The sequence below is a fragment of the Pseudomonas sp. NPDC088429 genome, from assembly GCF_044753305.1.
Lineage (GTDB): Bacteria > Pseudomonadota > Gammaproteobacteria > Pseudomonadales > Pseudomonadaceae > Aquipseudomonas > Aquipseudomonas rustica.
In genome coordinates this window covers 32,985-88,823 of record NZ_JBIVMX010000014.1, presented here as the reverse complement: position 1 = coordinate 88,823, position 55,839 = coordinate 32,985, and the positions used below count along the sequence as shown (strand labels likewise).

General features: G+C 59.8%; 56 protein-coding genes and 2 pseudogenes (1 of these 58 cut by a window edge). 26 read left to right on the top strand and 32 right to left on the bottom strand.

What is annotated here, in order from left to right:
- The 3 genes in view from ACIP66_RS10580 to ACIP66_RS10570 are tightly spaced (at most 2 nt apart) and all read right to left on the bottom strand, a layout consistent with a single transcriptional unit that may run on beyond the window.
- Positions 1–936, bottom strand: the 5' portion of a protein-coding gene (locus tag ACIP66_RS10580) for a glutamine synthetase (RefSeq protein WP_400647759.1). It extends 396 nt beyond the left edge of the window; 936 of the gene's 1,332 nt are visible here — the first part of the coding sequence; its start codon is at positions 934–936; its stop codon lies beyond the left edge, outside the window.
- A complete protein-coding gene (locus ACIP66_RS10575) occupies positions 933–1,577 on the bottom strand; it encodes an isochorismatase family cysteine hydrolase (RefSeq protein ID WP_400647757.1) in 645 nt (214 codons plus the stop codon). The genes ACIP66_RS10580 and ACIP66_RS10575 overlap by 4 nt, the downstream gene beginning before the upstream one ends.
- A gap of 2 nt (positions 1,578–1,579) precedes the next feature.
- Positions 1,580–2,434: a MurR/RpiR family transcriptional regulator gene (locus tag ACIP66_RS10570; protein ID WP_053119235.1), complete on the bottom strand. Its 855-nt coding sequence runs from the start codon at positions 2,432–2,434 to the stop codon at positions 1,580–1,582.
- A 329-nt stretch (positions 2,435–2,763) separates the two neighbouring features.
- On the opposite strand from ACIP66_RS10570, the gene ACIP66_RS10565 reads away from it, so the two are divergent.
- Both ACIP66_RS10565 and cobF read left to right on the top strand, forming a co-directional pair.
- Positions 2,764–3,333, top strand: coding sequence for a histidine phosphatase family protein (locus ACIP66_RS10565; protein ID WP_400647754.1), 570 nt, complete (start codon positions 2,764–2,766; stop codon positions 3,331–3,333).
- The gene (cobF, locus tag ACIP66_RS10560) at positions 3,333–4,088 is read left to right on the top strand and encodes a precorrin-6A synthase (deacetylating) (protein WP_400647752.1); all 756 of its coding nucleotides are present in this window, start codon (positions 3,333–3,335) and stop codon (positions 4,086–4,088) included. The genes ACIP66_RS10565 and cobF overlap by 1 nt, the downstream gene beginning before the upstream one ends.
- A 110-nt stretch (positions 4,089–4,198) precedes the next feature.
- Here cobF and ftrA read toward each other — a convergent pair whose 3' ends face one another.
- Positions 4,199–5,173 carry a transcriptional regulator FtrA gene (gene ftrA / locus ACIP66_RS10555; protein ID WP_400647749.1) on the bottom strand — a complete coding sequence of 325 codons (975 nt, stop codon included), beginning with the start codon at positions 5,171–5,173 and terminating at the stop codon, positions 4,199–4,201.
- Between the two features lie 101 nt (positions 5,174–5,274).
- Between ftrA and ACIP66_RS10550 the strand changes: the two genes are divergently transcribed.
- From ACIP66_RS10550 to ACIP66_RS10535, 4 genes are all read left to right on the top strand, one after another.
- Complete coding sequence (locus tag ACIP66_RS10550) at positions 5,275–5,703, top strand: rhodanese-like domain-containing protein (RefSeq protein WP_400647746.1); 429 nt, start codon at positions 5,275–5,277, stop codon at positions 5,701–5,703.
- A gap of 340 nt (positions 5,704–6,043) precedes the next feature.
- Entirely contained in the window at positions 6,044–6,823 is a 780-nt protein-coding gene (locus ACIP66_RS10545) for an ABC transporter substrate-binding protein (protein ID WP_053119245.1), read from the top strand.
- A gap of 182 nt (positions 6,824–7,005) precedes the next feature.
- Positions 7,006–8,118, top strand: a complete 1,113-nt coding sequence (locus tag ACIP66_RS10540) for a succinylglutamate desuccinylase/aspartoacylase family protein (RefSeq protein WP_400647743.1) — start codon at positions 7,006–7,008, stop codon at positions 8,116–8,118.
- 181 nt (positions 8,119–8,299) lie between these two features.
- On the top strand, positions 8,300–9,016 hold the full coding sequence (locus tag ACIP66_RS10535) for an alpha/beta hydrolase (RefSeq protein ID WP_400647741.1): 717 nt from the start codon (positions 8,300–8,302) through the stop codon (positions 9,014–9,016).
- Here ACIP66_RS10535 and ACIP66_RS10530 read toward each other — a convergent pair.
- Positions 9,006–9,569, bottom strand: coding sequence for a hypothetical protein (locus ACIP66_RS10530; protein WP_400647740.1), 564 nt, complete (start codon positions 9,567–9,569; stop codon positions 9,006–9,008). The two genes, ACIP66_RS10535 and ACIP66_RS10530, sit on opposite strands and share 11 nt — an antisense overlap.
- Before the next feature lie 202 nt (positions 9,570–9,771).
- A complete protein-coding gene (locus ACIP66_RS10525) occupies positions 9,772–10,554 on the bottom strand; it encodes a hypothetical protein (protein ID WP_159812469.1) in 783 nt (260 codons plus the stop codon).
- 147 nt (positions 10,555–10,701) lie between these two features.
- On the opposite strand from ACIP66_RS10525, the gene ACIP66_RS10520 reads away from it, so the two are divergent.
- Both ACIP66_RS10520 and ACIP66_RS10515 read left to right on the top strand, forming a co-directional pair.
- A complete protein-coding gene (locus tag ACIP66_RS10520; RefSeq protein WP_400647738.1) occupies positions 10,702–11,238 on the top strand; it encodes a chalcone isomerase family protein in 537 nt (178 codons plus the stop codon).
- A 112-nt stretch (positions 11,239–11,350) separates the two neighbouring features.
- Positions 11,351–12,670, top strand: a complete 1,320-nt coding sequence (locus ACIP66_RS10515; RefSeq protein WP_400647737.1) for an Nramp family divalent metal transporter — start codon at positions 11,351–11,353, stop codon at positions 12,668–12,670.
- A gap of 224 nt (positions 12,671–12,894) precedes the next feature.
- Here ACIP66_RS10515 and ACIP66_RS10510 read toward each other — a convergent pair whose 3' ends face one another.
- From ACIP66_RS10510 to ACIP66_RS10495, 4 genes are all read right to left on the bottom strand, one after another.
- Positions 12,895–14,076 carry an acetyl-CoA C-acetyltransferase gene (locus ACIP66_RS10510; protein WP_400647735.1) on the bottom strand — a complete coding sequence of 394 codons (1,182 nt, stop codon included), beginning with the start codon at positions 14,074–14,076 and terminating at the stop codon, positions 12,895–12,897.
- Positions 14,077–14,087: 11 nt separating this feature from the next.
- Positions 14,088–14,753, bottom strand: a complete 666-nt coding sequence (locus ACIP66_RS10505) for a CoA transferase subunit B (RefSeq protein WP_008082425.1) — start codon at positions 14,751–14,753, stop codon at positions 14,088–14,090.
- 24 nt (positions 14,754–14,777) lie between these two features.
- Positions 14,778–15,476, bottom strand: coding sequence for a CoA transferase subunit A (locus tag ACIP66_RS10500; protein WP_053119263.1), 699 nt, complete (start codon positions 15,474–15,476; stop codon positions 14,778–14,780).
- Positions 15,477–15,585: 109 nt separating this feature from the next.
- Positions 15,586–15,927 carry a hypothetical protein gene (locus tag ACIP66_RS10495; RefSeq protein WP_400647802.1) on the bottom strand — a complete coding sequence of 114 codons (342 nt, stop codon included), beginning with the start codon at positions 15,925–15,927 and terminating at the stop codon, positions 15,586–15,588.
- On the opposite strand from ACIP66_RS10495, the gene ACIP66_RS10490 reads away from it, so the two are divergent.
- Positions 15,850–16,746, top strand: coding sequence for a LysR substrate-binding domain-containing protein (locus ACIP66_RS10490; protein WP_400647734.1), 897 nt, complete (start codon positions 15,850–15,852; stop codon positions 16,744–16,746). The two genes, ACIP66_RS10495 and ACIP66_RS10490, sit on opposite strands and share 78 nt — an antisense overlap.
- A gap of 118 nt (positions 16,747–16,864) precedes the next feature.
- Here the strand turns inward: ACIP66_RS10490 and ACIP66_RS10485 are convergent, their stop codons facing one another.
- The 3 genes from ACIP66_RS10485 to ACIP66_RS10475 form a co-directional block, all read right to left on the bottom strand.
- Positions 16,865–17,707, bottom strand: a complete 843-nt coding sequence (locus ACIP66_RS10485) for an NAD-dependent protein deacetylase (RefSeq protein WP_400647731.1) — start codon at positions 17,705–17,707, stop codon at positions 16,865–16,867.
- 60 nt (positions 17,708–17,767) lie between these two features.
- On the bottom strand, positions 17,768–18,814 hold the full coding sequence (locus ACIP66_RS10480) for a class I SAM-dependent methyltransferase (RefSeq protein ID WP_400647728.1): 1,047 nt from the start codon (positions 18,812–18,814) through the stop codon (positions 17,768–17,770).
- Between the two features lie 249 nt (positions 18,815–19,063).
- Positions 19,064–19,525 carry a GNAT family N-acetyltransferase gene (locus ACIP66_RS10475; protein WP_400647725.1) on the bottom strand — a complete coding sequence of 154 codons (462 nt, stop codon included), beginning with the start codon at positions 19,523–19,525 and terminating at the stop codon, positions 19,064–19,066.
- A gap of 240 nt (positions 19,526–19,765) precedes the next feature.
- On the opposite strand from ACIP66_RS10475, the gene ACIP66_RS10470 reads away from it, so the two are divergent.
- On the top strand, positions 19,766–20,578 hold the full coding sequence (locus ACIP66_RS10470) for a class I SAM-dependent methyltransferase (RefSeq protein ID WP_400647723.1): 813 nt from the start codon (positions 19,766–19,768) through the stop codon (positions 20,576–20,578).
- A 117-nt stretch (positions 20,579–20,695) separates the two neighbouring features.
- Here ACIP66_RS10470 and pcsA read toward each other — a convergent pair whose 3' ends face one another.
- Positions 20,696–21,418 (bottom strand): phosphatidylcholine synthase, encoded by a 723-nt coding sequence (pcsA, locus tag ACIP66_RS10465; protein ID WP_053119275.1) that lies wholly within the window; start codon positions 21,416–21,418, stop codon positions 20,696–20,698.
- Positions 21,419–21,677: 259 nt separating this feature from the next.
- On the opposite strand from pcsA, the gene ACIP66_RS10460 reads away from it, so the two are divergent.
- Positions 21,678–22,457 carry a tellurite resistance TerB family protein gene (locus ACIP66_RS10460; protein WP_400647719.1) on the top strand — a complete coding sequence of 260 codons (780 nt, stop codon included), beginning with the start codon at positions 21,678–21,680 and terminating at the stop codon, positions 22,455–22,457.
- An 83-nt stretch (positions 22,458–22,540) separates the two neighbouring features.
- On the opposite strand, the gene ACIP66_RS10455 is transcribed toward ACIP66_RS10460, so the two are convergent.
- Entirely contained in the window at positions 22,541–22,999 is a 459-nt protein-coding gene (locus ACIP66_RS10455) for an REP-associated tyrosine transposase (protein ID WP_400647716.1), read from the bottom strand.
- 408 nt (positions 23,000–23,407) lie between these two features.
- On the opposite strand from ACIP66_RS10455, the gene ACIP66_RS10450 reads away from it, so the two are divergent.
- From ACIP66_RS10450 to ligD, 3 genes are read left to right on the top strand one after another with little or no spacing between them, the layout of a single operon-like run.
- Entirely contained in the window at positions 23,408–24,784 is a 1,377-nt protein-coding gene (locus tag ACIP66_RS10450; protein WP_400647713.1) for an iron-containing redox enzyme family protein, read from the top strand.
- A gap of 11 nt (positions 24,785–24,795) precedes the next feature.
- Positions 24,796–25,749, top strand: a complete 954-nt coding sequence (locus ACIP66_RS10445; RefSeq protein WP_400647710.1) for a methyltransferase — start codon at positions 24,796–24,798, stop codon at positions 25,747–25,749.
- Positions 25,750–25,766: 17 nt separating this feature from the next.
- The gene (gene ligD / locus ACIP66_RS10440; RefSeq protein ID WP_400647708.1) at positions 25,767–28,370 is read left to right on the top strand and encodes a DNA ligase D; all 2,604 of its coding nucleotides are present in this window, start codon (positions 25,767–25,769) and stop codon (positions 28,368–28,370) included.
- On the opposite strand, the gene ACIP66_RS10435 is transcribed toward ligD, so the two are convergent.
- The 3 genes from ACIP66_RS10435 to sodC form a co-directional block, all read right to left on the bottom strand.
- Complete coding sequence (locus tag ACIP66_RS10435) at positions 28,371–28,772, bottom strand: hypothetical protein (RefSeq protein ID WP_400647706.1); 402 nt, start codon at positions 28,770–28,772, stop codon at positions 28,371–28,373.
- 80 nt (positions 28,773–28,852) lie between these two features.
- A complete protein-coding gene (locus tag ACIP66_RS10430) occupies positions 28,853–29,167 on the bottom strand; it encodes a DUF2388 domain-containing protein (protein ID WP_053119287.1) in 315 nt (104 codons plus the stop codon).
- 143 nt (positions 29,168–29,310) lie between these two features.
- Positions 29,311–29,832: a superoxide dismutase family protein gene (gene sodC, locus ACIP66_RS10425; protein ID WP_159812454.1), complete on the bottom strand. Its 522-nt coding sequence runs from the start codon at positions 29,830–29,832 to the stop codon at positions 29,311–29,313.
- 97 nt (positions 29,833–29,929) lie between these two features.
- On the opposite strand from sodC, the pseudogene ACIP66_RS10420 reads away from it, so the two are divergent.
- The 3 genes and pseudogenes from ACIP66_RS10420 to mqo form a co-directional block, all read left to right on the top strand.
- Positions 29,930–30,835 (top strand): annotated as a pseudogene (locus ACIP66_RS10420) (HAMP domain-containing protein); the annotation flags it as partial.
- Positions 30,830–31,693: a methyl-accepting chemotaxis protein gene (locus ACIP66_RS10415; protein ID WP_400647800.1), complete on the top strand. Its 864-nt coding sequence runs from the start codon at positions 30,830–30,832 to the stop codon at positions 31,691–31,693. The pseudogene ACIP66_RS10420 and the gene ACIP66_RS10415, both read left to right, overlap by 6 nt.
- A gap of 509 nt (positions 31,694–32,202) precedes the next feature.
- Positions 32,203–33,849 (top strand): malate dehydrogenase (quinone), encoded by a 1,647-nt coding sequence (gene mqo / locus ACIP66_RS10410; RefSeq protein ID WP_400647702.1) that lies wholly within the window; start codon positions 32,203–32,205, stop codon positions 33,847–33,849.
- A 205-nt stretch (positions 33,850–34,054) separates the two neighbouring features.
- Here mqo and ACIP66_RS10405 read toward each other — a convergent pair whose 3' ends face one another.
- Entirely contained in the window at positions 34,055–34,483 is a 429-nt protein-coding gene (locus ACIP66_RS10405; RefSeq protein ID WP_159812453.1) for a nuclear transport factor 2 family protein, read from the bottom strand.
- Between the two features lie 691 nt (positions 34,484–35,174).
- On the opposite strand from ACIP66_RS10405, the gene ACIP66_RS10400 reads away from it, so the two are divergent.
- Entirely contained in the window at positions 35,175–36,386 is a 1,212-nt protein-coding gene (locus ACIP66_RS10400) for a helix-turn-helix domain-containing protein (RefSeq protein ID WP_400647700.1), read from the top strand.
- A 30-nt stretch (positions 36,387–36,416) separates the two neighbouring features.
- Positions 36,417–37,049, top strand: a complete 633-nt coding sequence (locus ACIP66_RS10395; protein WP_400647697.1) for a DUF5074 domain-containing protein — start codon at positions 36,417–36,419, stop codon at positions 37,047–37,049.
- A 117-nt stretch (positions 37,050–37,166) separates the two neighbouring features.
- On the opposite strand, the gene ACIP66_RS10390 is transcribed toward ACIP66_RS10395, so the two are convergent.
- Together ACIP66_RS10390 and ACIP66_RS10385 are read right to left on the bottom strand one after the other, a co-directional pair.
- Positions 37,167–38,030 (bottom strand): CAP domain-containing protein, encoded by an 864-nt coding sequence (locus ACIP66_RS10390; protein ID WP_400647695.1) that lies wholly within the window; start codon positions 38,028–38,030, stop codon positions 37,167–37,169.
- Between the two features lie 215 nt (positions 38,031–38,245).
- Entirely contained in the window at positions 38,246–39,016 is a 771-nt protein-coding gene (locus tag ACIP66_RS10385; protein WP_400647692.1) for an alpha/beta hydrolase, read from the bottom strand.
- A 112-nt stretch (positions 39,017–39,128) separates the two neighbouring features.
- On the opposite strand from ACIP66_RS10385, the gene ACIP66_RS10380 reads away from it, so the two are divergent.
- Positions 39,129–40,073, top strand: a complete 945-nt coding sequence (locus tag ACIP66_RS10380; RefSeq protein ID WP_400647686.1) for an aldo/keto reductase — start codon at positions 39,129–39,131, stop codon at positions 40,071–40,073.
- Positions 40,074–40,243: 170 nt separating this feature from the next.
- Here ACIP66_RS10380 and ACIP66_RS10375 read toward each other — a convergent pair whose 3' ends face one another.
- Positions 40,244–41,137 (bottom strand): LysR family transcriptional regulator, encoded by an 894-nt coding sequence (locus ACIP66_RS10375; RefSeq protein ID WP_053119307.1) that lies wholly within the window; start codon positions 41,135–41,137, stop codon positions 40,244–40,246.
- 98 nt (positions 41,138–41,235) lie between these two features.
- Between ACIP66_RS10375 and ACIP66_RS10370 the strand changes: the two genes are divergently transcribed.
- Positions 41,236–41,679 carry a cupin domain-containing protein gene (locus ACIP66_RS10370; protein ID WP_400647684.1) on the top strand — a complete coding sequence of 148 codons (444 nt, stop codon included), beginning with the start codon at positions 41,236–41,238 and terminating at the stop codon, positions 41,677–41,679.
- Between the two features lie 131 nt (positions 41,680–41,810).
- Here the strand turns inward: ACIP66_RS10370 and paoC are convergent, their stop codons facing one another.
- The 3 genes from paoC to paoA are packed head-to-tail and all read right to left on the bottom strand — an operon-like array spanning position 41,811 to position 45,579.
- Positions 41,811–44,009: an aldehyde oxidoreductase molybdenum-binding subunit PaoC gene (gene paoC, locus ACIP66_RS10365; protein ID WP_400647682.1), complete on the bottom strand. Its 2,199-nt coding sequence runs from the start codon at positions 44,007–44,009 to the stop codon at positions 41,811–41,813.
- Positions 44,006–44,959 (bottom strand): xanthine dehydrogenase family protein subunit M, encoded by a 954-nt coding sequence (locus ACIP66_RS10360; protein ID WP_212549184.1) that lies wholly within the window; start codon positions 44,957–44,959, stop codon positions 44,006–44,008. The genes paoC and ACIP66_RS10360 overlap by 4 nt, the downstream gene beginning before the upstream one ends.
- Positions 44,956–45,579 carry an aldehyde dehydrogenase iron-sulfur subunit PaoA gene (gene paoA / locus ACIP66_RS10355; RefSeq protein ID WP_159812444.1) on the bottom strand — a complete coding sequence of 208 codons (624 nt, stop codon included), beginning with the start codon at positions 45,577–45,579 and terminating at the stop codon, positions 44,956–44,958. Before paoA ends, ACIP66_RS10360 begins: the two co-directional genes overlap by 4 nt.
- 435 nt (positions 45,580–46,014) lie before the next feature.
- Between paoA and ACIP66_RS10350 the strand changes: the two genes are divergently transcribed.
- A complete protein-coding gene (locus ACIP66_RS10350; RefSeq protein ID WP_282358419.1) occupies positions 46,015–46,218 on the top strand; it encodes a hypothetical protein in 204 nt (67 codons plus the stop codon).
- Between the two features lie 38 nt (positions 46,219–46,256).
- Here the strand turns inward: ACIP66_RS10350 and ACIP66_RS10345 are convergent, their stop codons facing one another.
- Positions 46,257–46,529: a hypothetical protein gene (locus ACIP66_RS10345; RefSeq protein ID WP_400647678.1), complete on the bottom strand. Its 273-nt coding sequence runs from the start codon at positions 46,527–46,529 to the stop codon at positions 46,257–46,259.
- Between the two features lie 286 nt (positions 46,530–46,815).
- Between ACIP66_RS10345 and ACIP66_RS10340 the strand changes: the two genes are divergently transcribed.
- Together ACIP66_RS10340 and ACIP66_RS10335 are read left to right on the top strand one after the other, a co-directional pair.
- The gene (locus ACIP66_RS10340) at positions 46,816–47,898 is read left to right on the top strand and encodes a hypothetical protein (RefSeq protein WP_400647675.1); all 1,083 of its coding nucleotides are present in this window, start codon (positions 46,816–46,818) and stop codon (positions 47,896–47,898) included.
- Positions 47,899–47,900: 2 nt separating this feature from the next.
- The gene (locus ACIP66_RS10335; protein ID WP_053119325.1) at positions 47,901–48,254 is read left to right on the top strand and encodes a DUF1428 domain-containing protein; all 354 of its coding nucleotides are present in this window, start codon (positions 47,901–47,903) and stop codon (positions 48,252–48,254) included.
- 108 nt (positions 48,255–48,362) lie between these two features.
- Here the strand turns inward: ACIP66_RS10335 and ACIP66_RS10330 are convergent, their stop codons facing one another.
- The gene (locus ACIP66_RS10330) at positions 48,363–48,557 is read right to left on the bottom strand and encodes a hypothetical protein (protein WP_212545964.1); all 195 of its coding nucleotides are present in this window, start codon (positions 48,555–48,557) and stop codon (positions 48,363–48,365) included.
- Positions 48,558–48,664: 107 nt separating this feature from the next.
- Between ACIP66_RS10330 and thpR the strand changes: the two genes are divergently transcribed.
- Positions 48,665–49,186, top strand: a complete 522-nt coding sequence (gene thpR, locus ACIP66_RS10325) for an RNA 2',3'-cyclic phosphodiesterase (RefSeq protein WP_400647672.1) — start codon at positions 48,665–48,667, stop codon at positions 49,184–49,186.
- A gap of 245 nt (positions 49,187–49,431) precedes the next feature.
- Here the strand turns inward: thpR and ACIP66_RS10320 are convergent, their stop codons facing one another.
- The 5 genes from ACIP66_RS10320 to ACIP66_RS10300 form a co-directional block, all read right to left on the bottom strand.
- Complete coding sequence (locus ACIP66_RS10320; RefSeq protein ID WP_159812438.1) at positions 49,432–50,529, bottom strand: polyamine ABC transporter substrate-binding protein; 1,098 nt, start codon at positions 50,527–50,529, stop codon at positions 49,432–49,434.
- Positions 50,530–50,847: 318 nt separating this feature from the next.
- A complete protein-coding gene (locus tag ACIP66_RS10315; RefSeq protein ID WP_212545962.1) occupies positions 50,848–51,720 on the bottom strand; it encodes an ABC transporter permease subunit in 873 nt (290 codons plus the stop codon).
- Positions 51,717–52,598 (bottom strand): ABC transporter permease subunit, encoded by an 882-nt coding sequence (locus tag ACIP66_RS10310; RefSeq protein WP_400647797.1) that lies wholly within the window; start codon positions 52,596–52,598, stop codon positions 51,717–51,719. Before ACIP66_RS10310 ends, ACIP66_RS10315 begins: the two co-directional genes overlap by 4 nt.
- 29 nt (positions 52,599–52,627) lie before the next feature.
- Positions 52,628–53,770 (bottom strand): ABC transporter ATP-binding protein, encoded by a 1,143-nt coding sequence (locus tag ACIP66_RS10305; protein ID WP_053121089.1) that lies wholly within the window; start codon positions 53,768–53,770, stop codon positions 52,628–52,630.
- Positions 53,771–54,115: 345 nt separating this feature from the next.
- On the bottom strand, positions 54,116–54,877 hold the full coding sequence (locus ACIP66_RS10300) for a gamma-glutamyl-gamma-aminobutyrate hydrolase family protein (protein WP_212545961.1): 762 nt from the start codon (positions 54,875–54,877) through the stop codon (positions 54,116–54,118).
- A gap of 282 nt (positions 54,878–55,159) precedes the next feature.
- Here ACIP66_RS10300 and ACIP66_RS10295 point away from each other — a divergent pair.
- Positions 55,160–55,839, top strand: a pseudogene (locus ACIP66_RS10295) (glutamine synthetase); the annotation flags it as partial.

Here is a 55,839-nt window from a genome sequence, read left to right as displayed (position 1 = left end):
CAACGCCGCTTCCCGATTTTGCTGGCCGAGGCAGGCGTAGGACGCGCTCCAGTGATGTGGCTGCAAACGCTCATACGAAACCGGCGTTGGCGCGGTGAACGCACACAGCGCTGGCAAGTAGTGCAGGATTCCTGCGGCCCAATGCTGACCGATGCTCGACAGACCGTTGCTTGTACCAGCGTCGTACAGCATCGGCTGACCGCCCAGATCGAGCAGACTGACGTGCAGATGCACGCCGTTGCACACCGCTTCCGCCGCAGTTTTCGGCGCGAAACTCAGGTCGAGGCCCATTTGCCGGGCGATCTCCCGGGTGATCTCGCGCACGTTCACCGCGCGGTCTGCGGCCGCTACGCCGAGCGTCGGACGGCAGGTGATTTCGTATTGATGCTTGCCGTATTCGGGCAGGAACATTTCCGGCTCGACGCCGCCAGCACGCAGGGCGCTAAGCAACCAGCCACCGAATTCGGCACCTTGACGCTGGGCTTCGAGGGAGAACGCCAAGTGTTCGGCTACACCTGCGTGAAGGTTGAATTCGTGTTCAAACGCGGCGTTGACCTGCAAGCCCAACTCATCGCGATAACGTTCGACTTCATCACGCAGCAGCGTGCGCGGGCAGGCGCCCCACGGGCGACCATCGGTCTCGCGGATATCGCCGTGAATGAAGTCCAGCGCTGGCGCACTCGCGTCCGGGCCATTGCTGACGGTGACGCGGCTGCTCAGATCCGGGATCAGCCGCAAGTCGCCATAAGCGCCCCATGGATTGGTCGAGGCGATGATGTCCTGTGGCGTCAACGCACTGTTGGCCGGCACCCAGCCGCAACCCGCCGCTTGATAATGCTCAAGCTCATCGGTGGGAAACGAGCGGCCACGGGTGATGCCGATCAAGTCAGTGGTGACGATGGTGGTCATCGGCAGCGGCGTCAGGCGCGCACTCATGGCTGCATCTCCTGCAACCGGCCGAGTACGGTTTGGGTGTCGGTGATCCAGCAATAACCTTTGATCGCGTTCAGGCAGGCGTTGTGCCGTTCGGCGCTGTAAGTGGCGCAGGCGTCTTCGACCAGCGTGACCAGATAACCGCGATCGGCAGCATCGCGCACGGCCATGTCGACACATTGATCGGTGACGATGCCGGCGATGATCAGGTGGCGGGTTTCGAGGTTGCGCAGCACGTAGTCGATGTTGGTCGAGTTGAACACGCCGGACGAGGTTTTTGGCAGAACGATTTCGTTTTCTACCGGCGTCAGGTCTTCGATGATCCGCGCCTGCACGCTGCCCTTGGGCAGGTGCATGTCCGAAAGTTTGTGGTCGAGCGAACGGTCGCGACCATCGGCGGTGAGGCTTTCGATAATGGTGTGCAGCACGTTCTGCTGCGCTTCACGAAAGGCACTGAGCAAGCGGCGTTGATTGGGCACCACCTGCATATGCGTTCGGGTCAGGAAGTACTCGGCGTCCGGATCGTTGAGGTGCGGATCGAACTGCGGTTCGAGCCAGGCACGCTGCATGTCCACCAGCAACAGCGCGGTATGGTCGGTGACAAACGGCAAGTCCCGCGGCGAGCGGTGGGGAAGGCTGAACATCCTTATTTATCCTCCAGCAAGTGGGTGGCGAAGTCGTTGCGCAAAGCGTCGATGCCGTCCAGGCGATCGGCGAGGTTGTCAGTGCGCAAGGTCAGGCAGGCGATCAGCGCCTCGACCTGGGCCAGCGCCGGCACCATGGTGTCGAACGGCGAGGCTGATTCGACCGGGGCGCTGATGATCAAGTCGGCCAGTTCGCGCAGCGGCGAGGCATAAATGTCGGTGAACAGCACCACCCGCGCGTTGTTGGTTTTCGCGGCGGTGGCCACGCGCAGCGCTTGCGTCTGATAGCGGCGATAGTCAAACAGCAGGACGACGTCCTGACGTTGCAGGTCGAACAGCCTGTCGGGCAATTGCGCGTTGTCTTCCAGCGCAAAGCAGCCGGGGCGCAGCAGACGCAAGTGATTGAGCAGGTAAGTCGCCATCAGGCTGCTGAAACGGCCGCCAAAGCAATACACCTGATGCCGCGCGTCGAGCAGCCAGTCGGTCAGGATGCGCACGTCTTCGGGTTGGATCAGCGATTGGGTTTCGACCAGCAAACGATGACTGTCGGCCAGGTAATGGCTCCAGGCGTCGTCCTTGTTTTGCTGTGCGCGAGGCTGCAACAGCGTGCGCGGTGAGCGCAGGCGATGATCCATGTCGCTGAGAAGGGCATCTTGGAATTCGGCGTAACTGCCAAACCCGAGTTTTTTCACCAGACGGACGATGGTCGGATCACTGACGCCGGCATGATCGGCCAGACGTGCCATCGGCCCCAGACCATTGCGCGGGTACTGATCGAGCAAGGCGCGAACGACTTTGCGCTCCGACGGCGTAAGATCCAGGCCGGGATCGGTGATCAGGTCTCTGAGAGGGGGCATCCGGGCTCCTGCTGGATGGGTTTGTCGAATTTGTTTCACAATTCGCCAAAACAGTATTTATGTAACTGAGGTTACATGTCTAGCGAATTTTTCGTGGGTTGGCCAAGCTGTGAAACAGGTACGAAACGCCCGTGTAACAGGGGCTGCGCGGTGGTCGACTGAGCTTGTAGTCCATTGCCCATTGTTGTGTCAGACATTACCGATATTTGCTGATGCGGATCGTCACTGCCTGAACAGCGAGTTGCCCGCTAAGCCCCTGTTTACGGCACAATTGCCGCCCGCGAAGATTGCATTAGTCCATTTCAGACCCTGCGAGTGAGTGATTCCCTGTGCAAACCACCCGGTTGACTCTGATTTGCCATGCTCGAACCGTCGCACAGAAATTGGCGTGTTTTCCTACAAACGAGCCTGTTGAAAATCCGCTGGCGGCGTCCGACTTGCTGGCTGATCGATATGCCACGGCGTCCCGTGTGCTGTGTGCCCCGGAATTGCGTACACAACAGACCGCTGCGTGGTTTGGCGCAAACGCGCAGATCGACGAGGCACTGCGCGATTGCGATTGGGGTCGCTGGCAGGGGCAGTCGATCAAGGATCTGCAACATAAGGAAGGCAAAGCGCTGCAAGCCTGGCTTGCAGACCCGAGTGCCGCACCACATGGCGGCGAATCGGTGGTTGAGGTCTTTGCGCGCGTGGCGAAATGGCTGGACGAATTGAAAGCGACGCCTGGCCATATCGTCGCGGTGACTCACCCCTACATCGTGCGCGCGGCGCTGATGCAGGTGGTGCAGGGCGCAGCCTTCAACGCGATAGACGTCGAACCGCTGGCGGCGGTCGAATTACGATTTAACGGTATCTGGCGTTTGCGTTTGCCGGGTATTGATCTTGAGGAAAGATTTTGATGAAACAACTATTGGTCATCGGCATCGGCGCCGGCAATCCCGACTACATCACCATGCAAGCGGTGAAAGCGCTGAATCAGGTCGACGTGTTCTTCCTGATGGACAAGGGCCAGAGCAAGGACAAGCTGATCGACCTGCGCCGGGAGATCTGTGATCGCTACATCAACGACCCCGACTACCGCTTCGCCGAAGCGCATTGCCCGGAACGCGAGCGTGGCGACGTCGATTACACCTCGGCGGTGGTGGATTTGAACCAGGCCAAGCAGCAGACCTTCGAGCGGATGATCAACGAAGAATTATCCGACGGCCAATGTGGCGGTTTCCTCGTCTGGGGCGACCCGGCGTTGTACGACAGCACCGTGCGTATTCTGCAATCGATTCTGGCCGAGGGCCGCTGTGAGTTCGAGTTTGAGGTGATTCCGGGGATCACCAGCGTTCAGGCGCTGGCGGCGCAGCACAAGATGCCGTTGAATACCATCGGGCGCTCCATCGAAATCACCACTGGCCGGCGTTTGGCGGCGGGGAAGGTGAGTGACACCGACAGTCTGGTGGTGATGCTTGATGCGGAAGATTCCTACCATCATGTGGCGGATCCGCAGACGCAGATTTACTGGGGCGCTTATCTGGGCACGCCGGATGAGATTTTGATCAGCGGCAAGTTGGGGGAAGTGGCTGACGAGATAGAGCGCGTGCGCAAGGCGGCGCGGGCTGAGCATGGGTGGATTATGGATACCTATTTGTTACGCAAGCCTTAGGTCTTCGCTGGTCGGGCGGGCCTCTTCGCGGGCAAGCCTTGCTCCTACAAGGGATCGCGGTGATCCTTGTAGGAGCAAGGCTTGCCCGCGAAGGCATATTCAAAAACACCTCAAGAACTGGCATTGACCCCATGCCCAAACCGCTCCCGATACACCGACGGCGGCACCCCGACCACGCTGCGAAACGCCACCCGAAAACTCTCCACCGAGCGATACCCGCAGCGCAACGCAATCTGATCGGTATTGTGCGGCGTACTCTCAAGCAACTCCCGCGCCCGCGCCAGCCGTTCATGCTGCAACCACGCCTTCGGCGACTGCCCACTGGCCTCGGTAAAACGCCGCAGAAACGTGCGCTCACTCATCGCCGCTTCGCTGGCCAGATCACGCACTTCCAGCGGCTCATGCAAACGCTCGCGCGCCCATTGCATCACCCGTGACAAATCATTGCGCGGCGTTGCGCTGACCGGCGTTGGAATGAATTGCGCCTGACCGCCGGTGCGCTGCGGCGACATCACCAGTCTTCTTGCCACCGAATTGGCGACCTGAGTGCCAAAGTCCCGCGCCACCAGATGCAGGCAGGCATCGATTCCCGCTGCACTGCCGGCCGAAGTGATCAACTGGCCGGAGTCGACGTAAAGCACGTCCGGGTCGACGTCGATCGCCGGAAAGCGCTGCGCCAGTTCCGTGGTGTAGCGCCAATGCGTGGTGGCGCCGTGGCCATCGAGCAAGCGAGTGGCCGCCAGTACAAACACGCCGGAACAGATCGACAGCAGTCGCGCACCGCGTGCGTGAGCCTGACGCAACGCCTCGATCAGGGCCGGCGGCACCGCGGCATTGCGGTCGCGCCAACCGGGAATGATGATGGTGCGCGCCTCGGCGAGCAGTTCCAGGCCACCATCGGCCAGCACTTGAATCCCGCCCATTGCACGCATCGGGCCTTGATCGACGGCGGCAATCGCGTGCTCGTACCACGGGAAATCGAACTCCGGCCGCGCCAGTCCGAAAATCTCCACGGCAATGCCGAACTCGAAGGTACAGAGGCCGTCGTAGGCCAGAATCGCGACTAGTCCTGGTGAAGTAGGCATTTGGCGGAAAATTCCCGGTGAGTGTCTTGTGCGCCACTGTAGCGATTTGCGCCGGCTCGATAAAGTCTGTTCACACCCCATCAGACGTAGGAGCAATACCCATGACCAGCCTGGTTCGCGACATTCCTGCCGCCCCGTCGGCGATTGCCTTGATGCACTTCAGCAACCGTCTGACCTTCGAAACCGATTGTTCCGACGTGTTCAGCAGCCAGGAGGCGGGGGAGATCGATTTTGTGCTGGTCGACGTGCGTGGGCCGCTGGCCTTTGAGCGCGGGCATGTGCCGGGCGCGATCAACATTCCGACACGGCTGCTGACGGCTCAGGGGTTGGCGAGCTACCCGAGCAACGCATTGTTTGTGGTGTATTGCGCCGGCCCGCATTGCAACGGCGCCAATAAAGCCGCAGTGAAACTGGCGGCGTTGGGTTATCCGGTCAAAGAAATGATCGGCGGCGTGACGGGTTGGCTGGATGAAGGGTTTGCACTAAGCATGGCGCACCCCGCCAACACCCCCATCAACTGCGCCTGCTAAATCATCCAATGTAGGAGCTGCCGAAGGCTGCGATCTTTTGATCCTGCTTCTAAAAAAACCAGATCAAAAGATCGCAGCCTTCGGCAGCTCCTACAGGGAATTTGTGAGATTTCTGCTCTGAAAAAGGACTTGTCCTACAGCCTCCGCACCACGACGGCGCAGCCTTTGACCTCGGTCAATCGACTCGCCGATCTTCTGTAAGTATTTGTCGCTTAAACACAATTTACCCTGTGCGCGCCGCCATAGACTGCCGGCCTCTTCGGTTTTTGCTGCTAAATGGCCATGACCGAACGCTGAATCGAAAGCTGCCAATAAAAGCCTCCGCACACAGGAGTTATAAATGAAGAAGCTAGTGATGTTCGGTGCCCTGGCACTGTCGATGTTGTCCCTGACCGCTGTGGCCGAAGACGCCAAACCGATCCGCATCGGTATCGAAGCCGGTTACCCGCCATTCTCGATGAAAACCCCTGACGGCAAACTCACCGGTTTCGACGTGGACATCGGCGATGCGCTGTGCGCGCAGATGAAAGTCAAATGTACGTGGGTCGAGCAAGAGTTCGATGGCCTGATCCCGGCGCTGAAAGTGAAGAAGATTGACGCGATTCTGTCGTCGATGACCATCACCGACGACCGCAAGAAGAACGTCGATTTCACCATCAAGTACTACCACACCCCGGCCCGCTTCGTGATGAAGGAAGGCTCCGGTGTCAAAGACCCTCTAACTGAGCTCAAAGGCAAGAAAGTCGGCGTGCTGCGTGCCAGCACCCATGACCGTTACGCCACTGAAGTGCTGGTGCCAGCCGGGATCGACCTGGTGCGTTACGGCTCGCAGCAGGAAGCCAACCTCGACATCGTTTCTGGTCGTCTCGACGCGATGCTGGCCGACTCGGTCAACCTCAGCGACGGTTTCCTGAAAACCGACGCCGGCAAAGGTTTTGAATTCGTTGGCCCGACCTACGAAGACGCCAAGTACTTCGGCGGCGGCGCTGGCATTGCCGTGCGCAAGGGCGATACCGCCCTGGCTGAGCAGTTCAACAAAGCCATCACCGAAATCCGCGCCAATGGCGAATACAAGAAAGTCCAGGACAAGTACTTCGACTTTGATGTTTACGGTCATTAATACGCCGTAAGAAAAAAGTGGCCCCGTTTGCGCGGTGGCCACTTTTTTTGCGCCCATGATTTATCCTGCACCACACATTTCTAATGTAGGAGCTGCCGCAGGCTGCGATCTTTTGATCTTGTTTTTGAGTATCAAAAGATCGCAGCCTGCGGCAGCTCCTACAGAAACATCGGAGTTTTCCTATGCAACGCATCGATCATGTTCTGCCGTGGAGCCACTTGGGCAGCGAGCGCTCCCTCAGCGTATTTCGCTACGGCGCAGGCACGCGCAAGGTGTACATCCAGGCCAGCCTGCACGCCGATGAACTGCCGGGCATGCGCACCGCGTGGGAACTCAAGCAACGTCTCAACCAACTTGAGCAAGAAGGTCGCCTGCAAGGCGTGATCGAACTGGTGCCGGTGGCCAACCCGATCGGGCTCGACCAGCATCTGCAGGGCGCGCACATGGGCCGCTTCGAGCTGGGCAGCGGCAAGAATTTCAACCGCGCGTTCGTTGAACTGAGCGCGCCGGTCGCGGCGATGATCGGCGAGCGTCTTGGCGCCGATGCCGAGGCCAACGTCGCGCTGATCCGTCAGACGATGCTTCAGGTGTTCGATGAGCTGCCAGCCCCGGCTTCGCAACTGGAAGCGATGCACCGCTTGCTGCTGCGTCACGCTTGCGATGCCGACATCACCCTCGATCTACACTGCGATTTCGACGCGGCGATTCACCTTTATGCGTTGCCGCAACACTGGCCGCGGTGGCAATCGCTGGCCGCTCGTTTGAAGGCTGGCGTAGCGTTGTTGTGTGAGGACTCGGGCGGCAGTTCGTTTGACGAATCCTGTTCGACGCCGTGGTTGCGTTTGGCGCGGGCCTTCCCGGACGCGGCGATTCCCGCTGCGAACCTTGCGACCACGCTGGAGCTGGGCAGCATGGGCGACACTCGCGTCGACCAGGCCCAGACCAATTGCGAGGCGATTCTGGGTTTCCTTGCCGAGCAGGGGTTCATCAGCGGCGAATGGCCGGCCGCGCCGAGCGAGTGTTGCGAAGGCCTGCCGTTTGAAGGCACCGAATACCTGTTCGCGCCGCATCACGGTGTGGTGAGTTTCCTGCGCAATGCGGGTGAAAGGGTGGAGAAGGGCGATGCGCTGTTTGAGGTGGTGGATCCGTTGCAGGATCGCGTGACCACCGTCCGCGCCGGCACCAGTGGCGTGTTGTTTGCGATTGATCGCGGGCGTTATACGGAGCCTGGGATATGGCAGGCGAAAGTGGCGGGGCGGGTAGCGTTTCGTACCGGGAAATTGACTAACGACTGAAGGTCATCGGTAAATCTTCTGGCCTCATCGCGAGCAGGCTCACTCCTACATTTGGAATGCGTCCCCCCTGTAGGAGTGAGCCTGCTCGCGAAGGCGCCATCAGCAACACTACTGCATTTGGATCCTCACCGAGGAATGTTAGGCTCACCCCCGAACCCGACACTCTGTGAAGGAAGGCTCTATGTTGAAGGCGTTTGCTCTGTTGACCCTGCTGGCGTCCACCGCCGTTCAGGCTCAAACCACGCTGCAATCCGATCTGCCGCTCAAGTACATCGAACAGGTTCACGCTGACGCCGAGCCGCGTCCGCTGGTGATTTTCCTGCACGGTTACGGCAGTAACGAAGCTGATCTGATCGGCATGAAATTCCAGCTGCCAGCGCAATACAACTACCTGTCAGTGCAGGCACCGTTGTCGTTGGGCGAAGGACGTTATCAATGGTTTCGCAAGAAAGGCGAAGGTGCCTACAACGGCGAGACCGATGATCTGAAGGTCAGCGGCCAGAAACTGCGGGATTTTGTCGCGCAAGCGGCGAAGAAATATCACACCACCCCGGACAAGGTGTACCTGATCGGTTTCAGTCAGGGCGCGATGATGACTTACGAAGTGGGCTTGCGACCGCCGGCAGCTGTTGGCGGTATCGCCGCGTTGAGCGGGCGCTTGTTGCCGGTGTTAAAAACCGAGCTGAAGGCCGAACAACAACCGCTGCCGCTGAGTATCTTCATCGGCCACGGTACCGCCGATGATCGTGTGCCGTATCACGACGGCACCGAAGCCAAAGCCATGCTGGAGAAGCTCGACTACAAACCGCAATTCCATGCCTATCCCGGCGTTGGCCACAGCATCAGTGCGGCCGAACTGCGGGATCTGAATGGCTGGTTGCAGCAGCTCAATCCTTGAGGATGGTTTTGATCAGCTTGTCGTGGCCGGCCTTGTCGCTGACCCGGGAAATTACCTGAACCAGCGCCATGTGCGTGCTGGAGCCGGCCATCAACGTGGTGTTGAGGGTTTGGCCGCCGCCCTGAGTGGCGGTGCTGTCGACCTGACGCAGGCCAAGGCCGGAGCCTTTCTGCGTCAGACTTTTCTCGCTGAGCTTGTTGAAGTCCGGCAGCGCCTTACGCTGAGCGTCGATGAAGTCCGACACGGTGCCGTCGAGGAACGCGCTGTCGTTGTCCTTGACGTTGTTGCCTTCGGGAATCAGGTTTTCGGCGGCGATGACCACGGTTTTCGTCGTCTGGTTGGTGTACATCGTGCCCTTGGCGCCCGTCGGGCTGGTCGGCAACGGGTCGGCCACGAAGCCTTTGGGCAGGACGAAGCTGAACTTGCCGTCGAGCATCGAGACTTTCTCGGCGCTGGCGGTTTCTTTGGCCTTGGCCGCTTGAGCGTTGATGGCGCCGAGGCCGGCGACTGCCGCGAATAAAAGGACAACGGCTTTTTTGCTCAACAGTGACATTCGAATCTCCAAGGGATGGTCGCGCTTAGGCGGGCGATCATCCCATGCAGAGGCCTGGCACTCCAGCCCGGCTCGTCTGAACATGGTTTTGAGATGGCAATGCACCTGTGGCGAGGGAGCTTGCTCCCGCTCGGCTGCGTAGCAGTCGTAAAAAAGATGGGCGCGCTGCGCACGCCAGCGGGAGCAAGCTCCCTCGCCACAGTCAGCGTTGTGTCTGGGGTTGTTTTGTCGAAACGGGTTTTGCGAGCAATTTACGGGTCACCCCCAACATCGCCACTGAAACCGCCACACCCACCGCAAACCCACTCAAGCCCATGCTCGGCAACGTCAGCGCCGACACCAGACAAAACGCCGAAAACGAATACATCCCCGTCGCCGTCGCGCGCAGCAACGCCGCTGTAAACGCCGGCCCGCGCGTCTGCTGGGAAAATACCGCCATCACACTGCCGAGCACCGGGAACACCGCGAGCAAACCGCTCCAGCGTTCACCGACGGTGCTGGCAAGCATCGTCACCACCAGCGTCAACGCCGCGCCGGCAATCATCCGCCAGATCAACTTGTCTGACTTCGGTGCCGTACCGTTCAGCACAGGCTGCGCGTCAGGAAACAAATAAGGTGAGGCGAGCAGGGCAACCGCCGCCGCCACCACCGAAAACGGCAGCGACGGTGGAATCAGCGACAGCACCAGCGCCAACACAGCCCAGACCGTCATCGATATCGCCAGCGCCCATGGCCAGTTCGCCCGTTGCGCGACCTGCGCATAGGTAATGCAGAAAGCGATCATCGCGAACATCGCCGACAACGCCGCCACCGCCGAATGCGCGGCAAATTGCGGCCCCTGTTCGATGGCGAGGAAAAACAGAATCGGCCCGACCACCACCGGCAACCCCGACAGCCACCCGGCCACGCTCGGCCCCCAACGCTTGCCGGCCAGCGAGATCAGCAAGAGAAAACCGGGAATCAGCAGCAGTTTGAGGATCAGCACGCAGGTGGCTCCGTCGAGTGAGAGACGCTCACGTTAGCATCGACGAACGCGGATTGCTGCATCGTTGTACAAAAATTGTATACAAAGTGCTTGAGCGGATAGCCGACTATGCTCTGGTTATCAGGGCTTGCCGGAGTCGATGCCGCGATGAACAGGACACCGAAGGTGTTACGTGGATGCTGCGGCATAGGCTTGTGGGCCTTGTTGCTCACGCCGACCTGGGCCAATTGGCAGGACGCCGTGCCCGGTGCGCAAATCATCGGCACCGGTGATTTCAGTGTGTTCGGTTTCGATGTCTACAACGCGCGATTGTGGAGTGCCGCGCGACCGCTGGCGGACGGTCAGCCCTTCGCGCTGGAACTGATCTACCGCCGCACCATTTCTCGCGATGATCTGGTCAAGGCCAGTGTCGACGAAATCAAACGCCTCGGAGGGCCCAGCGTCAGCCCTGCACAGCTGGCCGGTTGGCAGATTCAGATGCAGCAATCCTTCGTCGATGTGCAGGCCGGTACGCGCATTACTGGCGTTTATCTGCCGGGGCAGGGCGCACGGTTTTTTGTCGGGCAACAGTTGCAGCATGAGGTCGATGATCCGCAGTTCGCCCGGGCGTTTTTCGACATCTGGCTGGATCCGCGCACACGCAGTCCCGAATTGCGCGAGCAGTTGTTGGGCGTGGGTCGATGAAGATCAAAAGATCGCAGCCTGCGGCAGCTCCTACAGGTGCGATCTTTTGATCTTCAACGTAACCGCTGAAACGTCTAAGCTGCGTCTTTCCGACTTGTTTCTGGATGTGTGCGTGAAATTCAGTGTGCCCAAAATCGCCACCGCGCCGTTTTGCCCGCCGGAAGTGGCCGGCAGCGTCGCGGTTGATCCCAATGCAGCGTTCTTCAAACGCGTACTGCGTTTCGCCGGCCCCGGTCTATTGGTGTCGATCGGCTACATGGATCCGGGCAACTGGGCGACGGCCATCGAGGCCGGTTCGCGCTTCGGCTACAGCCTGTTGTTCGTGGTGTTGCTGGCGAGTCTGGCGGGCATGGTGGTGCAATGCCTGTGTTCGCGCCTCGGCATCGCCACCGGCCGCGATCTGGCGCAATTGTCCCGCGAACGCTACAGCACGCCGACCGCACGCTTGCAGTGGATATTGGCGGAGATTTCTATCATCGCCACCGACCTCGCCGAAGTGCTCGGATGCGCACTGGCGTTTCACCTGTTGCTCGGTTGTTCGCTGACCTTCGGCATCGCCCTGACCGCGTTCGACACGCTGCTGGTGCTGGCCCTGCAGAACCGTGGATTTCGCCGACTGGAAGCGATCATGCTGGTGCTGGTCGCGACTATCGGCGTGTGTTTCTTCGTTGAACTGGTGCTGATCAAACCGTACTGGCCAGACGTCTTCCAAGGTTTCAAACCTTCGCTGTCGGCGATCAGCGACGCGGCGCCGCTGTACCTGGCAATCGGCATTCTCGGTGCGACGGTGATGCCGCATAACCTCTACCTGCACACCTCGATCGTGCAGACGCGGATGATCGGCAAGGATCTGGCGAGCAAGCAGGACGCGGTGAAACTGGCGCGCATCGACACCATCGGCTCGCTGGCGCTGGCGTTGCTGGTCAATGCGGCGATTCTGATTCTCGCGGCAGCGGCGTTTCACCAGTCGGGACATACCGACGTGGTCGACATTCAGGACGCCTATCACTTGCTCGACCCGCTGGTCGGTGGCGCGCTGGCCAGCGTGTTATTCGGCGTGGCGCTGCTGGCGTCGGGGCAGAGTTCGACCTTTACCGGCACCATCGCCGGGCAGGTGATCATGGAGGGCTATCTCAATCTGCGGATTCCGTGCTGGCAGCGGCGCTTGATCACGCGCGGGCTGGCGCTGATTCCGGCGTTTATCGGCGTGTGGTTGATGGGCGATAACGCGGTGGGGAAACTGTTGGTGATGAGTCAGGTGGTGCTGAGTTTGCAGCTGCCGTTTGCGCTGTATCCGCTGATTCGCATGACCAATGACAAACAGCTGATGGGGCCGTTTGTGAATCGGTGGCCGACGCGGGTGTTGGCGTGGGGGTTGTTTGCGGTGATCAGTGGGGCGAATGCCTGGTTGATTCTGCAATTGGCTGGCTGAGGTTTTGTGGTGTCAGGGCTGGCCTCATCGCGAGCAGGCTCACTCCTACAGGATCGGGTTCACAAATCCCTTGTAGGAGTGAGCCTGCTCGCGATGGCGTCAAAACATTCAACAAACATTTCGAACAGACAAAAAAAGACCCGGTGCAACCAACGCTGCACCGGGTTTTTGTTGCCAGCAACCAACGGATGTCGTGGATCCGCCGCCTGCCGTTGAACTCTTGCTTACACGCGTTCCAGCGCCAGCGCCACGCCTTGACCGCCGCCAATGCACAAGGTCGCCAGACCCTTTTTCGCATCACGCTTGATCATTTCATGCAGCAGCGTCACCAGCACACGGCAGCCCGATGCGCCGATCGGGTGGCCCAGCGCAATGGCGCCGCCGTTGACGTTGACCTTGCTCAGATCCCATTGCAGATCCTTGGCCACCGCCAGCGATTGTGCAGCGAAGGCTTCGTTGGCCTCGATCAGGTCGAGCTGGTCGATGTTCCAGCCAGCCTTGTCCAGGCAGCGGCGGGTTGCCGACACCGGGCCGATGCCCATGATCGCCGGGTCAACGCCGGCGTTGGCGTAAGCAGCGATTTTCGCCAGTACTGGCAAACCCAAGGCTTTGGCTTTTTCCGCGCTCATCAAAATCACTGCCGCCGCGCCGTCGTTCAACGACGAAGCGTTGCCGGCGGTGACACTGCCGTCCTTTTTGAATGCCGGACGCAGTTTCGCCAGCGATTCAGCGGTGGTGTCGCCGCGTGGCTGCTCGTCGACCTTGAACGCCAGCGGATCGCCTTTGCGCTGCGGAATCAGGATTGGCGTGATTTCATCGACAAAGCGGCCGGCCTCGATGGCAGCGGCAGCTTTCTGCTGAGACGCGGCAGCGAAGGCGTCTTGCTGCTCGCGGCTGATCTCGTACTTGTCGACGAGGTTCTCGGCCGTGATGCCCATGTGGTAATCGTTGAACGCATCCCACAGACCATCGCTGATCATGGTGTCGACGATTTGCGCGTGGCCCATGCGCAGACCGGTGCGGGCGCCCGGCATTACATAGTTGGACAGGCTCATGTTTTCCTGGCCGCCGGCGATGATCACGTCCGCGTCGCCGCAACGGATTGCTTGCGCGCCGAGGTGCAGGGCCTTGAGGCCCGAGCCACAGACTTTGTTCAGGGTCAGCGCCGGTACCGCGTGTGGCAGGCCAGCCTTGATCGCCGACTGACGCGCGGGGTTTTGACCTGCGCCGGCGGTCAACACCTGGCCCATGATCACTTCATCAACCTGCGCACCGTCCAGACCGGTTTGTTCGAGCAACTGGCGGATCACCGCCGCGCCCAGATCCACCGCAGAAACGCTGGCCAGGGCACCCTGAAAACTGCCGATCGCGGTACGCGTGGCGGCAACAATGACGACGTCTTGCATTTTCGAATTCCTCACTCGGCAGCGAACTGCATTTCCGGTACGTGATCCGGGACGATCAGTTTACCAGCGGTTTTGGCGACGATTTCCTCGACGCTGACGCCAGGTGCGCGTTCCTTGAGGACAAAAGCGCCATTTTCGATTTCCAGATAGGCGAGGTCGGTCAGCACACGCTTGATGCAACCGGCGCCGGTCAGCGGCAGGCTGCATTTGGACAGCAGCTTGGACTCACCGTCCTTGGAGGCGTGGGTCATGATCACGATGATGTTGTCGGCACCCGCCACCAAATCCATCGCGCCGCCCATGCCCTTGACCAGTTTGCCAGGGATCATCCACGACGCGATGTTGCCTTCGACGTCGACTTCGAACGCGCCGAGCACGGTCAGGTCGACGTGGCCACCGCGGATCATCGCGAAGGATTCGGCGGAGTTGAAAATCGACGCGCCGATGCGTGCCGTCACGGTCTGTTTGCCGGCGTTGATCATGTCGGCATCGATGGTTTCTTCAGTCGGAAACGGGCCCATGCCGAGCAGGCCGTTTTCCGATTGCAGCATGACTTCCATGCCTTCAGGAATGTAGTTGGCGACCAGGGTCGGAATGCCGATGCCGAGGTTCACGTAGAAGCCGTCCTGCATTTCGCGGGCGACGCGCTGAGCCATTTGTTCGCGGGAAAGTGCCATGTTTTTATTCTCCGTCAGCCTGAATTATTTGCGGATGGTGCGCTGTTCGATGCGTTTTTCGAACGTGCCGCAAATGACCCGATCGACGTAGATGCCCGGGGTGTGAATCTGCGTCGGATCCAGCTCGCCGGGTTCGACGATTTCCTCGACTTCGACCACAGTGATTTTGCCGGCGGTGGCGGCCAGCGGGTTGAAGTTCTGCGCGGTGTGACGGTAAACGACGTTACCGAAATGGTCGGCTTTCCAGCCTTTGACGATGGCGAAGTCGCCGGTGATGGATTCTTCCATCAGGTACTTGCGGCCCTTGAATTCACGCACTTCCTTGCCATCGGCAACTGGAGTGCCGACGCCGGTGGCGGTGAAGAAAGCCGGAATGCCGGCGCCGCCCGCGCGCATTTTTTCAGCGAGGGTGCCTTGCGGGGTCAGGATGACTTCGATTTCGCCTTTGAGCAGTTGCTCTTCGAAGAGTTTGTTTTCGCCGACGTAGGAGGCGATGACTTTGCTGATCTGGCGATCGGTGAGCAGCACGCCGAGGCCGAAACCGTCGACGCCGCAGTTGTTGGAAACGACGGTGAGGTCGCGGGTGCCCTTGCGTTTGATCTCGGCGATCAGGTTTTCCGGAATGCCGCACAGACCAAAGCCGCCGGCGATGACGGTCATGCCGTCCTCAAGCCCGGCCAGGGCTTCCTCGTAAGAACTCACGCGCTTGTCGAAACCTGCCATATGCACCTCTTTTATTATTTGCGGGCGGCTGGCTAGCCGAATGGTTGGAGTGTCGCGCTGGGGGATATATTTGTTAAGTTGATTTTTAAAGTTGATTGATTGATAAAGCTCAATAATCACCGAAATCACCGAAATCACCGAAATCACCGAAATCACCGAAATCGCCGAAATCGCCGAAATCGCCGAAATCGCCGAAATCGCCGAAATCGCCGAAATCGCCGAAATCGCCGAAATCGCCGAAATCACCGAAATGGATGATGACCTGTAGGAGCTGCCGAAGGCTGCGATCTTTTGATCTTAAAAAATCAACATCAAAAGATCGCAGCCTGCGGAAGCTCCTACATGACCGGGTTTCATGCTCAGAGGTTTTATTATGACCATTAAGCAGATCCGCGCCTTTCTCGCGGTGGCGCAGAGCCTCAGTTTCGCCGTGGCCTGCGAGCGGCTGCACCTGTCGCAATCGGCGTTGAGCCTGACCATCAAGGCCTTGGAAGAAGGTTTGGGCGGGCGCCTGTTCAGCCGCAACACACGCAACGTCGCGCTGACCCCGGAGGGTGAATCGCTGCTGCCACTGGCGCGACGGCTGATCGCCGACTGGGACAACGCCGAAGACGAAATGCGCCAGCGCTTCAGCCTGCAACGCGGGCGCGTGACGCTGGCGGCGATGCCGTCGTTTGCCGGCAACTTGCTGCCGCCGATCCTCAAGACCTTTCGTGCGCGCTATCCGAACGTCAACGTCACGGTCAACGACGTGATCAACGAGCAAGTGCTGGAGATGGTGCGCGATCGTCAGGTCGAGTTGGGCGTGGCGTTCGAGCCGATGCAGAACACCTCGATGACGTTCACGCCTCTGTATATGGATCGCTTCGTCGCCGTAGTACCGAAGGATTCGCCGCTGGCCGGGCGTACCGAGATTGACTGGCAGACGTTGTTGCAGGAGCCGTTCATTACCTTGCAGCGGCCGTCGACGGTGCGAGTGATGCTTGAAGAACACTTGCAGGCGCGCGGGATGAAATTGCCGGTGGAGTTTGAGAGTCATCAACTGGCGACGGTGGGACGCATGGTGGCCAGTGGGTTGGGGGTGAGCGCGGTGCCGGCGTTGTGTGCCGAGCAGATGCAGGAACTGGGTGCGCATTGCCTGACGTTGATTGATTCAGTGGAGCGGGCGATTGGTGTGCTGACGGAACCGGGGAATGAACGCTCGGCGGCGGCGCAGGCGTTGTTCGATATTCTCCAACAGGAAAACCTCGCGGCGCGCCTGTCTCCCTGATCGCCCCAACTCCCTGTAGGAGTGAGCCTGCTCGCGATTGCTGTTTAACAGTCAGCATCTAGGGTGCCTGACACACCGCTATCGCGAGCAGGCTCACTCCTACAGGGGATAGGGATGCTCAGGGAGTCAGGTTTTGTGTCAGCAGGGGCAAAATCTGTTCGCAAGACGCTTCGATTTTCAGATCGAGCAAATCATCCGCCCGCGTTTTGCCCAGGTTAATCGCAATCAACGGCTTGCCCCGATCCGCGATCACCCGGCACAAGCGAAACGCCGAATACGCCATCAACGACGACCCCACCACCAACAAACCCGCAGCACTTTCCGCTGCGGCCATCGCCCGTGCCGCCGTATGGGCCGCGACGTTTTCGCCGAAAAACACCACATCCGGTTTCAGCCGTTCGCTGTCGCAATGCGGGCAGCGCGGCGATTGAAAGCGTGCTTCGAACGCAGGGTCGAGCAGGGTGTCGCCATCGGGTGCCTGTACCGCATCGACGCCTGCCAGGTACGGGTTCTGCGCTTCCATCACCTGCTGAATGGCATCGCGTTCGCTGCGCTGGGCGCAATCCAGACACAACACTCGGTGCAGGCTGCCGTGCAGTTCGATGACATCGTGACTGCCGGCCTGATCGTGCAGGGTGTCGACGTTTTGCGTGATCAGTCCGCTGATTCGCCCGTGGCTCTGCAACGTGGCCAAGGCCTCATGCGCAGGATTCGGCCGCGCCTGGCGCACTCGCGGCCAACCCAGCATCGCCCGCGCCCAGTAGCGGCGGCGTGATTCCGGCGCAGCAAGGAACTCCTGATACATCATCGGCTGCCGGCCCCGGCGCACACCGTCGCTGTCGCGGTAATCGGGGATCCCCGAGGGCGTGCTGATGCCGGCGCCGGTCAGCACCAGAAAATCGCCATCGGCCATCGCCTGTTGCAGCGTGTCGAGGTGTTCGCGGGTCGGGCTGTCGAGCATGGCAAGCGCTCCGAAGGCTGGAGGATGACATGCAGGTTAGCACTGACTTTTCTGGCTGGGTTATTTACGCGCCTCCAGTATCAGGTTGAACGGTGTCTGTGTGGCGCGGCGAAAATGCTTGAAACCTGCCTCGGTAAACACCTTTCGCAAACGCAATTCCCCAGCCTGCGCACCGAGACCCAAACCCACCTCCTGCGACAACGAATTCGGCGTGCAAATAAACGTCGACGCCGCGTAAAACAACCGCCCGACCGGGTTGATGTTGTCGTCCAGCGTATCGTTGGCGAACGGCTCGACCAGCAGCACCGTGCCGTCATCCTTCAACGAATCGTAGGCATGCCGCGCAGCACCGACCGGGTCGCCCATGTCGTGCAGGCAGTCGAAATAGCAGATCAGGTCATAGTCATCGCCCGGGTAACTTTTCGCGGTGCCCTGAAAAAACGTCGCCCGACTGCTGACGCCACCTTCTTCAGCGCGCTGAGTGGCGACGGTGATCGACGGCGCGTGGTAGTCGAAACCGACGAAACGCGAATTGGGAAACGCCTGCGCCATGATCACCGTCGAGGCGCCGTGACCGCAGCCGACATCAGCGACTTTGGCGCCGGCCTCCAGTTTGGCGACCACGCCGTCCAGCGCCGGCAACCACTCGGCAATCAAGTGACCTTTATAACCAGGCCGGAAGAAGCGCTCGGTGCCGGTGAACATGCACGGATGGTGATCGCCCCACGGCAGGGCGCCGTTGCCGCGCATGGCTTTGACCAGTTTGTCTTTATCGTGGAAAAACGATGCCAACACGCCCAGTCCGCCGGCGACGTATACCGGCGAATCTTCTACGGCCAGCGCCAGTGCCTGTTCTTCCGGCAAGCGGAATTGGCCGTCGAGGTGCTCCATGTAGCCGGACGCCGCGTGGGCGCTGAGCCATTCGCGCACCAGACGCGGGTTGCAGGTGGTTTTTGCGGCGAGGGCTTCGGGGCTGATTGGTTGGCTGTCGGCCATCGCCCGGTACAGCCCGAGCTCTTCGCCGACGATGACATTGGCCAGCATCGCCGCGCCGCCCATGTCGTTGACCAGTTTGCCCATGAAGTCGTTGAGTCGGGCCTCGTCCATTGTGTGTGCTCCTGAAACAGGATCACAGTCCGGCGGCGTTGACGGTCGAGGCATGCGCCACCGGGCGGTGGTCGGGGATTCGGGCAGGGCGTTCGCTGCGCCCTGCGGCCCCCTCGACTGGGTATAAATGAGTGTAGGAGCTGTCGAGTGAAACGAGGCTGCGATCTTTTGATTTTGATGCTGATTTTTAAGATCAAAAGATCGCAGCCTCGTTTCACTCGTCAGCTCCTACAGGGCAAGGGGTGTGTATTAGAGGTCGCGGGCCATCAGCGCGTGTTCACTGTCCCACGCGCGGAAGCGTTCCATCACTTGCCAGCCGCGTTTGGCGTAGTAGTCCTGCTTGGATTGCGTGTGCAGGTACAAGCGCGCAAACCCGCAGTCCTTCGCCTCCTGACAAATCCCGTCAATCAAACGCTCCGCCAAGCCTTGCCCGCGCGCCTCGGGGCTGACGAACACGCAGGCCAGCCACGGGCCAAGATCCGGCCGATGGGCCAGATCATCGCGGGCCAACGCTGCGCCGCCGATCAGACGTTCGCCGTCCAGAGCAATCAGGCACGACCATTCACCGTTGCTTTGCCCTTGAGCAAATTCACGCTGCCAATCGGCCAGTGGTTGTTGCGCATATTCGTAGTGAAATTGCTGATGAATCCATTCGGCATAGCGGTCGCTGTGTTGCATGTGATGTGCGAGCCAATCGATTTGCAGTGACATCGGTCGAGTCCGTTCCAGAGGCGGTCGTGCATCAAAAACCAATCCACCGCCGCTGGCAATCCCGAGGCTGTTGCAGCGGCTTTACAGATTTCCACCATTCATCGGCAAAGCAGCGGTTTTGACGGGTTGCCGGACGATTGGCCGGGACGCCAGGCAGACGCGGCGCGATAGTGATTGAGCGGGGTCACTGCCGGCCCGGTTTTCTATGTCCATAACAAGAACGCAGCGGAGCTCGAATTCATGACTGCACCGATTGATCTGACTGCCTTGAAAGAACGCCAGAAGGTCGCCTGGGCCAGTGGCGATTACGCTGTGATCGGCACCACCCTGCAAATCGTCGGTGAAAACCTCGCCGAAGCCTGTGATCTGCGTTGCGATGAAGAGGTGCTGGACGTCGCGGCCGGCAACGGCAATGCCACGCTGGCAGCGGCGCGGCGGGGCGCATTGGTGACGTCCACCGATTACGTCGCAGCGCTGCTGGAACGTGGACAGGATCGGGCGCGCGCCGAACATCTTGACGTGACTTTTCAAGTCGCCGACGCCGAGGATCTGCCGTTCGAAGATGAGAGTTACGACGCGGTGCTGTCGACGTTCGGCGTGATGTTTGCTCCGGATCAGGACAAAGCGGCCGCTGAGCTGGGTCGGGTCTGTCGCCGAGGTGGACGGATCGGCCTGGCCAACTGGACGCCGGAAGGTTTCGTCGGCCAGATGTTCAAAACCCTCGGCCGGCATCTGCCGCCCCCGGCGATCGCCCAGCCACCGTCGAACTGGGGCACGGAAGCTTGGCTGCATGAGCATTTCGATGATCATGATTTTGTCGTGCAGGTAACACGCCGCGAGTTCAATTTCCGCTATCGCTCGGCGGCGCACTTCATCGATATCTTCCGCCATTGGTACGGGCCGGTGCACAAAGCGTTCGCCGCGCTGCCGCCGGAGAGTGGGCAGGCGCTGGAAAGTGATCTGGCGGATTTGCTCAATCGTATGAATCGAGCAGGAGAGGGTTCGCTGGTGGTGCCGAGTGAGTATCTGGAGGTGGTGATCAGCAAACGCTAGTGGAGATCCCCTGTAGGAGTGAGCCTGCTCGCGATAGCGGTCTGTCTATGAAACATGTATCGGCTGACAGACCGCTATCGCGAGCAGGCTCACTCCTACAATGAGATTGTGGTGGGCCTACTTCTGATGCGCCCGATCAAACCATTCCAGCGCCGTGCGCCAGATGCAGATCCCCAGAAAGTAAGCCGACATCAGCAACCATAACCCCATCACCAACGGGTTGATCACCGGGTGATTGAGCACCAGCGACAAGCTGCACAGCAGCCAGATCGCCGTCACCGCAATGTTGATCGGCATAAACCGGCGCACGCGGAATGGATGCAAAAACTTCATCCGAGTCACCGTCAACAGCGCCAGCCCGATCACCGTCAAAAACGTGATCCAAGGCCCCGGGCCGATGATGTACAAACACAGCGCCACCACATTCCACGCCGCCGGAAACCCGACAAAGTAGTTGTCTTTGCTCTTCATATTGACGTTGCAGAAGCAGAACAACGACGACACCAGAATCAGCGACACGGTCAGCAGCAGGGTGTAATCCGGCAGCGGAATATAGCGATAGATAAACAGTGCCGGAATAAATACGTAGGTCAGGTAATCGATCACCAAATCGAGGATCGAACCGTCGAAACTCGGCAGCACCGATTGCACATTGACCTTGCGCGCGAGGGCGCCGTCGAGGCCGTCGACGATCAGCGCCACGCCCAGCCACATCAGGCAATGGGTCGGCTGGTTTTCCAGCAGGGCGAGGGTGGCAAGAAAAGCAGTGACCACGCCGGTCGCGGTAAAACCATGGGCGCCCCATGCTTTGAGCCTGGCGATGTGTACGGTCGATATCACGGGGGCGTTCTCCAGAAAGTGAAGCAAGCCGGGTATCACCCTTGAGTGGCAAGGGCGCCGGCAAACCGGGTCGGGGTTGCAGCTATCGACCGGTCTGGCCGGGATAAGGTTCACCACCCTTGAATCTTAGCTGGCCGATGGAAAAATTCCCGGGCAAACCCGCCGGGGCCTTGAGTGTCGGCCAAACGGTGCTGGCGCAATGGCCGCAGGGGTCTAGAGTTGCCAGACGCAGTCACTGCCAATGTCTGAGGATGACGCCATGAACACCACTGATTTACTCGAACAACTGCTGCGAGGCCAGGCCTCGGCGGGACAACAAAGTAACGCCTCGGCCGGTGGCGGTCTGGGCGGGCTCGGGGGCTTGCTGGGTGGTCTGCTTGGTGGCGGCTCGGGCGCGGCGAGCGGCGGCGGGTCTGCCGGTGGTCTAGGCGGACTGGGCGGTTTGCTCGGTGGATTGCTCGGCGGCGGTTCGGCTGGCGGTGGTGGGTTGGGCGGCGCCTTGGGTGGCGCGCTGGGCGGCGGTGGCGGCACGCAAAGTCGTTCCGGCGGCGGCACCAATTACGCGGCACTGGCGTCGCTGGGGATGATGGCGTACCAGGCGTATCAAGCCTGGCAACGCAGCCAGGCCAGCACGGCGCCACAACAGATTCCACAAACGGCCAACCTGCTCGCGGGCCCGGACGTCGAAGAACACAGCCACGCAGTGCTGCGCGCCTTGATCGCAGCGGCCAAGGCCGACGGGCGCATAGACGAGTCGGAAAAACACTTGATCAGCGCAGAAATCGGCAAGCACACCGACGATCCGCAATTGCAGCAATGGCTCGACGCCGAAGTCGCCAAACCGCTGGACGCCAGTGAAGTCGCGCAATCGGCAAACGGCGACCCCGCCATCGCGGCCGAAATGTATTTGTCCAGCGTATTGCTCGTGGATGACCAGCAGGATGCCGAACGCAGCTATCTGGATGAACTGGCAGCAGCGTTGCAGATCGATCCGGATTTGCAGGTGCATCTCGAGCAACAGGCCAAAGGGCAGGCGTAAGCCAACGTCAAAAGATCGCAGCACATTGGGTGTATTTGTCCCTGTAGGAGCTGCCGAAGGCTGCGATCTTTTGATCTGGATTTTCAAACCCAAACCGCATCCCACAACGGATAATCCCCCAACCGCGCAACCAACCCGGCCCGCAAAGGGTTCATCACGATATACCGCGCAGCCGCTTTCAAATCCTCATCCCGCCGCAATGCCCGATCGTAATACCCGCGCTGCCACAACCTTCCATGACTGCCACGCCTGAGATTGATCGACCGACAACTCCGCGATTTGACGCGGCACATCAGTTGCGCCAATGAATCTTGTTTCAGCTCAACCAGCCAATGCAAGTGATCCGGCATGATGACCCATGCCAGTGATTGAACCGATCCCGATTCTTCTGCAAAACGTAACTGTTGAACCAGTAGCCGACCCAGCTGAAAATCGCCAAAAACGGGAAATCTCTGATCTACCACCACCGTCAGCAGATAAACTCGCCCACCTTCCGAATACCGCCCCTTCCTCAATCCACATCCTTTTGCCGCAACAGGCATTCCTTTGCCCTCCAAAAATCATCGTCTTTGAACCCTAGCCATCCCTCGCCCAAACGCGAATCCAACCCGTTGCACGATGTAACCCCATTACACGATCTAATCCCGTAATACGATGTTTGCCCATGTAGGAGCTGCCGAAGGCTGCGATCTTTTGATCTTAAAAAACAAAATCAAAAGATCGCAGCCTTCGGCAGCTCCTACAGGGGATTTCATCAGTTTCAGGAGTTTCAGGAGTTTCAGGAGCTTCAGAAGTTTCAGATGTCGCAGGAGATTCATTGGCTGCAAACGCCTCGAAGGGGCCGTCCGTCCGGGCAATTTTCACGTCGATTGAATTTTTCACAGGCGCGACGCCTCTGCTGCTGTAGAGGCGCGTGAACAGCGTCCTGCCAATCGACCGAGAAAACTGCCATGACCGTCCTGACACGCCTGCATTCCACGCCTGCCCAGCCGCAGGCGATCAATCCTGCCGGGAATATCCGCTGCATTTATGACGCGTTGCTCAAGGATGAAAATCCGCAGGCGTTGGCGCAGTCATTCCTGCACGAGCAACTGCAAAACGCCGGGCAACTCCCGGATACCCTGCCGCAAGACCCGACGACGTGGCACGCCTGGGTGGCCGAACATTGCACCGATGTCGCGCAGCAATACGCCGAATATCTGCAACAACGTAAAGCCGGCGGGGCTCGGCAATTTTTCACCTGCAAGGCGCAGGCGCTGTACTTTCTGCAAGCAGTGGCGCCGACCAAACTGGTCGACGGCGCGTGGTTGTATGGCTTGCTGGCGCAGTGGCAGGATCCGCGTTTCGCCGGTTTGCTCACCACCTATCTGGAAGAACTCGGCGACGGCAACCCCGCGCAAAACCATGTGGTGATCTACCGCAAACTCCTTGCCGAACACGACTTGCAGGACAGCGCCGCAATCGCCGATGAACACTACCTGCAAGGCGCGTTGCAACTGGCGCTTGGCATCGCCGGTGCCGATTGCTTGCCAGAAGTGATCGGCTACAACCTGGGTTACGAGCAGCTGCCATTGCACCTGCTGATCACTAGTTACGAACTCAGCGAGCTGGGCATCGATCCCTACTATTTCACTTTGCACGTGACCATCGACAACGCCAGCACCGGCCATGCGCAAAAAGCCGTGCAGGCGGTGCTCGACCTGTTGCCACTGGAGGCTGATCGCGCCGATTTTCTGCGTCGTGTATCGCTCGGTTATCGCCTTAATGATCTGGGGCAGGGCAGTCGCGCGATCATCGAAGGCTTCGACCTTGAGCGTGAATTGTTGGCGATGCTTGAGCGCAAGCGGCCGTTCGGCCAGCACATGCATTCCGACTACTGCCGCTTTGAAGGCCAGACCGTCAATCAATGGCTGTCGACGCCTGAGCAACTGCCCGGCTTCATGCAAGCGCTGCAGGACATAGGCTGGATCAAACGCAACGAAGACCCACAGAACAGCCGCTTTTGGCAACTGATCGCGGGTGACGGTGCGGCGATGTTCGGCGTGTTCAACGCCTATGAAAAACAACTGGTGCATGACTGGATTGCCGGCGATTGGAAATCTTCGGAAAAGCCGAAAGTCGCTCGGCGTCGGCCTCAAACGGCGGCATCGTTCGCGGTGCCCGAGCAGGATCCCGATGTGCAGCAATTGAACGCGGCGTTGCAAGGTCAGGACGGTCTCACGCAAATCGCGACGCTGATTCCGTGGCTCGCCCCGGATCGCCATGCACACCCGGCCGGGTTGCTCGCCACCCGACGATTCATCGAACTCAAGTCACGCCAGCCGTAAGGAAATTTTCAATGAGTCAGGAAGAACAATTCAGCAGCCATGATCTGGCGCTGCTGCAACTGGGCCGGCGCCTTCAGGCCGATGGCTACCGTTTCATCACCCCGACGCCGCTGACGCATCAGCGCGTTAATCAGCGCGACGAAGGGCAAATGGCTGACAGCCTGCGTGATGTGTTTGGCTGGTCGCGGCCGTTCGAACCCGGATTGTTGTCCGCCGACGAACAGCGCCAGTTACAGGAGGCGCAAGTCATCGACACCTACGAAGGCCAACTGAAAAGTCGCGTGCGCTGGTCGAGCCTGGATGATCTGTTGTTCGTGCATTCGGCGTTCCCGACCGACGCGGCGGATTCGGTGTTCTTCGGCCCCGACACCTACCGTTTCGCCCAGATGATCCACGCTCATCTGCAACAGAACTTCGCCCCGATCCATCGCGCGGTCGACATCGGTTGTGGCGCGGGCGTCGGTGCGATCGTGATCGCCCGAGCCCGTCGCGAGGCGCAAGTCCTGGCGCTGGATATCAACCCCGCCGCGCTGCGCCTGACTGCAATTAACGCGGCGCTGGCGGAAGTCGCCAACGTTGAAGTTCACGCCAGTGATCTGTTGCAAGGCGTCGACGGCGAGTTCGATCTGATCGTCGCCAACCCGCCGTACATGGCGGATCCGGCGGAGCGCGCCTATCGCCACGGTGGCGGAACACTCGGCGCGGGACTGTCACTACGGATCGTCGAGCAAGCGCTAAATCGGCTGGCTCCCGGTGGTTCGCTGCTGCTCTATACCGGCGTGGCGATGGTCGATGGCCGTGATCCATTCCTCGACACGGTGCTGCCGCGACTCGATGAAAAACGCTTCGCCTGGACGTACCGTGAAATCGATCCGGATGTCTTTGGCGAAGAGCTGCTGAACCCCGGATATCAACGGGTTGACCGAATCGCCGTGGTGGCGCTGACCGTCACCCGAATGGGCTGAAATCAGGCAGGTGCACGATGAACAGGAACCTCGACGACTACAACCGCATGCGCGATTTCTCGGCAACCTCGGAACCGGCGGCAGTCAAACGCTCGGGCCGCAAAACCGCCGCCGAGCACGCCTTGCAGTTCTGCATCCAGAAGCACGACGCTTCGCACCTGCATTATGACTTTCGCCTGGAACTCGATGGCGCGTTGAAGAGTTGGGCCGTGCCGAAGGGGCCGTCGCTGGATCCCAAGGTCAAGCGCCTGGCGGTGCACGTCGAGGATCATCCGCTGGATTACGCGACCTTCGAGGGCAGCATTCCCGAAGGGCATTACGGCGCGGGCGATGTGATTGTCTGGGATCGCGGCGTGTGGATTCCGCAGGAGGATCCGCAACAGGCCTACGCCAAAGGCAAGCTCAAATTCGAGCTGCAAGGCGAGAAACTCGGTGGGATCTGGAATCTGGTGCGCACGCACATGCCGGGGAAAAAGGAGCAGTGGTTCCTGATCAAACATCAGGACAGCGCCGCGCGGCCGCAAGATGATTACGACGTGCTAGTCGCTGAGCCGGACAGCGTGTTGAGCGAACGCACCCTCGTCGACAAACCGAAACTCGCCGCCGAGCAAAGCAAACCGGTGAAGAAACCCGCCGCCAAATCGCGAAAAAAAGCCAGCGGCACGCTGACGGGCGCGCATAAAGCCAAGCTGCCGGCGCAGCTCAAACCCGAGTTGGCCACACTGGTTGATTGCGCGCCTGAAGGGCAGTGGAGCTACGAAATCAAATTCGACGGCTACCGGATCATGGCGCGGATCGATCATGACCAGGTGCAACTGTTCACCCGCAACGGCCACGACTGGACGCACAAGTTGCCGCAACAGGCTGAAGCGTTGGCCGCGCTGGGTCTGGAATCGGCTTGGCTGGACGGCGAAATGGTCGTCGCCAATGAACATGGCGTGCCGGATTTTCAGGCGCTGCAAAATGCTTTAGAGGCTGGGCGCAGCGGCAACATTCTCTACTACCTGTTTGATCTGCCCTATCTCAACGGCGTCGACTTGCGTGAGGTGCCGGTTGAAGAGCGTCGAGCCGCGCTGGCGACCATCCTCGGCGCGCAGAAGAATCCGCTGCTGCGTTATTCCGAAGCCTTCGACGAAACCCCGGATGCGTTGCTCAACAGTGCCTGTCAGATGCAGATGGAAGGCCTGATCGGCAAACGCCTCGGCTCGCCTTACGTGTCGCGACGCAGCGGCGACTGGATCAAACTGAAGTGCAAGCATCGGCAGGAATTTGTCGTCGTCGGCTACACCGATCCGAAAGGTTCGCGCAGTGCCTTCGGTGCCTTGCTGCTCGGTCTGCATGATCGCGACAGCGGCGAATTGCGCTACGCCGGCAAGGTTGGCACGGGCTTCAACGAAGCGACGCTGAAAAGCATTCTGGCGCAGCTGAAACCGTTGCAGGTGAAGAAGGCTGCCGTGGTCAATCCGCCGAGCGGTTTCGAGGCCAAAGGCGTGCACTGGCTCAAGCCGAAATTGCTGGCCGAAATCGCCTTCGCTGAAATGACCAAGGACGGCTCGGTGCGCCACGCCGTGTTCCATGGTTTGCGCGATGACAAACCGGCCAAGGACATCACTGAGGAGCGAGCGAAACCGGTGAAGACTTCAGAGACGAAAACTGCAGCGAAAAGCCCTGCAAAAAAAATGGCGAAAAAAGTGGCCGCGGAAAAGGCTGAGACTGCGCCGTCGCAACTCGGTCTGGCCAACGGCAAGGTTCGCATCACTCACCCTGATCGGGTGATCGACGCGGTCAGCGGCACGACCAAAATGCAACTGGCCGAGTACTACGCGAGCGTTGCCGAATGGATTCTGCCGCAACTCAAGGATCGCCCGGTTGCGCTGGTGCGAGCGCCGGATGGCATTGCGGGTGAACTGTTCTTCCAGAAGAACGCCGAGCGCCTGGCGATCCCCGGCATCAGCACGCTGGACAAAGACGTCACCGGCCAACCGGTGATGCTGATCAACAATGCCGAAGCGCTGATCGGCGCGGTGCAGATGAGCACCGTCGAGTTACACACCTGGAACGCAACCACGGTGGATCTGGATAAACCCGATCGCTTTGTACTCGACCTCGACCCCGATCCGGCGCTGCCGTGGAAAAGCATGGTCGAAGCCACCGCGCTGACCTTGACCGTGCTCGATGAACTCGGCTTGAAAGCGTTTCTGAAAACCAGCGGCGGCAAAGGTATTCACCTGGTGGTGCCGATCACCCGCAAGCTCGGCTGGGATGAAGTGAAGGATTTCAGCCACGCGATCGTCAGCCATATGGCCAAACTGTTGCCGGATCGATTTTCGGCGGTGTCCGGGCCGAAAAACCGTGTCGGGCGGATCTTCATCGACTACCTGCGCAACGGCCTCGGCGCCACCACCATCTGCACTTACTCGGCGCGTACGCGCGAAGGGCTACCGGTGTCGGTACCGCTGTTTCGTGAAGAGGTTGGGGAGATCAAGGGCGGCAATCAATGGAACGTGCATAACGTCCACGAGCGGTTGGCCGAGGTTGGCGATGAGCCGTGGGCTGACATGAAGAAGACCCGGCAGAGCATCACCGCCGAGATGCGCAAACGAGTCGGCATGAAAAAGTGATCAGGTGTCGCGCAGCAAGTCGTGGGCGTTAAGCAATTCAAAAGCGATTTCGGGGTTGTTGTTCAAGCCCCGTCGAATCGCCGTTGGAATCGACTTGCGCGTTTTGCGGCACAGACCTGGCAGCGCGTCGATTTCGATCTCGATGCCGAGCATGGTGCGCACTTCGTGAAACCCCGGTGAGACGTCGACGCGAATGCCCAACTGCTCGAACATGCGTTTTTGCAGGTGCCGGAGGTCGTCGAGGTTTTTCAGTTTTTCGAGGCGCGCGAGCAGGACTTTTTCTTCCTCGCGGGTCAGGCGCAGGATGCGCAAATCCGCGCCGGGCGTGTCCAGCAACGGGTCGCGCCCGCAATCGCAGGCGCCGGGTGGGCAGGGGGAGCGCAAAGGCGCAGTCGTCGTCATGGCCTCCATCATAGAGGCCGTCGGACAGTTTTGCCTATGCGCCTTCAGCGGCCATCCATCGGCTGCTTGCTCCGTGCCGGTTACTGATTCAAGCCTTCGTAATGCACCAGAATCGCGTTGGCGAGGTCTTCATCGCTGGCATTGATGCCGGGATTTTCCTGACGAACCTGTTGCAACACCGACTCAAGATAAACCCCGCGAATGGCTCCGCCGCTGGCGACAAAGGCAGACAAGTCGTCACGCGCCGGGATCACCATTTTGTGATCCTTGAAGGTCGAGTACAGCGAGGCGGAAACGCCGGCCGAAGTGGCCACATCCCCAGCGTCGACCTTGGCCATAGCGGAGCCGACGGGCAGGCATAAGAGTAAAGAAGAAACGAGCAATAACTTGCGCATGACGGGGTTCCTCCACAAGCGCTAAGCAAAAAGGGAAGGACTGCATAATGTGAGAGGTGCGCGGAGGTCGGGAGTTCCGTGAGGCGTTAATTCTGCAGACGCGGGCACGCCATGGCGGGTGCCCGGTCTTGACGCGAGTTCTATCAAATCACGCCACAGGCCATGCGATCACCGCCACCACCGAGGGGTTTTGGCATGTCGGAATGGTTGTCGCCACCGGCATGAATCATCAGCGCGTGGCCTTTGATCTCGGAGATTTTCTTCAGGCGCGGCGCCAGCACCGGGTAGTTGGCGATACCGTCAGCGGTCACGTACACCGCCGGCAGGTCACCGAGATGGCCGTCTGCGTATGGGCCGAGGTGCTTGCCGGTTTTCTGCGGATCGAAGTGCCCGCCAGCTGCCAGTGCCGCGCCTTTGACGCCGTCCTTCATGCCCGGCTCGCAACTGCCGTTTTCGTGCACGTGAAAACCGTGCACGCCGGCCGGCAGGGATTTCAGATCAGGAGTAAACAACAGGCCATACGGCGTCTCACTGACGGTAATCGAGCCGATCGCCTGCGGTGCACCGTCGGCGCTGACCAGATTGATCGCGACTTTTTCCGTCGCTGCCTGAGCAGTGCCGATTGCGAAGGTGCCGAGCAGGCCTAACCACAGTGCGCGTTTCATAAGCGTTTCCTTGTGCTGCATGAGTTTTCAGAACGACGGACTCAATAGCCTGCCGGCATTAACCGGCGATGAAGACCTTGTCCGCGTGCGTTGAAAAGTGAGACTTGCCGCTCAAACTGAAAGTTTTATCGCCGTTACCCTGCGCGCAGACATCTGCCGACACGCTCTGGCGCGGCAGACCGGCGCAAATAGGCTTAACTCTAGGACTGACAGGCCTTTACCGGCGTTCCCCAAGGAGAAACCCACGGTGTCGATCAAACTGCGTTTAGTGTTGCTGATTGTTACCAGTCTGCTGACGGCATTGCTCGTGAGTCTGGTCAGTTACGTCGGTAACCTGCACATGGCCTCGGCGGTGAGCGACAACGCGGTGAGCATGAGCGCGCTGCGCAACCACATGGAAGCGGACATGATGCACGACGCCCTGCGTGCCGACGTCTATTCGGCAATGTTGGTGGGGCTGGGCAAAAGCACCAGCACGGCGGCCGAGGCACGCAGTTCGATCGAGGAACATGCGGGGCATTTTCGTGAAGTGCTGGAAGAAAACCTGAAGCTGCCGATCAACCCGACGTTGCGCACGGCAATGGAGCAGATCAAACCGAGCCTTGAAACTTACATCAATGCCGGGGAACGCATTGTCGGCCTGGCGCTGGATAACCCGGACGCTGCGCAGCAGGAACTGGGCACGTTCAATTCGGCCTTCAGCCAGCTGGAAACGCAGATGGCCGCGTTGAGTGAATTGATTGAAGCCAATACCCGTGAGACCGGCGCTGGCACCGAAGCCGCGATCCGCAACGCCAACATTGCCCTCGGCGTGGTCTTACTGGCGGGGCTGTTGCTGCTTTTGGTCGAGGGGCGCTGGGTGATCCGCAGCATTCTCGGGCCGTTGAAAACCGCCAGCCGCATCGCCGAAAGCATCGCCCACGGCAACCTCAGCGAGCCGATCTCCGAACCAACCGGTAAGGACGAAGCGAGTGCCTTGATTCGCACGCTGGCGACCATGCAGCGCGATTTGCGCAACATGATCGACGTGGTGCGCAGCAACGCCCACGGCGTCAGCGGCATGAGCGAGCAACTCAGCCACGGCTGCCATCAAGTCGCCGACAGCAGCCAGCAACAAAGCGTCGCCGCCAGCACCATGGCCGCTGCTGCCAGCCAGATGACCGCGAGTATCGAGGAAATCACTCGCCACGCCGAACGCGCCCTGAGCATGGCCAATCAGGCAGAAAACCTGGCGAAGGAGGGCGGCGGGGTGATTCATCAAGTGGTCAGCGATATGGACGACATTGCTCGTTCGGCGCAACAGTCGGCGCAAGTGATCCGCACGCTGGATCAGGAATCCGAAGGCATTTTCAACATTATCCAAGTGATCAAAAGCATCGCCGACCAGACCAATTTACTGGCGCTTAACGCTGCGATCGAAGCAGCGCGGGCGGGCGAACAAGGCCGGGGGTTTGCCGTGGTGGCGGATGAAGTGCGCAGTCTGGCGGCACGCACCAGTGCCTCGACCCAGGAAATTGCTGCGATGGTCGCGCGCATTCAGCACAGCACCCGCGAGGCGGTGAGCAGCATGGAAGCGGGCGTGGCGCAGGTCGACAAGGGCATGGCGGTGACGGCGGAGGTTGAACGAGCGATCCGCGAGATTCTGGAGGCGACATTGAGTACCACGCAGTTGGTCAACGACATTACCCGCACGATTGGCGAACAGAGCTTGGCCAGTAACGAGATTGCGCATCAGGTGGAGATGATTGCGGGGATGTCCGAGGGCAATAGCCGGGTGATCGGGCAGACGGCGACGACTACGGATGAGCTGTCGAGTCTGGCGGGGCAGTTGGCGCAGTCTGTGGATCGGTTTCGGTTGTAACAGAGTTTTGCAGTGATTGAGCGGCCGCCTTCGCGAGCAAGCTTTGCTCCTACGGGGATCGTTGATACCCGCTTTTCGTAGGAGCAGAGCTTGCTCGCGAAGAGGCCCGTCCAGTCACCCCAATACTTAAATGCCCGCCCCAAGATTCATGTTCAACCCCCTCCAGCTGATAAGCCCCTGAACGTAAAAGGACTATCAAGTCGGGAACAGACGCGCGGGTTTGTCCTGACGTGATATTCTTCGCGCCAACTTGGTTTGACCTAATTCAGTCTGCTTGCCCTCGGGTGGGCTGACGGAATCCCTGTCGCTCAAGTAGCTGATGCCAATAATGATAAGAAACCAGTTCAGAAGGGACATTAACTGAGGTCGATGCGGTACGTCGGCCTTGTGTGCCCACCCGTCAAAATTGCAGTGTGCCGGAATCTGCGACGCCAGCCTGAGCGTCACCAAAGCGGATCGCATGCTGATAACAGCGACGGGCGGAAGGCGTTTTATCATAGGTGCTACGGATGTTTAAGAAAGTGAACACAGCTCTGCTGGGGCTGGCTTTGGCGATGGGGATGTCGTCCGCCAATGCTGAAGAAGCAAAGAAAGTCGACGTGCTGTTGATCGGCGGCGGCATCATGAGCACCACCCTGGGTGTGTGGATCAATGAGCTGGAGCCAAGCTGGTCGATGGAAATGGTCGAGCGCCTCGATGGCGTCGCCCTCGAAAGCTCCAACGGCTGGAACAACGCCGGTACCGGTCACTCGGCTCTGGCTGAGCTGAACTACACCCCGGAAGATGACAAAGGCAACGTGACGATCCCGAAAGCTGTCGAGATCAACGAAGCGTTCCAGGTGTCCCGTCAGTTCTGGGCCTGGCAGGTTCAGCAAGGCGTTCTGAAGAACCCTCGCTCGTTCATCAACACCACGCCGCACATGAGCTTCGTGTGGGGTGATGACAACATCAAGTTCCTGAAAAAGCGCTACGAAGCCCTGCAAGCGAGCCCGCTGTTCGCTGGTATGCAGTACTCCGAAGACCCGGCTGTGATCAAGAAGTGGGTTCCGCTGATGATGGAAGGGCGCGACCCGAACCAGAAAATCGCGGCCACCTGGAGCCCGCTGGGTACCGACATGAACTTCGGCGAAATCACCCGCCAGTTCGCTGCCCACCTGCAAACCAAGCCTAACTTCGATCTGAAACTGTCGAGCGAAGTGCAGGACATCACCAAGAATGCCGATGGCACTTGGCGCGTCAGCTACAAAAACCTGAAAGACGGCAGCAAAACCGAAACCGACGCCAAGTTCGTGTTCATCGGCGCGGGCGGCGGTGCACTGCACCTGCTGCAGAAGTCGGGCATTCCTGAAGCCAAGGAATACGCTGGCTTCCCGGTAGGCGGCTCGTTCCTGGTGACCGATAACCCGACCATCGCTGAACAGCACCTGGCCAAGGCCTACGGTAAAGCTTCGGTTGGCGCGCCACCGATGTCGGTTCCACACCTGGACACCCGTGTTCTGGACGGCAAGCGCGTCATCCTGTTTGGCCCATTCGCGACCTTCAGCACCAAGTTCCTCAAAGAAGGCTCGTACCTGGACCTGCTGACCAGCACCACCACCCACAACATCTGGCCGATGACCAAGGTCGGCATCAAGGAATACCCGCTGGTCGAGTACCTCGCTGGCCAACTGATGCTGTCGGATGAAGACCGTCTGAACGCGCTGAAGGAATACTTCCCGAACGCCAAAGCCGAAGACTGGCGCTTATGGCAAGCCGGCCAACGCGTGCAAATCATCAAGCGTGATGAAGCCGCTGGCGGCGTGCTGAAACTGGGTACCGAAATTGTTGCTGCACAAGACGGCTCCATCGCCGGCCTGCTGGGCGCATCGCCAGGCGCGTCGACCGCTGCACCGATCATGCTGAGCGTGTTGCAGAAAGTCTTCAAAGACAAAGTGGCTAGTCCAGAGTGGCAAACCAAGCTGCACCAGATCGTGCCAAGCTACGGCACTCAGTTGAATAGCGATCCAGCCAAAGTGGCTGAAGAATGGGCTTATACCGCCAAGATCCTCGAACTGCCGACACCTCCAGTGATCGGTCAGGCTGCTGTTCCGGCTGCGCCTGCGGCTGAAAAAGCTGAAGCGCCGAAGGAAAACGCTGCACGTGACATGGCTCTGTAATTAGACCCCTGACACACAAAGCCCACTGCACCGGCGACGGTCAGTGGGCTTTTTTTATCCCTCGATATCCCTCTGTATTCCCTGTAGGAGCTGCCGAAGGCTGCGATCTTTTGATCTTGTTTTAGGATCAAAAGATCGCAGCCTTCGGCAGCTCCTACAGAATTGTTTCGGTGTTCAGGTGTTCAGGTGTTCAGGTGTTCAGATGTCAGGGTTTCGCGGAGGCCAGATAAGCGCCAAGCCGCCGCCCCATTTCCTCGCCCAACGCCTGCAACCCGCTCAACGGCCTCACCATCACTTCAAACTCGACAATCTTCCCCTGCTCATCAAAGCGAATCATGTCGATGCCTTTCAGTTCCTTCGTCCCGACCTTGGCGCTGAATTCCAGAATTACATTCAAACCATCCGCCGTCGCCAGCTCACGGTGATATTCAAAGTCTTGAAACACCTCGAACACCGTATTGAGGATCATCGACACCACCGGCGCGCCGGGGTAGGGCGTGTGCGCCATCGGTGAGCGGAATACGGCTTTGGCGTCAAGCAACTCGGGCAGGGCGCTTAAGTTGCCGGTGCGGATCATCTCGTGCCAGCGGTTCAGTGATTCGGCAACGTTGGGCTGCAGGTTCAATTCGGACATGGATTTACCCCAGAGTTTTTATTGTTTTTGCACGACCGCAGTCACTCTAGCCTGTAGGAGCTGTCGAGTGAAACGAGGCTGCGATCTTTTGATCTTGATGTTCGAGGATCCAGATCAAAAGATCGCAGCCTTCGGCAGCTCCTACAGATCAGATGTCATCTGATACGCTTTTTTCGATTCTATCTGCCCCTGTAACCGGTTCAGTCACCGGCTCAAAATACCCCGGCAGTGCGGTCACTCACGGCAGTCCTTCATTCCGAAGCGTCCAGTGCACCGCAAACCCTGCATTGAGGAGAGCTCTATGTTCAAGATGGCGATTTTCCTGGGTGGATTTCTGACACTGACCATTCTGATCGGCGTGCTCGCGACAATTTCTCCGGTTTGAAACGCGTTGTGAACAGTTTTCACGACCCGATCCAGCAACAAACCCCAAGGGGTTGTTCGAACTTTTAAAGAAAACCGAACAGCTCAAGTGACCGGTATTAGACTCCCCTGAAGCTCCAATTTTATTTAGGGCTGAGCCCCGATCCATTGTGGCGAGGGAGCTTGCTCCCGCTGGACTGCGCAGCAGGCCCTGTTTTGAACTGAAGAGCGGGGGGCCGCTCGCACTCCAGCGGGAGCAAGCTCCCTCGCCACAGGTTCGGCGTCGTCCTTAACCTTTCGGGGGAACGTCCGCCATGCGTCATTCACCATGGACTCACTGATCACCGCCGCCAGCCGTGCGCTTGCGGCGGGGGATCCGTTGGCGGCACTGAATTTCGTCGCCCTGCGCGAAGACCCGCCGGCGCTGGCGTTGCGCGGTATCGCCATGGCGCAGTTGGGTGATCTGCCGCGTGCCAAGGCGTTGTTGCAGCGGGCGGTGAAGGCGTTCGGTCGCAATGAGCCGCTGTCGCGGGCGCGGTGTCTTGTTGCCGAGGCCGAAGTGGCGCTGGCGGCGCGCGATCTGGGCTGGCCGATGGAGGCGCTGGAGGCGGCGCGTCGGTTGCTGGAGGATCACGGCGACCGGCTCAACGCGGCGCACGCGCGTTACTTGCAGATTCGTCGATTGTTGTTGATCGGTGAGCTGGATGACGCTGATCATTTGCTAGCTGAACAGGATCCTGCACCACTTCCGCCAGCCTTGCGTGCCGCCCATGAACTGGTGGCGGCGGGCATCGCCTTGCGCAGGGTTCAGGCGCACAGGGCGCAGGCGGCACTGGTTCGCGCGCAACACGCGGCGCGGGAGGCTGGCATTGAGGCGTTGAGCGTTGAAGTCGAGCACTCCGTGCAAATCCTTGAGGCGCCGGTTGCCAGATTGATCATCAGCGGAAAGGAGCAGCCGCTGAAACTCGCAGAAGTAGAAACCCTGTTCGCTTCAAAAGCGCTGGTCATCGATGCCTGCCGCTACAGCGTGCGCGGCGCCGGCATGACGGTGGGGCTGGCCAGCCGACCGATTTTATTCAGCCTCGCCAGACTGCTGGCCGAAGCCTGGCCGGGCGATGTTTCGCGAGAGGCGCTGATTGCCAAGGCTTTCCGTTTGCAACTCAGCGATGAATCGCACCGAGCACGGCTACGCGTTGAAATCGGCCGCTTGCGCTCAGCGCTGCAACCGCTGGCGAACATCCGCGCCACGCCTCGCGGGTTTACGTTGGTGGCCGAAGAGGTGGCGCTGCTGACCTTGCCGGTCGAGGACAAACATGCGGCGCTCCTGGCCTTGCTCGCGGATGGCGAAGCGTGGTCGAGCTCAGCACTGGCATTCGCATTGGGCAGCAGTCAACGCCAAGTGCAACGAGCGCTCGAGACACTGGCCTCGGAAAACAAAATCCAGTCCTTCGGTCTGGGCCGATCACGGCGCTGGATGACGCCACCGGTGCCGGGTTTCGCGACGATCTTGTTACTCCCGGTGTCGCTGGGCAATGGCTAGGCTGGTCTCAACCAACACGAGGAAGCCCCCATGAAACACGCAAACGCAGAAATCCTTCGCGAGTACGGCCCGTTCGAAGGGATCGACGGCATTCACGGCGTGACCTTCGACGGTCAGCAAGTCTGGTTTGCCAGCGATGGTCAACTCAATGCGCTGGATCCGGCCAGCGGCGAAACCGTGCGCACGCTCAAGGTCGGCGCTGATGGCGGCACCGCGTTCGATGGCAAACATCTGTTCCAGATTGCCGACCGCCATATCCATATGATCGACCCGGCCACCGGGCGCATCCTCAACACCATCGCCGCGCCCGGTGCCGGCAACGATTCCGGCATGGCCTGGGCCGAGGGTTCGTTATGGGTTGGTCAGTATCGCGACCGTAAAATCCATCAGATCAACCCGGAAACCGGCGAGATTTTGCGCACGCTGGAGTCGAACCGCTTTGTCACCGGCGTGACGTGGGTTGATGGCGCGCTGTGGCATGGCACGTGGGAAGGCGAGGAGAGCGAGTTGCGGCGGATTGATCCGGATAACGGCGTGGTACTGGAAAGCCTGACGATGCCCGACGGGATTGGCGTGTCGGGGCTGGAGGCGGATGGCAAGGATCGCTTCTATTGTGGTGGCGGGAATAGCGGGCGGGTGCGGGCGGTGCGTCGGCCCAAGTGATGAGGTGACACTGCTGGCCTCTTCGCGAGCAGGCTCGCTCCCACTTCGGCCTGTGTACGCCGATCTACTGTGGGAGCGAGCCTGCTCGCGAAAGGGCCATTTGCTTTAAATCAAAAATCAAGGCGCACCAAACAGCATCGTCCAGTAAACCCCTTCATCACTACGCGCCTCGCTGGCAAAACCCGCCCCCACTTGGGTAAACATCGGGTTCATCAAATTGGCGCAATGCCCCGGACTGGCCAGCCACCCGGCCATCGCCTTGCCCGGCGAACTCTGCCCGGCGGCAATGTTTTCACCAATTTGCCGGCCACGATAACCCGCCGCTCTGGCGCGATCCGCCGGCAAATCACCGTCCGGATCACGATGCGCAAAATAATTGCCATAAGCCATGGCCTTACTGTGCCCTTGTGCGGCCGCGCCCAGCGCAGCGTTCCAACTCAGCGGTCGGGCGGCAGCGAAGCGTTGGCGCCCGCACATCCGTGGCCGGGCGCGGGCGGCATTGACCTCGGCCAGCAGCGCTTTGCCGACGCTGCGGTTATCGCCGACACGGTTGTCGAGCACCGGCCGCGCCAGCACCACTTGCCATTCACTGCGCGAACGGCTGATGCCGATGTCGGCGTACTGACTGTCGAGCAATGCGCCGCAGTAGTGGTCTTGTAGCTGGTCGAAGGCTTCGTCGGCATCCTCTGCACCGACGATGCGGATGCTGCGCACGGTCACCGCCGCATATCCGGACGATTTCAGCGCCTCGCGCATGCCGCCGCCGTAGCCATAGCCGATGGGCAGCGCGAGATTATCTTTCAACGCCAGCGGAGCCAGGCGCTGCGCGGGGCGTCGGTCGCAGCGTTGCGGGTGGGCGCGGTAGTCGTTGATGGCCGCGACCAGTTGGCGTTCGGCGCCGGCGTGGGCGGATTGAGCAAACAAAGGCGAAAGCAGCAGGCACAGCGAAACCAGACGAAGTGGGTGGGCGGTGTGGCGCATGGAGTGGATGGCTCAGGAGAGGAAAAAGCGGCGCGTGTAGGACTGGGCTTTTTGGACTTGGTTCAGGGTGGCAGGTGTGGTTTTTTTCTGGGGTATTGATGTGATTTGGCCGGCCCCTTCGCGAGCAAGCTCTGCTCCTACGGCATTGTGTGGAGCTCAAGCCCTTGTAGGAGCAAAGCTTGCTCGCGAAGAGGCCAGACCCGCCAACACAAAACTCAGCGATTCAACACATCGCCCATCCACCGCAAATACTCCCCCCGCTCGGAAATCGAGTTATGCCCCGAATCCGGCACCACCTTAAGCACCGCCACCCCCTCGGGAAAATTCCTCAATAGCCGCTCGGTACTGTCCCGCGCAATCACTTCGTCATCACTCGCCGCCAGCAACAACGTCGGCACGCGAATATGCGCCGCGTATTTGCCTGATTCATAACGATCCTTGAGCAACCACTTCACCGGCACCCACGGATATTGCTTCACGGCGACTTCTTCGAGGCTGTTGTACGGCGTCACCAGAATCAAATTCTGCACCGGCCGTTGACTGGCCAGACGCACCGCAACGCCCGAACCCAGACTGCGCCCGATCACCGCCACCTGCGGATGGCTGGCGTACACCTGATCAAACAGCGCCAGCGCATCCTCGGCAATTGCCTCCTCGGAAGGCTTGCCGCCGCTGCCGCCAAACCCTCGATAATGCAGAAAGTACAGCGCGTAATCCGGGAACGCCGCGGCGAACTCCGGCAGATTGTGCGAGACATCCTCGGCATTGCCGCCGAAATAGATCAGCGCCCGTTGCCCGACACGCTCGCGAGTGGTTACCCAGACGTCGGCATCCGCCATCGATAATTTCAGTCGTGACTCCGCCGACTCCACCGTGCCGGCCTGCGGAAAATAGATCAGCGAGCGCTGAAAAACGAACAGCGCCGCGCACAGCACCAGGTACACAGCGACGATCAATGCGACGAGTAACATCAGGGTTCGGGACATTCGGCTACTTTTAACGGGGTAAGGAAGTCGGCAGTCGCAGTGTAGTCCAGCGATGTTGCCGGACAGCCTGCGCACACAACATGCAACAGATTCACGCAGCAGGGGAACCAGCATGAGCCACACTGAGGGTTACTCCCGTCGCCGATTGCTCACGCTGGCTGCCGGGGTTTCGGCAGTCTTCACTTTTGATCGGGCGTTGGCCAGTGCCGCGCCACCCGCGACTATCCGAGGCCAAGCCATGCAGACCCGCGCCATCCCCTCCAGCTCCGAGTCATTGCCCCTGGTCGGTCTGGGCACGTATCGCGGATTCGACGTCGCGCCGGGCGACCCGGCTTATCGGCAACTGCCGGCGGTGCTCGATGAGCTGTTCACCAAGGGTGGCACGGTGATCGACAGCTCACCTATGTATGGCCGCGCCGAGCAGACCACCGGCGAACTGCTGTCGATCCATGAACCCCGCTCGCCGGCGTTTCTGGCGACCAAGGTGTGGGTACGCGGGCGCGAGGAAGGCATCGCGCAGATGGAGCAGTCGTTCAGCCTGCTGCGCACCGAGCGCATTGACCTGATGCAGATCCACAACCTGCTCGACTGGCAAACCCACCTGCCGACCCTGCGCGAATGGAAAGAACAGGGGCGCATCCGCTACATCGGCATCACCCATTACACGTCCTCGGCTTACGATGAAGTCGAAGCGGTGTTGAAGAATGAGCAACTGGATTTTCTACAAATCAACTACGCCCTCGATGATCGAGGTGTGGAGAAACGCATCCTGCCGCTGTGCCGTGAGCGCGGGGTGGCGGTGATCTGCAATCGGCCGTTTGGTGGCGGTGCTTTGCTGGGCCGGCTCAAGGGCAAACCTTTGCCGGCGTGGGTGTCGGACGTCCAGGTCAACAGCTGGCCGCAACTGGCGCTGAAGTTTCTGCTGGCGCATCCGGCGGTGACCTGTGTGATTCCGGGGACGAGCAATCCGCGTTATATGGCCGACAACGTCAGGGCCGGATTCGGGCCGATGCTCACCGATGCGCAGCGGCATCAGTTGATTGCTTTACTGGGCTAGTCTGCGGGGATATCCAGCTTGTGCCACGCGCGTGGGCCAACTCTTGCAACAAATTCTGTAGGAGCCGAGCTTGCTCGCGAAAGCGGTGTATCAGTCAGCGAAAATATCGACTGATATGGCCTCTTCGCGAGCAAGCTCGGCTCCTACAGAAAGCAGGTGGGCGGTAGGGGTCAGGGGCGATAGCGCAACGCCTCCAGCAACAACGCAAATGCCGGTGCCGCCTGACGCCGGCTCGGGTAGTAGAGGTGATACCCGGCGAATGTCGGGCACCAATCCTCAAGCACTTGCTGCAAGCGACCATCGGCGAGATACGGGGCGACGATGTTTTCCGGGATGTAGCTCAGACCAAAACCATCCAGCGCCGCATCAAGCAACGGGTAGACGCCATTCAACGTAATTTGCCCGGATACTCGCACCTTAAGGCTTTCGCCATCCCTCTCGAACTCCCAGCTATACAGCCCGCCGTTGGTGGGCAGGCGCAAGTTGTTGCAGCTGTGGTCGGTCAGGTCGCGCGGGGTTTGCGGGGCGGGGCAGCGGGCGAAATACGCGGGCGAGCCGACCACCGCCATGCGCATGTCCGGGCCGATGCGCGTGGCGATCATGCCTTGCGCAACGTCTTCGCCCAACCGAATGCCGGCGTCGAAGCCCTGGCCGGCGATGTCGACGAAACCATAATCACAGCTGACTTCGACGGCGATGTCGGGGTACTTGGGCAGGAACTCCTTGAGTACCGGGCGCAGCAGCCAGTCCAGCGAATGGTCAGTGGCGTTGATGCGGATTTTGCCCGCCGGGGTTTCGCGCAAGTTGCTCAGGGCCGCCAGTTCCACTTCGATCTCTTCGAAGCGCGGGCCGATGGTTTGCAGCAGGTGCTCGCCGGCCTCGGTGGGCGAGACGCTGCGTGTGGTGCGCGTCAACAGGCGCAGGCCAAGGCGCGCCTCGAGGGCGCGAATGGTGTGGCTCAGCGCCGATTGCGAGACGCCGAGCTTGGCGGCAGCTTTGGTGAAGCTGCGTTCGCGGGCCACGGCGAGGAAGGCGAGCAGGTCGGTGGCGTTTTCCCGAAGCATTGATGAGTGTCTCGCATAAGTTTTTTCGAATTCTAGTCGATTATCTGAAGAGTGCGGGTCGGTAAAGTGATGGCATTGATTCTCTGGAGGAACTTGCCATGAACCCGATTGCTGCTTCTGCTCTGACCCTGTCCCTGTTGGCAGGTGAAGTGCAGGCCAATGAAAATCCTCGCGTGAGCGTTACGCCCAACGGCTCGCAACCTTCGGCCCGTGGCCCGGCGGATTGGTTCACCGGCACTGTGCGGGTTGATGCACCGTTCAAGGGGTCTGATGAAGCGCGGGTCAGTGGCGCGACGGTGACATTCGAGCCGGGCGCGCGCACGGCGTGGCACACCCATCCACTGGGGCAGACATTGATCGTCACCGCTGGGGTGGGTTTCGTGCAGGAATGGGGACAACCGGTACGCGAGATTCGCCCGGGGGATACTGTATGGATTGCGCCGGGTGCCAAACATTGGCACGGGGCGGCGCCAACCACGGCGATGACGCATATCGCGATTGCGGAAGTGCTTGATGGCAAGGTGGTGGAGTGGATGGAATAGGTGAGCGCTGAGCAATACCCGCAGATCGACTAATAACTCTCCCTGTAGGAGCTGCCGAAGGCTGCGATCTTTTGATCTCAAAAACAAGATCAAAAGATCGCAGCCTTCGGCAGCTCCTACAGGGATTTTGTTTAGATCATCTCGGGGAGTGAAGAGAGGATTTTATCCAGCGTAATCGGATACTCCCGCACCCGCGCGCCCGTGGCGTTATAGATCGCATTCGCCACCGCCGCACTCACCCCGCAAATCCCCAACTCACCCACACCCTTGGCCTTCATCGGCGAAGAAATCGGATCAGTTTCATCAAGAAAAACCACCTCCTGATGGGGAATGTCGGCATGCACCGGCACTTCATATCCCGCCAGATCATGGTTAACAAAAAAACCGAGCTTCTTGTCGATCGACAGTTCTTCCATCAACGCCGCACCGACGCCCATGGTCATCGCGCCGATCACCTGACTGCGCGCCGCTTTCGGGTTAAGAATCCGTCCCGCCGCACACACCGCGAGCATGCGCCGCACGCGGATTTCGCCAGTCGCCGCGTCCACAGCCACCTCAACGAAATGCGCACCAAACGTCGACTGCTGATATTGCTTGGCAAGGTCGGCAAATTCGATGCTGTCCTCGGCCACTAACACGCCGTTTTGCGCAGCATTACGCAGCGGCACTCGCTTGTCGCCGACGCGCACTTCACCGTCGACAAACTCAGCCTGATCCGCCGCCAACCCGAGCTTGCCCGCCACCGCTTCACGCAGTTTCATGCATGCGGCATACACCCCGGCGGTCGAGCAGTTGGCGCCGAATTGGCCGCCAGAACCCGACGAAACCGGGAAGCTCGAATCGCCCAGATGCACCGTCACGTCCTTCAAACCCACGCCCATCATCTCGGCGGCCGTCTGCGCGATGATCGTATAGCTGCCGGTACCGATGTCGGTCATGTCGGTTTCCACGGTGACTTTGCCGTCGCGCTCCAGCTTCACCCGCGCGCCCGATTTGACCAGCAGGTTGTTACGGATCGCCGCCGCCACGCCCATGCCGATCAGCCAGCGACCTTCGCGGCGGGTGCCGGGCTTCGCGTTGCGTTGGCTCCAGCCGAATTTATCGGCGCCGGTTTGCAGACATTCGATCAAGCGGCGCTGGGAAAACGGCCGCTCGGTTTTCACCGGATCGACCTGAGTGTCGTTGAGGATGCGGAACTGGATCGGATCAAGTTTCAGTTGCTCGGCCATTTCGTCCATGGCGATTTCCAGCACCATCAGTCCGGGCGTTTCGCCGGGCGCGCGCATGGAATTGCCTTCGGGTAGATCAAGCGGCGCGAGGCGCATCGTGACCAGACGATTTTCAGCGGCGTAGAGCAATTGACTCGGTTGCGCCGCGACCTCGACTTTGCCGTCCTCCAGGTTGCCCGACCAGCCTTCGTGGGCGATTGCCGTGAGTTTGCCGTCCGCCGTCGCGCCCATGCGAATGCGCTGAATAGTGGCGGGGCGGTGGGTGGTGTTGTTGGCCATTTGCGGGCGGGCGAGGGCGACTTTCACCGGTCTGCCAGCCATCCGTGCGCCGAGTGCAGCGAGGATGGAGTCGGCGCGGATGAACAGTTTGCCGCCGAATCCGCCGCCAATGTACGGCGAAATCAGGCGGACTTTTTCCTTCGGCAAACCGAGGGTGGTGGCGATATCGTCGACGCTCCAGGCGATCATCTGATTGGACGTCCACAGCGTCAGCTCATCGCCTTTCCACGCGGCCAATGTGGCGTGCGGTTCCATCATCGCGTGGGACTGATCCGGCGTCGTGTAGGTCTGATCGAACTGCACTGGTGCGGCTTCGAACGCCTTGGCGAAATCACCGTGGCTGACGTCGGGCAGTTCTTCTTTCGGCTCGACGCCTTTGTCGCGCACGCTGGCCAGATCGAACTCGCCAGTGGCCGCCACGTAATCAACCTTGACCATTTGCGCGGCGGCGCGCGCCTGTTCGAAAGTCTCGGCAACGACCAAGGCGACAGCCTGGTGATAGTGCTGAATCTCCGGCCCGGCAAGCAGGTGCGCGGCGTTGTATTTGCCCTTGCCGAGCTTGCCCGCGTTGGCGGCAGTGACGATCGCCAGCACGCCCGGCGCAGCTTTCGCGTCTTCAAGGTCGATGTTGTTGATCCGGCCTTTGGCAATGGCTGAGCCGACCATGAAGCCGTAAGCCTGATTGGCCACTGCCTCGTGTTGCTCGTAGGCGTACGGCGCCTGACCGCTGGTTTTCAGCGGGCCTTCGACACGGTCGGTGGGTTTGCCGATGACCTTTAACTGGTCGATCGGGTTGGTGGTGGCGGGCGTGTCGAATTTCATGCTTGTTCCCTCGCTTGCGCCAACACCGAACCGAGCGTGCGCTCGACCAGAGTCAGTTTGAATTGGTTGTCGTGGGTCGGCGTCGCGCCATCGAGCAGGCGTGCGCTGACGGCTTTTGCGCCGTCGGGCAGCAGCGCTTCGGCGGCTTCGACGCGCCACGGTTTCGGCGCGATCCCGCCGACAGCGATGCGGCCGCTGCCGTCCTTTTGCAGAATCAGGCCGACCGAGACCAGCGCAAATGCGTACGACGAGCGATCACGCACCTTGTGATAAATGTGCGTGCCGCCGACAGGCGCGGGCAGGGTCACGGCGGTGATGAATTCGCCGGGCGCGAGGCTGGTTTCGATGTTCGGCGTGTTGCCGGGCAACTGATGAAAATCGGCCATGGCGATGCTGCGGGTGCTGCCGTCGGGCTTCACCGTTTCGATCTGCGCATCGAGGGCGCGCATGGCGATGGCCATATCGCTCGGGTGCGTGGCGATGCAAGCGTCGCTGACGCCGATGATTCCGAGTTGCCGACTGACCCCGCCAATTGCCGCGCAACCACTGCCGGGCTGGCGTTTGTTGCAGGCCTGATTGGTGTCATAGAAGTATGGGCAACGGGTGCGTTGCAGCAGATTGCCGGCGGTGGTTGCCATGTTGCGCAACTGGCCGGACGCGCCGGCGAGTAAGGCGCGTGAGAGCAAAGCGTAATCCTTGCGCACGCGGCTATCGGCAGCCAGATCGGTGTTGCGCACCAGCGCGCCGATGCGCAAACCACCCTCGGGCGTGGCTTCGATCTGATCCAGCCCCAAGTGATTGACGTCGATCAGGTGCAGCGGGGTTTCGATGTCGAGCTTCATCAAGTCCAGCAGATTGGTGCCGCCGGCAATGAACTTGGCGCCTTCAATCTGCGCCGCTTGCGCAGCGGCAGCGGGGGAGTCGGCGCGGCTGTAATTGAACGGTCTCATGCCGGCACCTCCGCGACTTCAGTCATGGCTTCGATGATGTTCGAGTAAGCACCGCAGCGGCAGATGTTGCCGCTCATGCGCTCCTGAAATTCACTGGCGATCAGTTGCGGGGAATCCGTCAGGCTGGGGCTGACATGGCTGGGAATGCCATCGCGGATTTCTTTGATCACCGACACTGCCGAGCAGATTTGCCCGGGCGTGCAATAGCCGCACTGATAACCGTCGTGCTTGATGAACGCGGCTTGCATCGGGTGTAACTGGTCGGGCATGCCAAGGCCTTCGATGGTGGTGATTTCACTGCCTTCGTGCATCACCGCCAGGGTCAGGCAGGAGTTGATCCGCCGACCATCGGCAATCACCGTGCAGGCGCCGCACTGGCCGTGGTCGCAGCCTTTTTTGCTGCCGGTCAGGTGCAGGTGTTCGCGCAGGGCGTCGAGCAGAGTGGTGCGGTTGTCGACCTCCAGCGCCTGGGGTTTGCCGTTGACTTGAATCGTCACTTTGCTCATGGCGGGTTGCTCCAGGTTGGCCGCATAGGCCTTGAGGCTGATAAACGGGGGCATCGCGAAGGCTGTCGCGGTCACGGCGCCGAGGATTAAAAATCTGCGTCGGGAAATCGTCATGGTTCGATTCCTTGTCTCTCTCAATCAGGGCAGCGGGGTTGCGAATGGCCCAAACGGGCAGCCAGCGTGATCGCCGGTCTCGTTAAGGAGTGACCGCGGGGGGGAGGGAAAGGTTTTGTTGGATTTGCGCCAGACTGTTATGTGCGGTGTTAGGCAATCTTTTGGCGGGTTTGGATTTTGCGGTCACGGGGCTGGCCTCTTCGCGAGCAAGCTCGGCTCCTGCAAGGAAAGCGGCGATGCGTTGCGCTTTGTAGGAGCAAAGCTTGCTCGCGAAGGGCGCTACGCCGATCCGACAGGCCGACAAACGGTCGATAGTGGCCACTGAATCAACACGGTTTTGTCCGGTCGTATCTGCGGCTGCGCGCACCGTGTCCTGAAGGCGTGGGCAGCGTGGCCGATTCCGTCGTCAAGACCTTGGTTTTAGGGAAGTGTTGAATGAAGCGCGCTACAACGATATTGCTGACCGTGACCGCCGCCGTTTTGCTCGGTGGTTGTGTGGCGGATTTTGATGATGACCATCGCCATGGCCGGCACTACGACCGCGATCATGGCCGTGATTACGACCACGACCGGCGCTGGGACGATCGCGATGATCACCGCGACGGCCGTCGCTACTACCGTGATCGCGATGATGATTAATTGAATGAAAAAGGGCGCCCCGCGGGACGCCCTTGTTGTTAAAAGTGAGCGCTCGCCTGGACGCGGGATCGCGTAGGCACGGAGGCCTCGATGTCCAGCAAATGGGTGGCGAGAATGTCGCTCAGAAAACGGAACTGATCGTTGATTCCGACCACTTCATTGCTGAAGTGATTGATCGCGGCGGGCATCAGCAGATCTTCGAAAGCTTCGTTGAACACCAGCGCCTGCGTCTTGTGCGACACGTAGTGCTGGTCGTAGTAGTCGCTGCCGAACACCGGGAAACTCACGGAGAGTGTGATGGTGTGAATCATGATGTGAACTCCTCGTTGCGTCTCGGATGTGGCAATCGTGCCTTTGATGGGCGGTGGGCGGAAGGCAATCGTGGCGATGGTGGATATCGATGGCAGTGATGGTTGCGGTTTTGTGGTGAATTTGCTGGCCCATCGCGAGCAGGCTCACTCCTACAATTTGAAATGAATTCCCCTGTAGGAGTGAGCCTGCTCGCGATAGCGTCCGTCTTGTTACAACCAGACCAACGGCCCATCACCCGCACCTATACTCAAATCTGCCTCTTCCTGTTCAAAGGACTCCACCACCGTGAACTTGCGTGCGCTGCTCGTCGCCGCACTGTTTCTGCTGGCCGGCTGCGCCACGTCGGCCCGTGCCCCGGTGTCAGCGCCTAAAGCCGTGTTCGTCTCGCCTGCAACCTGGCAGCAGATCGACCGCGAGATCGTCAGCGCCTCTCAGCAGGCCACCGAGCAGGTCAAGCTGTTTGCCCGCGGTTCGATGGAACATTGGCGCATTCGCGTCTATGAGCAAACTGAAGAAAATTTCATCCCGTGGTTCAGCAGCTACTGGACGCAGGAATGGCTATCGATGAAGGTCAGTTGGTACACCGTCAGTGCCGGTGGCGAGCAGGACGCTTCCGCCAAACGCCTGGCAACGTATCTGCTTGAGCAGTATCAGAAAAAAGTGCTGGCGCCAGTGGCGGTGGAGGTCGACCCGGACGCGATTCTCGGTCAGGCCACGGCGTTCTATGCGCAGTTGATGGCCCGGCAGATGCCGCTCATCGCCCAGCGTCATGGCGTGCCGGTTGCTCAGCTCAATGGGCGGTTGCAGAAGATTCCGGCGATCGCGCTCGGCCCGCCACCAGCGCGCGATGCTTCGTTGTATCAAGTCATCAGCACCGAACCGCTGAACACGCTGCCGGCGTACGCCGCGCTCATCGACAAAATCCATACCGACGGCGGCGCCAAGGGCATTGCCTCGACGGACGCCGGCATGGCGCCGGTGGCCAAACGCGCGAGCCAGCGCATGGAAGCGGAGATGGCCCCGCGCGGAGCTGCCAGCGCCGTGGCAGCCGCCGCCGGTAAATTGGCCGGTGGGCTGATTTCGGTAGGTGTCGCGGGGATCCGCGCGATCATTCAGGCCAACGATCGCCCCGACAGCGAAGCGTTGATCCGCAACAGTCTCGGCAGCACCTTCGATAAGGCCTGGCTGAAACTGGTGCAGAACCCGACGACCGGCGTCATGGCCGGCACGCTGCACATGGCCGGTCAGGTCGAACGCAATCTGGGGGCGCGGGAGGAACCGTCGGTCGGCTTGGGCGTGAACCGTGTCGAATGGCAGCCGCCGGATTCGACTACTCAGCAGATCGAACCCAACGTACAAGGAGAATGATCATGGCTTACATCGATATTTTCGTGGCGCCTGTGCCGACTGCCAATCGTGAACAGTACAAACAACACTGCGTGATCGCGGCAAAACTGTTCAAGGAATACGGCGCGCTGAGCGTGGCTGAATGCTGGGGCGATGACGTGCCGGACGGCAAGCTCACGTCGTTTCCTATGGCGGTGAAACTCAAAGAAGGCGAAACCGTGGTGTCTGGCTGGCTGATCTGGCCGGACAAAGCCACCCGCGACGCGGGCATGGCAAAAATGATGGAAGACCCGCGCATGCAACCCGACGTCAACCCGATGCCGTTTGATGGGCAGCGCATGATCTACGGCGGCTTCCAATACCTCCTTGAACCTTGACCCCACACCATCCCCTGTAGGAGCTGCGGCACGCTGCGATCTTTTGATTTTGATTTTAAAAACAAGATCAAAAGATCGCAGCGTGCCGCAGCTCCTACAGGGATATCGTCACTCGGGTGAGGGGGTGATTCGGCAGCTTTTGCGCTGGCGAATTTCTTCGTCGCTTGGCCGTTCGCGGACGAATTCAAAACGCGGCTCACCCTCGCTGTAATGCACCAGCCAGCCCCATTCCAGCTCCTTTTCATCCTGCCCGGGATTCGGCGGTCGGGCCCACCATGGCTCTTTGCTGAGGATCTCGCGCATGGCGGCCTCCGTTTGATGGCAATCCTTGAACTATAGCTGCCTGTCGCGAGTCGTCAGTTCAGGCTGTGTAAAATCCGGCGGATTACCATGAACAGGGGAGCAGGGCCATGACCGATGAAGCGAAGCGACTGTTTTTCGCCCTCGACTGCCCGCCGGTGCAGCGCAAGGCAATTGCTCAGTGGCGCGGCGAGTTGGGTTTGCGCACCGGCAAACCGGTGCCGGCCGATAACTTTCATCTGACGCTGTTGTTTCTCGGTGCGGTGCCGTTGGCGCAGATCAATCAAGTTTGCGAAGCCGCCAGCAAAGTGCGCACGCCCGGGGAGGCGTTGAGGATTTCGCTGGATCGCTTGCAGGTCTGGCATCGCCCGGGCGTTTTGTCGTTGGCGCCTGATCAGGCCCCGCAGGCGTTGTTGCGATTGGTTTATGCGCTGGAGCAGGCGATGTTGCCCTTCGGTTTTGAAGACGCGCCTCGCGAGTTTCGCCCGCACCTGACGCTGGCCCGAGACTACCGGGCGCCGGAGCCGGAATCTGCCACGCCGCCGGAGTTCTTTTTGCGCGCAGAACGCTTCGCATTGTTTGAATCGCACAAGGGCCGTTATCGCATCCTGAAAGACTGGCCGCTGATTTGAGAGCACAAAAAAAGGCGCCCGAGGGCGCCTGAGAAATCACCTGAGCCGAGGGAGCCAGGTGAGGCCGTTCATAGAGAGGTTGCAGCGGTGGTAAGGCGCTGCGCGAACGGGAAATTTTTACACTGATCGTTCCTACGCTCTGCGTGGGAATGCCTCTTGTGACGCTCCGCGTCACGCTTTGGGACGCAGAGCGTCCCGGGCTGCGTTCCCACGCGGAGCGTGGGAACGATCATCGCGCGTATCAGTTATTTACCGAGCTTCACCCGGGTCCAGCCGCGCGTCATGATGCGCTGCGTGGCAATCGGTTGATCCGGCACGGCGTACAACGTCGCCATCACCGCGTCTGTCGGGTACGAGCCCGGGTCGTTGCGGATCGCTTCGTCCACCAGTGGCGTGGCCGCCGCGTTGGCGTTGCTGTAGCCGATGCTGTTGGTGACTTCGGCGATGATGTCCGGGCGCATCAGGAAATTCATGAACAGGTAGGCGTTGTCGACGTTGCTGGCATCGCGCGGGATGGCGACCATGTCGTAGAAGCTGCCGGCGCCTTCCTTCGGAATGCTGTAGTCGATCACCACGTTGTTGCCCGATTCCACCGCGCGGGCCTTGGCCTGCAGCACGTCACCGGAGTAACCGACCGCCACGCAAATGTTGCCGTTGGCCAGATCGGAGATGTATTTCGAAGAATGGAAATACGCCACATACGGACGGATTTTCATGAACAACGCTTCGGCTTCAGCGATGTGCGCGGTGTCCTTGTCGTTCACCGGGTAGCCCAGGTAGTGCAGGGCGGCCGGGAGCATTTCGGTCGGCGAATCGAGGAAGCTGATGCCGCACGCCTTGAGCTTCTCGGCGTTCTCAGGCTTGAACAGCAAGTCCCAGGAGTTGGTCGGGGCGTTGGCGCCGAGCACTTCCTTGACCTTGGCCGGGTTGAAACCGATGCCGATCGAGCCCCACATGTACGGGAACGCATGAGCGTTGTCCGGATCACTGGCGGCGGCGTTTTTCAGCAGCACCGGGTTGAGATTCTTCCAGTTCGGCAGCTTCGATTTGTCCAGCGTCTGATAGACGCCAGCCTTGATCTGCTTGGCCAGGAAACTGTTGGACGGCACGACGATGTCGTAACCGGATTTGCCCGCCAGCAAGCGCGCCTCAAGGGTTTCGTTGCTGTCGAAGACGTCATAGGTCACGCGGATGCCGGTCTCGTCTTCGAATTTCTTGACGGTGTCCGGCGCGATGTAATCGGACCAGTTGTAAACACGCAGCACCTTGTCGTTGGCCTGGGCGCCCATGACGATTGCGCCCATTAAGGACAGTGTCAGCAGAGTCCTGCCAAACATTTTCATCGGTACAACTCCATTCTTTTTATTCACATTACGTAAAGCCCCCTCATCCGACTGACCGAGGGGCTGACTACATTTTTGTAGGAACTGCGGCACGCTGCGATCTTTTGATTTTGCTTTTCAAGATCAACCGATCGCAGCGTTCCGCAGCTCCTACAGAATTACGGCTGTACATGGAACTATGTGGCGAGGGGATTTATCCCCGCTCGGCTGCGAAGCAGTCGCAAAACCTGAATACAGAGTTTTCAGGTAGAACTGCTGGGGCCGCTTCGCAGCCGAACGGGGATAAATCCCCTCGCCACAGTTGTTCATCAGTGTTGCTTAGGCAGTCGCCGTTGCCGGCTGTTGCCACGACTCATTCGCGGTCTGATCCATTGCTTCCTGAATCGCACGCTTGCGGTTGGCTTCTGCCTTGCGGCCGAAGTACCAGACGAGGAAGGTCACCAGCGACACCGCCAGCAGAATCAGGCTCGCCACTGCGTTGATTTCAGGCTTCACGCCCAGACGCACGGCCGAGAACACTTCCATCGGCAACGTCGTCGAACCCGGCCCGGACACGAAGCTCGCCAACACCAAGTCATCCAGCGACAAAGCGAACGACATCATGCCGCCCGCGGCCAGCGACGGCGCGATCATCGGGATGGTGATCAGGAAAAACACCTTGAATGGCTTCGCACCGAGATCCATCGCCGCTTCTTCGATCGACAGATCCAGCTCGCGAAGGCGGGCGGAGACTACCACTGCCACATAAGCGGCACAAAACGTGGTGTGGGCGATCCAGATGGTGACGATGCCACGCTCCTGCGGCCAGCCGATCAACTGCGCCATGGCCACGAACAGCAGCAACAGCGACAGACCGGTGATCACTTCAGGCATCACCAACGGCGCGGTGACCAGACCGCCGAATAGAGTGCGGCCCTTGAAGCGAGTTACACGGGTCAGCACGAATGCCGCCAATGTGCCCAATGCCACAGCAGCAATCGCGGTGTAGCAGGCGATTTCCAGCGAGCGCACCACCGAGCCCATCAGTTGCGTGTTGTCGAGCAGGCCGACATACCACTTGATCGACCAGCCACCCCACACCGTCACCAGTTTCGAGGCGTTGAACGAGTAGATCACCAGAATCAGCATCGGCAGATAAATGAACATCAGGCCGAAGATCAACATGAACTTGGAAAAACCGAAGCGTTTCATCCCCGTGCCTCCATCTCTTTGGCCTGGCTGCGGTTGAACAGCAGAATCGGCACAATCAGGATCAACAGCATCACCACCGCCAGGGCAGACGCCACCGGCCAGTCGCGGTTATTGAAGAACTCTTGCCACAGCACGCGGCCGATCATCAGCGTCTCCGGGCCACCCAGCAGTTCCGGAATCACGAACTCACCGACCACCGGAATGAATACCAGCATGCAACCGGCAATAATCCCGTTCTTGGCCAGCGGCACGGTGATTTTCCAGAAGTTGTTGAAGTTGCTCGAACCCAGATCCGACGCGGCTTCCAGCAGGCTGCTGTCGTGCTTGACGAGGTTGGCGTACAGCGGCAACACCATGAACGGCAGGTAGGCGTAAACCACGCCTATATAGACGGCGGTGTTGGTGTTGAGGATCTCGATCGGGTGATCGGTGAGCCCCGTCCACATCAGAAACGCGTTTAGCAGACCGTTGTTGCTGAGGATGCCCATCCACGCGTAAACGCGGATCAGGATCGCGGTCCAGGTTGGCATCATGATCAACAGCAGCAGGACGTTTTGCGTTTCCTTGCCGGTCTTGGTGATCGCGTAGGCCATCGGGAAACCGATCAGCAGGCACATCATCGTGCTCAGCGCGGCGACTTTCAGCGAGCCGAGGTAGGCCGACAGGTACAGCTCGTCTTCGCCGAGCATGGTGTAGTTGCCGATGTTCAGCAGCAGCTGGAATTTCTGTTCGGCGTAGGTGTAGATCTCCGAGTACGGCGGGATCGACAGCGCGGCTTCCGAGAAACTGATCTTCATCACCAGAAAGAACGGCAGCATGAAGAACAGGAACAGCCAGATGAACGGAATACCGATCACCAGTTTTCGTCCGCTGGGCACCAGGCGCAGGAATTGCTGATTGAAGGTTCTCATGAGCGCAGTACCACGCCGCTGTCGTCTTCCCACCAGACGTAGACTTTGTCGTCCCAGGTCGGACGCGCGCCACGGCGTTCGGCGTTGGCCATGAACGACTGGACGATTTTTCCGCCGGGCAATTCGACGTAGAACACCGAGTGGCCTCCGAGGTAAGCGATGTCATGCACCTTGCCTTCGGACCAGTTGTAGCGGAACTCCGGTTTAGTGGTGCTGACCAGCATTTTTTCTGGGCGGATCGCGTAGGTGATCGATTTGTCCTGCACTGAAGTGCTGACGCCGTGACCGACGTAAATTTTCTGCTGCAAGTCCGGGCTGTGGATGATCGCGTGACCTTCAAGGTCTTCCACCACGGTGCCGTCGAAGGCGTTCACGTTGCCGATGAATTCGCAAACCATGCGGCTGACCGGTGCTTCATAAATGTCGATCGGGCTGCCGATCTGCGCGATCCAGCCCAGGTGCATGATGGCGATGCGCTCAGCCATGGTCATGGCTTCTTCCTGGTCGTGGGTCACCATCACGCAGGTCACGCCGACGCGTTCGATGATTTGCACCAGCTCCAGTTGCATCTGCGAACGCAGCTTTTTATCCAGCGCACCCATCGGTTCGTCGAGCAGCAACAGCTTTGGACGTTTGGCCAGCGAGCGGGCGAGGGCGACGCGTTGACGCTGACCGCCGGACAACTGATGCGGTTTGCGTTTGGCGTATTGGGTCATGTGCACGAGGCGCAGCATTTCATCGACGCGGGCATCGATTTCACTGGCCGGCAAACGGTCCTGCTTCAGGCCGAAGGCGATGTTCTGCGCGACGGTCATGTGTGGGAACAGCGCATAGGACTGGAACATCATGTTGATCGGCCGCTCGTACGGCGGCATGTCGGTGATGTCCACGCCGTCGAGCAGAATCCGCCCTTCAGTCGGCCGCTCGAAACCGGCAAGCATGCGCAGCAGGGTCGATTTGCCCGAACCGGAGCCGCCGAGCAGGGCGAAGATTTCGCCCTGATGGATCTCCAGGGACACATCGTCCACTGCCGTGGTTTCGTCGAACTTCTTGGTGACACGATCGACTTTCACCAGAACCTTTTTCGGTTGCTGATGACCTTCAAGTGCCTTCCGGTAAGTGCTGGAGGCGTTTGCCATGTGAAACTCCCAACAGGTTTCGTTCGCTCAGCCAACGTGGCCGGGCTTAAGTGGATTGCAAGCCAGGAACAACCATCCCCCTCACACATATCCCTGTAGGAGCTGCCGAAGGCTGCGATCTTTTGATCTTGTTTTTTACAATCAACATCAAAAGATCGCAGCCTTCGGCAGCTCCTACAGGGGCCACATTTTCAGTGGGTTGTCCTGGCTTGTTCGGCGCCGCCGTCCTGGCTGCCTGGGTCGTACTTGTTGTTATTACGGGTGTTGCTGTTCACGAATGACGGATGTGCGCAGGCACACCCGACGTTCGTGGGGGCAGTAAATCGTGGTGATCTTTGGCTCGTGTCAGCGCTGGTTGCGCTGCGCCGCCCGTTGCCGGCAAGCCGCGCCGAATGCCTGGAAAATCTTCAGGTAGTTCGGGTTGTCCAGCACCTGCCATTCCGGATGCCATTGCACGCCGAGGGCAAAGGTCGGGCTGTCGGCGACCGAGATCGCTTCGATCAAACCGTCCGGTGCCACGGCTTCGGCACGCAGGCCGGGCGCGAGGCGGTCGATGCCCTGGCTGTGAATCGAATTGACCTGAAACTCACCCGGCAACTCGAGCGCTTCGAACACGCCACCGCCCAGTACCGTCACGGCATGCGCCGGCGCGTACTGCACGGCGAGTTCCGGGCTGTCGGCCTCGCGGTGATCAAGCATGCCCGGCAGCTCATGCACCTTCTGATGCAGGCTGCCACCGAACGCGACGTTCATTTCCTGAAAGCCACGGCAGATGCCGAGCACCGGAACGCCCGCCGCGATGGCTGCACGTAATAAAGGAAGAGTCGTGGCATCCCGCGCCGGATCGTGATCCGTGCCGGGTGCGCTGGCCGGGCCTTGATAGTGGAAAGGTTCCACGTTCGACGGCGAGCCGGTCAGCAACAGACCGTCGAGTTGACCGAGCAGGTCATCGATTTCAGTCAGGTTGCCAAGGGAAGGAATGACCACTGGCAACCCGTTGGCGCCAACGCTGACAGCACGTAAGTACTTGTCACCGCTGATGTGATAGGGGTGCAGGCCAATCTGTTTGACGCACGCTGTAACGCCGATCAATGGCTTGAATGCCATTTTTATTCACCTCGAAGTTTGACACTTGAACGAGCTTTTCCGGAGCTTATCCGCGTTTATTTTAATTAACAACTGCCATGTAAAAAATTCTAAACGCCGTTCATCAAATCTTCATGAATCTAGGGGCTTTGGCGCCTGTGTTGGCACGAGAGTGTTAATAAAAGCCCTAAAAATAAACCCTTGGAGGCCAGCTGTTCGCTATTGACTTCACTTTGCCTTTCGGATTGACTGGCTGCGCAACACGGTAGTGAACATAATAATTAACAGCTAAATAGGTGCATCATGTCGGTCCCTCTGCGTACCGTTCAACTCAACGAAGCAAACGCATTCCTTAAGAAATATCCTGAGGTTTTGTACGTCGACCTTCTGATTGCGGATATGAACGGTGTGGTGCGCGGCAAGCGCATCGAACGCACCAGTCTTCATAAGGTTTACGAGAAAGGCATCAACCTGCCGGCCTCGCTTTTCGCCCTCGACATCAATGGCTCCACGGTGGAAAGCACCGGTCTGGGCCTGGATATCGGTGATGCTGACCGCATCTGCTATCCGATCCCCGGCACCCTGAGCATCGAGCCTTGGCAAAAGCGCCCGACCGCACAACTGTTAATGACCATGCATGAACTGGAAGGCCAGCCGTTCTTCGCTGACCCGCGTGAAGTGTTGGCCAACGTCGTGCGCAAGTTCGACGAAATGGGCCTGACCATCTGCGCCGCGTTCGAACTCGAGTTTTATCTGATCGACCAGGACAACGTGAACGGCCGTCCGCAGTCGCCACGTTCGCCAGTCTCCGGCAAGCGTCCGGTATCGACTCAGGTGTACCTGATCGACGATCTCGACGAATACGTCGACTGCCTGCAAGACATCCTCGAAGGCGCGAAAGAGCAGGGCATTCCTGCTGACGCCATCGTCAAGGAAAGCGCCCCGGCGCAATTCGAAGTCAACCTGCATCACGTGTCCGTCCC

Coding starts and splice junctions, on each gene's coding strand:
- ACIP66_RS10575 (WP_400647757.1), bottom strand. CDS start 1,577: ATGTTCAGCCTTCCCCACCGCTCGCCGCGGGACTTGCCGTTTGTCACC.
- ACIP66_RS10570 (WP_053119235.1), bottom strand. CDS start 2,434: ATGCCCCCTCTCAGAGACCTGATCACCGATCCCGGCCTGGATCTTACG.
- cobF (WP_400647752.1), top strand. CDS start 3,333: ATGAAACAACTATTGGTCATCGGCATCGGCGCCGGCAATCCCGACTAC.
- ftrA (WP_400647749.1), bottom strand. CDS start 5,173: ATGCCTACTTCACCAGGACTAGTCGCGATTCTGGCCTACGACGGCCTC.
- ACIP66_RS10550 (WP_400647746.1), top strand. CDS start 5,275: ATGACCAGCCTGGTTCGCGACATTCCTGCCGCCCCGTCGGCGATTGCC.
- ACIP66_RS10545 (WP_053119245.1), top strand. CDS start 6,044: ATGAAGAAGCTAGTGATGTTCGGTGCCCTGGCACTGTCGATGTTGTCC.
- ACIP66_RS10540 (WP_400647743.1), top strand. CDS start 7,006: ATGCAACGCATCGATCATGTTCTGCCGTGGAGCCACTTGGGCAGCGAG.
- ACIP66_RS10535 (WP_400647741.1), top strand. CDS start 8,300: ATGTTGAAGGCGTTTGCTCTGTTGACCCTGCTGGCGTCCACCGCCGTT.
- ACIP66_RS10530 (WP_400647740.1), bottom strand. CDS start 9,569: ATGTCACTGTTGAGCAAAAAAGCCGTTGTCCTTTTATTCGCGGCAGTC.
- ACIP66_RS10520 (WP_400647738.1), top strand. CDS start 10,702: ATGAACAGGACACCGAAGGTGTTACGTGGATGCTGCGGCATAGGCTTG.
- ACIP66_RS10510 (WP_400647735.1), bottom strand. CDS start 14,076: ATGCAAGACGTCGTCATTGTTGCCGCCACGCGTACCGCGATCGGCAGT.
- ACIP66_RS10505 (WP_008082425.1), bottom strand. CDS start 14,753: ATGGCACTTTCCCGCGAACAAATGGCTCAGCGCGTCGCCCGCGAAATG.
- ACIP66_RS10500 (WP_053119263.1), bottom strand. CDS start 15,476: ATGGCAGGTTTCGACAAGCGCGTGAGTTCTTACGAGGAAGCCCTGGCC.
- ACIP66_RS10490 (WP_400647734.1), top strand. CDS start 15,850: ATGACCATTAAGCAGATCCGCGCCTTTCTCGCGGTGGCGCAGAGCCTC.
- ACIP66_RS10485 (WP_400647731.1), bottom strand. CDS start 17,707: ATGCTCGACAGCCCGACCCGCGAACACCTCGACACGCTGCAACAGGCG.
- ACIP66_RS10480 (WP_400647728.1), bottom strand. CDS start 18,814: ATGGACGAGGCCCGACTCAACGACTTCATGGGCAAACTGGTCAACGAC.
- ACIP66_RS10475 (WP_400647725.1), bottom strand. CDS start 19,525: ATGTCACTGCAAATCGATTGGCTCGCACATCACATGCAACACAGCGAC.
- ACIP66_RS10470 (WP_400647723.1), top strand. CDS start 19,766: ATGACTGCACCGATTGATCTGACTGCCTTGAAAGAACGCCAGAAGGTC.
- ACIP66_RS10460 (WP_400647719.1), top strand. CDS start 21,678: ATGAACACCACTGATTTACTCGAACAACTGCTGCGAGGCCAGGCCTCG.
- ACIP66_RS10455 (WP_400647716.1), bottom strand. CDS start 22,999: ATGCCTGTTGCGGCAAAAGGATGTGGATTGAGGAAGGGGCGGTATTCG.
- ACIP66_RS10450 (WP_400647713.1), top strand. CDS start 23,408: ATGACCGTCCTGACACGCCTGCATTCCACGCCTGCCCAGCCGCAGGCG.
- ACIP66_RS10445 (WP_400647710.1), top strand. CDS start 24,796: ATGAGTCAGGAAGAACAATTCAGCAGCCATGATCTGGCGCTGCTGCAA.
- ligD (WP_400647708.1), top strand. CDS start 25,767: ATGAACAGGAACCTCGACGACTACAACCGCATGCGCGATTTCTCGGCA.
- ACIP66_RS10435 (WP_400647706.1), bottom strand. CDS start 28,772: ATGACGACGACTGCGCCTTTGCGCTCCCCCTGCCCACCCGGCGCCTGC.
- ACIP66_RS10430 (WP_053119287.1), bottom strand. CDS start 29,167: ATGCGCAAGTTATTGCTCGTTTCTTCTTTACTCTTATGCCTGCCCGTC.
- sodC (WP_159812454.1), bottom strand. CDS start 29,832: ATGAAACGCGCACTGTGGTTAGGCCTGCTCGGCACCTTCGCAATCGGC.
- ACIP66_RS10415 (WP_400647800.1), top strand. CDS start 30,830: ATGCAGCGCGATTTGCGCAACATGATCGACGTGGTGCGCAGCAACGCC.
- mqo (WP_400647702.1), top strand. CDS start 32,203: ATGTTTAAGAAAGTGAACACAGCTCTGCTGGGGCTGGCTTTGGCGATG.
- ACIP66_RS10405 (WP_159812453.1), bottom strand. CDS start 34,483: ATGTCCGAATTGAACCTGCAGCCCAACGTTGCCGAATCACTGAACCGC.
- ACIP66_RS10400 (WP_400647700.1), top strand. CDS start 35,175: ATGGACTCACTGATCACCGCCGCCAGCCGTGCGCTTGCGGCGGGGGAT.
- ACIP66_RS10395 (WP_400647697.1), top strand. CDS start 36,417: ATGAAACACGCAAACGCAGAAATCCTTCGCGAGTACGGCCCGTTCGAA.
- ACIP66_RS10390 (WP_400647695.1), bottom strand. CDS start 38,030: ATGCGCCACACCGCCCACCCACTTCGTCTGGTTTCGCTGTGCCTGCTG.
- ACIP66_RS10385 (WP_400647692.1), bottom strand. CDS start 39,016: ATGTCCCGAACCCTGATGTTACTCGTCGCATTGATCGTCGCTGTGTAC.
- ACIP66_RS10380 (WP_400647686.1), top strand. CDS start 39,129: ATGAGCCACACTGAGGGTTACTCCCGTCGCCGATTGCTCACGCTGGCT.
- ACIP66_RS10375 (WP_053119307.1), bottom strand. CDS start 41,137: ATGCTTCGGGAAAACGCCACCGACCTGCTCGCCTTCCTCGCCGTGGCC.
- ACIP66_RS10370 (WP_400647684.1), top strand. CDS start 41,236: ATGAACCCGATTGCTGCTTCTGCTCTGACCCTGTCCCTGTTGGCAGGT.
- paoC (WP_400647682.1), bottom strand. CDS start 44,009: ATGAAATTCGACACGCCCGCCACCACCAACCCGATCGACCAGTTAAAG.
- ACIP66_RS10360 (WP_212549184.1), bottom strand. CDS start 44,959: ATGAGACCGTTCAATTACAGCCGCGCCGACTCCCCCGCTGCCGCTGCG.
- paoA (WP_159812444.1), bottom strand. CDS start 45,579: ATGACGATTTCCCGACGCAGATTTTTAATCCTCGGCGCCGTGACCGCG.
- ACIP66_RS10350 (WP_282358419.1), top strand. CDS start 46,015: ATGAAGCGCGCTACAACGATATTGCTGACCGTGACCGCCGCCGTTTTG.
- ACIP66_RS10345 (WP_400647678.1), bottom strand. CDS start 46,529: ATGATTCACACCATCACACTCTCCGTGAGTTTCCCGGTGTTCGGCAGC.
- ACIP66_RS10335 (WP_053119325.1), top strand. CDS start 47,901: ATGGCTTACATCGATATTTTCGTGGCGCCTGTGCCGACTGCCAATCGT.
- ACIP66_RS10330 (WP_212545964.1), bottom strand. CDS start 48,557: ATGCGCGAGATCCTCAGCAAAGAGCCATGGTGGGCCCGACCGCCGAAT.
- thpR (WP_400647672.1), top strand. CDS start 48,665: ATGACCGATGAAGCGAAGCGACTGTTTTTCGCCCTCGACTGCCCGCCG.
- ACIP66_RS10320 (WP_159812438.1), bottom strand. CDS start 50,529: ATGAAAATGTTTGGCAGGACTCTGCTGACACTGTCCTTAATGGGCGCA.
- ACIP66_RS10315 (WP_212545962.1), bottom strand. CDS start 51,720: ATGAAACGCTTCGGTTTTTCCAAGTTCATGTTGATCTTCGGCCTGATG.
- ACIP66_RS10305 (WP_053121089.1), bottom strand. CDS start 53,770: ATGGCAAACGCCTCCAGCACTTACCGGAAGGCACTTGAAGGTCATCAG.
- ACIP66_RS10300 (WP_212545961.1), bottom strand. CDS start 54,877: ATGGCATTCAAGCCATTGATCGGCGTTACAGCGTGCGTCAAACAGATT.